The organism is Methylobacterium marchantiae (assembly GCF_042679825.1).
Lineage (GTDB): Bacteria > Pseudomonadota > Alphaproteobacteria > Rhizobiales > Beijerinckiaceae > Methylobacterium > Methylobacterium marchantiae.
This window is the reverse complement of sequence record NZ_JBHTND010000014.1, coordinates 56028-111105: the sequence shown is the minus strand read 5'-3', so window position 1 is coordinate 111105 and position 55078 is coordinate 56028. Positions and strand designations below refer to the sequence as shown.

Below are 55078 nucleotides of genomic sequence, written 5' to 3'. Positions count from 1 at the left end.
CTCGGCCAAGCGTTGCAGGCTGCCGTCAAGCTTCGGTCCTCGATACCGAGAAAACCTGAACGGGTGTTGATCGGCAAGCGAATTCGATACCGCTTCCTCTCTTCAGACCGCTTCGGAGCGACGGGTCTCGGGCATGATCAGGGCGAGCAGGGCGAAGCCGGCCAGCCCGACGATCGCGAGACCGAGAAAGGCGCTGTGGCTGCCGAGATGATCCGCCATGATCCCCGCCAGGGACGTCGACAGGGCCGCGCCGATACCCATGGCGGTCCCGACCGCACCCAGCGCCAGATTGAATCGTCCGGTGCCGCGTGTGACGTCGGAGACCACGAGGGGAACCATCACGCCGAACACGGCCGCCGAAATGCCGTCGAACACCTGGATCGCCACGAGCAGTTCGGGGCTGTCGGTATAGGCGAAGAGCAGACCGCGGATCGGCAGGGCCGCAAAACCGATGAGCAGGAGCGGGCGGCGGCCCCACTTCTCGGCCGCCCGACCGACGGCGGGGCCGGAAATCGCCAGAACGACCTGGGGCACCACGATGCAGGCGGCGATGAGGGCCGTCGCGGTCTCGCTGGCGCGCAGGGTCAGCATGCTGCCGACCAGCGGCAGCATGGCCGCGTTGGCGAGGAAGAACAGGGTCATGCAGGCGGCAAAGCACAGCAAGGCCCGATTGGTGACGATGGCCTTCAGCGCGCCTTCCTTGGGCCGCGCCTCCGGCTCTTCCGCCCGGCGCCCCTGCACCGGCACCGCGCCCGGGCGGATGAACGAGAGTGCGATCAGGGTCGGGACCATCAGAAACGCCGTGAGGTAGAACACGGCGTCGTTCGACAGGTAGTAGCCGCAGGCGCCCATGAGGGCCGCCGCCACGGCGTTGCCCAGGGCCGAGAAGCTGGCATTGCGTCCGAGCCGCTCACCGGCCCGATGATGCCCGACAAGGCCGATGCTGATGGCGGCGATCGCCGGCGTGAGGATGCAGCTCGCCGCCGAATGCGCCGCCATGGCGAGCAGGACGATGAGGAAGCTCGGCCACATGGCGAGGGCGAAGGCGCTCAGCGAAATCGCCACCACCGAGAGCCCGGCCGCGAAGCGACGTGAGCGGACGGCGTCGACGAAGGCACCGCCCGGCACCTGCCCGAGCAGACTGACGAGGCTCCCGACGGTGAGGGCGAAGCCGATATCGGACTGGGTCCACTGCGCCTGCGTGAAGTACACGGCGAGGAACGGGCCGAAGCCGGTCTGAAGGTTCGCGACGAAGAACGCGAAAGCGTCGAGCCCCCGCCGGCTCTTGACCGAAACGGCCTGCATGTCGGTCGAAACCTCTCCAGGCATCTCGGTATACGCGTCTCGCCTTACGGTGCCACGCGGCCGGAATTCCGACCTCGGCGCTTCACGAGGCTTGATGACGCGTCGATTCTGCGGGCGAGGGACCGTCATTTGTCCGGCGTTTTCTCGGCCGGCTTGTCGGGAGACGGAGAGGGAACGGGGCTCGCCTGCGGAGCCGCGGGCGCTGACGGCGCCTGGACCGGAGCGGCGGCGGGAGGAGCCGCAGGAGTCGATGCCTGATCGCCATCGGCCGGCACACTTGGGCTCGCCGGGCCCAGCACGACGATGGGGTCTCCCGGCTTGTATTCCGGCGAGACGCGAACCTGGTTTCGGCTCAGCTGGAGCACGAGGCGGCTCGGCTTGCCATCCGGCGTGAAGCGCATGGAGCGCCAGTCCACGGCGATCTTGCGTGACCCCACGCCGAGAAACCCACCGAAATCGATGATCGCGGCACGAGGACGTCCGTCCTTGTCGAGGATGATGTCGATGATCCGGCCCATATCCTCGCCGGTGGAGCTACGGACGGCCTTGCCGAGGACCCCCTCGTAATCCTGGGTGTCGAGGACCGTCGCCGGTGTCCCCGTCGGCAGGACGGGAGCGGCCGCGTTCGGAGCAGGTTGTGCGGGAGCCGCAGGCGTCGCAGCCTGTGGAGGCGCCGCAGGTTGCGGGGGCGCCGCAGGTTGAGGAGGCACCGCGACCTGAGGGGCGGGCGCCGCTACCGGCGCGGCGGGAGCGGCCGGCTGTGCTTCGCTCGGCGGTGCGTCGGCCGGGGCGTTGCCCTCGGCGGTGGCGGCTGCGGCCCAAAGGGTGATCGACGCGGCGGCGATCATCCGGATAGTTCTGAACACGTGCGTTCCCCGAAGAAGCGTCTCGTCGGCCCCCGCTCAATCCGAGCCGTTCCGATGGGTTCCCATCTGCATGGGAGGGACGGCGTATGAGGGCGGACCAAGGCGAAGTTGTGGATGAGAAGGGCCGGTCGGCGATGCAGCGGCCCGGCAAGATGTCGTTTCGGCAAAAACCGGATTGGCGAGAAGCGGATTGGCAAGAACCGGACCGTCGTGGCCATGGTGGCGTGCAGCGCCGAGGGTGTCCAGGCGATCCACCATGCGATGACACCGAATTTTCCGCGGCTCGTGCAGGACGGGCGTGCCGAAAGCTCAGCGTTCGTCTGGTTTTCGCCTTTCGTGCATCGTAGAGATGCGCTCAAGAATGCAGGGCCACCCGCACTGGCCGGGGTGGAATACTCTTGAGGATCAAGTCGATGCGTCTTCCGTCGAACGCCTGCGCCGTGGCGCTCATCGCTGCGGCCCTGGGCGGCTGCCAAGCCCTCGGCGGCGGTGGCGGTGTCATGCCCGAGAGCGAGGTCGGACCGCCGCCCTCCATGCGTGGATCGATTCCCGGGGCGCAGCGCGCGCGCGCCGCCGAAGTCGACCCGGACGGCGCTCCCCTTCAGACAGCCCCGACGCGGCGGCTCGATCTCCCGAAATCCGCGGGCGGCCAGACCCGTTCCCAGGCGGAGGCCGAACGGCGCATCCGTCGCGAGGATATCGAGGGCGACACCACGAGCCGCTCGAGCTCCGGTGGACTTGCCCCGCAGATGGGATCGGGCGGCGCCGTCGGCCTCGGCGGTAAATTTTAACGTCCGTCGCGTCCGAACCGATCGCGATCGGTTCGGACGCCTGGCTTTCTCTTGAAACGTATGCTGCGGCTCCGTCGCCTGTCAGATCAGGTCGGCGACGCGCGCGCCCGCCCGGTCCCGACCCTCTGCCGAGACGAGACAGGCAAGGCCGGCGAGAAGCGTGCCGGAGGCGACGATGGAGAGGACGGCGACTGCAACGATCATGCATCGACTGTTCCTCATCGCGCTTAAGGGATCGTTGCCGGCACCTGGCGGAATCGGATTCTTCGCCAGAGAGAGGCGTTCCAGAGCGCCAGGACGAAAAAAATCGGATTGCCCATTGGTATGGGAGGGCTGAACGTCCGACAGGCTGCAAGAATGATCGATATCCGCTTCCTCGGCGCGACGGGAGCGATGTGAACCTCCTCGATCGACGGGGCCGCGCTCCTTCCCGGCGGCGGCACCTTCCAGCACGTAAGTGACTGAAGCGATGGAGCGAGTCGCCTTTCTGCCCGAACGGGGAAAGCGACCTCGTCGTGCATTCGTCTCGGTCCTCGCCGGTCACTCGCACGATCGTCGAAGTGGAATCCATGACATTCCGGCGGCCTCCGATCCGGCTTCGGCGGCCCATGTCGTCCCCGATATCCTCGTCGCTTCTGTGGATGGGTGGTCAGACTACGTGTTTCCCTCTTGGAACGCTCTCAGCACCGCTTAGTTGTTGCAGCTATGCGCTCCGAGGCCTTGGGCCGTGGGCGTGACGGCGCTCAAAGCCGACATCCGGAGGAACTCATGGCAACCAAGACCACGACGAAGGCCGACGACAAGCCGGCCGCCGAGAAGAAGACCGCTGCCAAGAAGACCGCTGCCCCGAAGGCCGAAGGCGCTGCCAAGCCCAACGCGTTGCAGCAGCCGCTGAAGCCTTCCGCAGAGCTCGCAGCCGTTGTCGGCGCCGCCTCGCTTCCGCGCGGCGAAGTGGTCAGCAAGGTCTGGGAATACATCAAGAAGCACAATCTTCAGAACCCCGAGAACAAGCGCGAGATCCTGGCCGACGACAAGCTCAAGAAGGTCTTCGGCAAGGACAAGTGCACCATGTTCGAGATGAACAAGCACCTCGCCGCCCATCTCAAGTCGGCCTGATCCCGATCCGGCCCGGCGCCTCTACAGTGCCGGGCAGGCTCGTCCGAGAGTTTCACGTCCCCACTGCCGTCGCGCTGGGCCTTCGTCTCAGGCGATATGCCGGATCACGCCGCCATCGACTCGGAGAGCCGCACCGCTCGTCGCGCTCGCAGCCGGGCTGCAGATGTAGGCCACCATGTTGGCGACCTCCTCCACCGTCGCCAGGCGGCCGATGAGAGAGGTAGAGCGGTGCTCGGCGACGAAGTCCCGGCCCATCGCATCGAGGTCGACCTCGCCGGTGTCCTTGGCCATCTTGGCCATGAAATCGGCGACGCCTTCCGACAGGGTCGGACCGGGAAGCACGCTGTTCACCGTGACGCCGCTGCCGGCCACGGTTTCGGCGAGGCCCCGCGAGACGGCGAGCTGGGCCGTCTTCGTCATCCCGTAATGGACCATCTCGACGGGGATATTGAGCCCCGACTCGCTCGAGATGAACACGACGCGCCCCCACCCCGCCTCGACCATGCCGGGCGTGTAGGCCCGTGAGAGGCGAACGCCGCTCATGACGTTGGTCTCGTAGAAGCGCAGCCAATCCTCGTCCGGAATGTCGAAGAAGGGTTTCGGCTCGAAGATGCCCGTGTTGTTGACGAGGATGTCGATGGCGGGCAGGCCCTTCACCACCTTCTCCGCCCCGCCAGCCGTTGCGATGTCGCCGGGCGCCGCGATGAAGCAGGTGGTGCCGGTCTCCTCCTTCAGGCGCGCGATCGCGGTTCGGACCCGGTCCGGTGTTCGCCCGTTGATCGCGACCGTGGCACCCATCTGGGCGAGGGCCCTGGCGATGGCGTAGCCGATCCCGGCGGTGGAGCCCGTCACGAGCGCGCGCCGGCCGTTCAGGTTCATATCCATGAGATCTGTCCTCCGTTGTCACCTCGGCGAGGCAACGCCCGAGACGAGGCCGGGCTGCGTTCCGTCGACCGTTGCTCTCCGGCCTCCTGAGCAGGTTACCGACGCAAAACCGGCGACCACTTTCGCGAAACCTGGTCAGCCGCCGGTCTGACGCCGCATGACGCTGGAGATCGAGCCGGCCGCCGCCATGGCGCAGGCGCACCAGAGCGCGACGCCGATCGAGACCGCCGTACCGCTCGCATGGGTCAACCCGAAGATGACGGCCACGAGGGCGGCACCGAGGGATTGCCCCGTCAATCGTGCCGTCGATTGCATGCCGCTGGCGCCGCCGCTGCGCGACCGCGGCGCGCTGGTCACGATGACCTTGTTGTTCGGTGACTGGAATAGGCCGAATCCGAGGCCGCACACGGTCAACCGCCAGGCGATGTCGACGAGCGAAGGCGCGGCCGGAAGCAGGGCCAGACCTGCGAGCCCGGCGGACATGAGAGCGAGGCCGATGCCGCCGAGGATTCCCGGAGCGTAGCGGTCGGCGAGCCGCCCGGAGATCGGCGCCATGATCGCGATGGCGATCGGCCACGGCGTCATCAGGAAGCCGGTCTCGGTGGCCGACAGGTGCAACGCATCCTGAAAATAGAAGGGCAGAGCCACATAGGCCATCATCTGCGCGCCGAAGGAGGCGATGGACGTCGCCATCGAGAGGGCGAAGGCCGGAATGCGCAGGAGGTCCACCGGCAGGAGAGGCGATGCGAGGCGCGCCTGATACAGGACGAAGGCCGTGCCGATGGCGAGGCCGGCCGCGATCTCGACCACGGCGAGCCAGCGCCCGTTCGCGTCGCCGATGCCGTCGAGGCCGATGATCAGGAGGCCGAACGTCAGGGCGTTGAGGATCGCGCTCGGAATGTCGAACCGCGCTCCGCTCACCGGTGTCATCGGCAGGGTCCGCGCAGCCACCGCGAGGGCGACGAGGCCGACGGGCAGGTTCACAAGGAACAGCCACGGCCATGTCGCCACCGAGAGGATCGCGGCCGCCACGGTAGGCCCCGTCGCCGAAGCCATGGCGACAATGAGGGCGACATTGCCCACGCCTCGTCCGATCATGCGATGCGGATAGATGAAGCGCACCAGGGCGATGTTCACGCTCATGATGCCGGCCGCTCCGAGCCCCTGGGCGATCCGGGCGATGATCAGCCCGTTCAGCGATGTCGACAGAGCGCAGGCGAGGGAGGCAGCCGTGAACAGGACGAGGCCGCCGAGATAGATCTTCCGGTAGCCGAGGATGTCGCCCAGGGAGGCGAGGGGCAGCAGCGACGCCGTCACCGCGATCTGGAAGCCGTTGACGACGAAGATCGCCGAGGCGGGGCTCACGCCGAGATCCTTCGCCATGGCCGGCAGAGCGACGTTGACGATGGCCCCGTCGAGCACCGCCATGGTCATGGCGAGGCCGATGGCGAGGAGCGCCAGCATGCGCTCGCGTACCGGCAGACCATCCGCCGATTTCGGTGCTGCGCCCGGCGCGATCGGGCGGCTCGGAGGATTTGCCTCGTGCGTCATCGCACAGAGCCGTGGACGATCCCTGCTCGCTTCGGCAAGTGCCCTATGTCACCCGTCGACGACCGGGACATCGTCCCCGCTTTTTCGGAGCAGCTCATGCGTTTGGCGACACTCCTGCTCGGATGCCTGCTCGCGCTGTCGCCCGTCATTGCGCGCGCCGACGATTCCGGCCCCCTCGGGATCGGGCTCGAAGGTTTCGCCTATCCGTATCCCGTCCGGTTCCTCGATCTCTCGCGAGACAACGAGCGCCAGCGTCTGGCCTACATGGATGTCGTGCCGAACGGCTCGCCCAATGGCCGGACCGTCCTGCTGCTCCACGGGCGCAATTTCCCGTCGAGCTACTGGGAGCCGGTGATCGGTGCGCTGGCGAATGCGGGATACCGCGTCGTCGTCCCCGATCAACTCGGCTTCGGCAAGTCGTCGAAGCCGGTGGGGCCGTTCAGCTTCGACGTCATGGCGGCCGACACGGTCGCGCTTCTCGACTCGCTGAACCTGCCGCGTGTCGACGTGGTGGCGCATTCCATGGGCGGGATGCTCGCGGTCCGCCTCGCCCGCAACGCTGCGGATCGCGTGAACAGCCTTGTCCTCGAGGCGCCGATCGGCCTCGAGGATTATCGTTTCACCGTGCCGCCCGTCTCCGACGACACGCTGTTGCGGATCGAAAGAGACGTCACGGCGGACGTCTATCGGCGCCAGTTGATGACGAATTACGCCCTGTCGATCCCGTCCGCGTCCATCGAGCCGTTCGTCTCGATCCGCGAGCGGGTCAAGGGATCGGGTGAGTACCCCCGCTGGCTCCGGTCCTTCATCAATTCCTACCAGATCATCTGGGGCCAGCCCGTCGTGCACGAGATTCCGCTGATCCGGATACCGACCCTCTTCGTCATGGGCGGCAACGACCACAATGCGCCGGGCAAGGCCTTCGCCCCGGAGAAGCTGCGCGCCGGCATGGGCGACAATGCCGGCCATGCCAAAGCCCTCGCGGCCCGGATGCCCGACGGACGGGCGGTCGTGTTCGACGGAATCGGCCATCTCGTCCACATGGAGGCGACCGACCGTTTCAACGCCACGACGCTCGATTTCCTCAACGGCCACTGAACGGCAGAACCGACGGAGCGATACGATGGATGTGGGCGTGATCGGATTGGGCCGGATGGGCCGGGGCATGGCGCAGAGCCTCGTCCGGGCCGGCCATCGGGTGCGGGTGTGGAATCGGACCCCGTCGGCGGCGGACGGGCTCGACGGCGTCACTCTGGTTCCGACCGCCGCCGAGGCGTTCGCCGGAGATGCGGCGATCACCATGCTCTCAGACGACGCGGCCCTGCGCTCGGTGATCGTGGAGGGTGGCCTCCTCGATTCCGGCACGCGTCCCGGCCTGCATCTCAGCATGAGCACGATCTCGGTGGCCCTCGCGCAGGAACTCGCCGCCATCCACGGCCGGGCAGGCGTTCCCTACATCGCCGCACCGGTCTTCGGCCGCCCGGATGTGGCGCAGAACGGCGCCCTCAACATCGTCGTCGCCGGAGACGCAGCGGTGATCGAGGTGGCGCGGCCGCTCCTCGATGCCATGGGCGCGAAGACCTGGCCCTTCGGGACGGAGCCGCACCGGGCCAATGCCGTGAAGCTCGCTGGCAATTTCATGCTGGTGGCCGCGATCGAGGCCATGGGCGAGGCCGCCGCCTTCGCCGAAGGCCACGGCGTGGCCGGTGCCGACCTCCTCGACCTCCTCACCAACACCCTGTTCGCCTCGCCCGTCTACAAGGGCTACGGCGCGTCCATCGCCGCCGGCCGCTACGAGCCGCCGGGGTTCGGGCTTCGCCTCGGGCTGAAGGATATCGGCCTCGCCCTCTCGGCCTCGGCCGAGGTCGGCGTCCCGATGCCCTTCGCTGGCGTACTCCGCGACAATCTTCTCGACGCCGTCAGCCACGGCGACGGCGACAAGGATCTGGCGGCCCTGGCCTTGGTGTCGGCGCGACGCAGCGGGCGTTGAAACAGACCTGTTCGGACGCGGCTCTACGAGATGATGACGTCGGATGCGGACGGAAGACCGAAACTCCTGACCGTCGCGAACGGCGATGGAGAATGCACCAGCGGTCTTTCCCCCCGAGCAACGACCGGAGCGCCTAAAGCGTACCCTCCCGCACCGCGCCTGGATCGGCCAGCGAATGCAGCAGCCGCGCGGCGGAATGGGCGAAGCGCAGGGTCACCGCCTTGCGGCGGGCTCCACTGAGCGCGTGGTCGGCCGGGTCGCGCAGGATCGCTGCGCTGAAGGCATCGGCGATGATCAGCCCGGCCTCTTCAGGAATCAGCCCCTCGGGCAGTGTGTCCGGCACGGCGAAGTAGAAGCGGTCGCAATAATCGCGGTAATCCGGCCATTTCTTGTCGGCACGGAAATCCGCCACGCTCGACTTGATCTCGACGATGGTCAGGCGCCCCGCCGGGCACAGCGCGATGACGTCGGCGCGCCGACCGTTGGCCAGGGAGAATTCGGGTATCGTCACGTGGCCGAGATCGGCGAAGAGCCGGCGCACGCCGCGCTGGACGTGGAGCGCGGTCGCCGATTGCCGGCGATCCGGCGGCAGGACGACATGGGCGAGGGCTGCTGACATGGCTTCGTTCGGCGGTGGTGCGGTCTCGAATCGGATGCGGCTTCAGGGAATCAGGTCGAAGCGCCGTTGTCACCTGTGACAGCCTGCGCGCCCTTCAGGGCGACGCGGATCGCGCGGAAACCGTCGGTCAGCGCCGCCGGCCCGGGCTGGAGGATCAGCGGCGACTTGATCTCGTGGATGCGCCCCGCCGCCACCGCGGGGATCGCGTCCCAGCCCGGCCGCTCGCGGATGCGCGCCACGTTCACCCGCTTGCCGCACCACGAGGCCAGGATGACGTCGGGACGCGCCGCGATCACCTGTTCGGACGTGACGATCCTGTCCTTGGCCGCGGCCTCCCTCGCCTGGAGCGGGAACACGTCGTCGCCGCCGGCATAGCCGATGAGTTCGGAGACCCAGCCGATGCCGGAGATCATCGGCTCGTCCCATTCCTCGAAATAGACCTTCAACCGGGGCGGCCCGGCATTGTCGAGCGCGGCGGCGCCGAGATGGTGGGCGTAACCCTGCGCCAGGGCGTCCGCCTTCCCGCTGGCGCCGACGAGGGCGCCCACGGTGCGGATCATGGCGAGGCATCCGGCGACATCGCGCTGGTTGAACAGGTGGACCGAGATGCCGGCCCGGGCGAGGTCGGCCACGATCTCCGCCTGCATGTCCGAGAAGGCGAGGACGAGGTCCGGCTCCAACGCGAGGATCTTCGGCAGGTCCGCGCTGGTGAAGGCCGAGACGCGGGGCTTCTCCTTGCGCACGCGGGCCGGGCGCACGGCATAGCCGGAGACGCCGACGATCCGGTCTTCCTCGCCGAGGAGATAGAGGGTCTCGACGGTCTCCTCGGTGAGACAGACGATGCGTTCGGGCGGAAATCGGCGCATGGCGCGTCACGACTTGAAGAAGCTGATGACGCCCGCTCCGGGTGCCAGCCAGACGAAGGCCCAGACGAAGGCGGAGCTCCAGTTCGCCAGTTGGAAGGGCAGGCGAGCCACTTCGAAGATGCCCGCGATCAGCGGTACCACGGCGCGGGCCGGGCCGATGAAGCGCCCGATGACGATGCCCCATGCGCCGTAGCGCCGGCAGAAATCCTCACCCCTCGCCACCATCGCCGGGTAGCGGCTCATCGGCCAGATCGTCTTGGCGCCGTGCTGGAAGTAGCGCCCGATCTCGTAGGAGACCCAATCACCGAGGCCCGCACCGATGCCGCCGGCGATGACGATCGGCCAGAACGGAATGCCGCTGGCGCCGATCAGGGCGCCGATCGCCACCAGCAGCACCGTGGCCGGCACCAGGATCGACAGGAAAGCGAGGGATTCGCAGAAGGCGAGCACCCCGACGATGAACGGCGCCCATTCCTTGTGCGCCTCCACGAAAGCCAGAACCGTGGTCTTCAGCGCTTCGAAATCCATAGAGGTCCCCACTCGTCGCGCCCGATGTGCGGGAAGGGAAGTGCCGCGGCAAGCGTGAACCGCGTCACAGGGAGGGCCTGCGCCCGCCGTGGATGCACCGTCGGACAAAACCGGCTACCACGCAGCCGTGGCGCTCGAACCCGTCGAAGCAAGGCCGGACCCGCCGATGAAAGTCCTCTCGATCCAGTCGCACGTCGCCTTCGGCCATGTGGGCAACGCCTCGGCCGTGTTCCCGATGCAGCGGCTCGGCGTCGAGGTCTGGCCGATCCATACGGTGCAGTTCTCGAACCATACCGGCTACGGCGCCTGGCGCGGCCGGGTGTTCGACGGGCCGATGATCGAGGATCTCGTGGCGGGCATCTCCGAGCGGGGCGTCCTCGGGCAATGCGACGGCGTGCTCTCGGGCTACATGGGCTCGGCCGATATCGGAACGGCGATCGTGCGGGCGGTGGCGGCAGTGCGCAGCGCCAACCCGAAGGCGTTGTATTGCTGCGACCCGGTGATGGGTGACACGGATCGCGGGATCTACGTCCGCCCCGGCATCCCGGAATTCATGCGCGATCAGGCCGTCCCGGCGGCCGATATCGTGACTCCGAACCAGTTCGAGCTCAACGTCCTCTCCGGCCTCCCCACCGGCACGCTTGACGAGGCCAAGGCCGCACTCGCCGCGATCCATGCGATCGGCCCGCGCGTGGTCCTGGTGACCTCCCTCGTCACCGAGGACACCCCCGCCGATGGCATCGACCTCATGGCCGGGGAGGGCGGCCAGTTCTGGCGCATGCGCACGCCGCGCCTTCACCTCGACGTCAACGGCGCGGGCGACGCCATCGCTGCGCTGTTCCTCGTCCACTACGCCCGCACCGGCTCGGCGGCACTGGCGCTCGGCATGGCCGGTGCCTCGGTCTACGGCCTCCTCCGCCGTACGGCCGAAGCAGGATCGCGCGAGATCCTCACCGTCGAGGCGCAGGACGAGTTCGTCGCACCCAGCGAGACGTTCCCGGTGGAGCCGGTGTGACGGTCATGAACAAGGAACAGCCCATGAGCCGGCGCTTCGTCACCCTCGACGTGTTTACCGAGACGCCCTTCGCCGGCAATCCCCTGGCCGTGGTGCTCGACTCGCAAGGGCTCGACGATGCCGCGATGCAGAGGATCGCGGGCGAGTTCAACCTGTCCGAGACGGTGTTCGTGCTGCCGCCGGACGAGCCTCGTCACAGGGCGCGCCTGCGCATCTTCACCCCGGCCCGCGAGCTTTCCTTCGCCGGGCACCCGACGCTCGGGGCGGCGATCCTGCTGGCCTTGCGCGACGCGAAATCCGGGCTCACGGATGCCACCGCCTTCGGTCTCGAAGCGGCCGTCGGCACGGTGGCCTGCGTGGTCGAGGCGGGAGAAGGGCGCGGACGCGGGCGCTTCAAGCTCCCCGTCCTGCCGGACTACGACGGCGAGGGGCCGGAGCGGGATCTCCTCGCGAAGATGCTGGGGCTCGAGGTGCAGGATATCGGCTTCGGCCGCCATGCGCCGAGTCGGCATGCGGCGGGGCCGGGTTTCGTCTTCGTGCCGGTCAGCGCACGGACGAAGCTCGACGCCGCTCGTCTCGACATGGCCGCGTTCTCCGCCATGGCCGAGCCGGCGGCGCTCTATCTCTACGCGGCCGACCCGGAGGGGCTCGGCCACCGCTTCCAGGCCCGCATGTTCGCCCCCCATCTCGGAGTGATGGAGGACCCGGCCACGGGCTCGGCCGCGGCGGCCTTCGCGGGTGTGATGATGGAATTCGAGCCGCTCGGCGACGGTGAGCACGACGTGTTCATTCGCCAGGGGATCGCCATGGGGCGCCCGAGCGAGATCGCCCTCCAGCTCGTGATCGAGACCGGCGCGTTGCAATCGGTGGAGATCGGCGGCTCTGCGGTCGTGATGAGCGAGGGAACGCTGCTTGTCTGAGGGGGTCACCCTGACGCCGATCGAGGCGCCGACGGCGCGCCTCGTATCGTACGACTGGGCCTGGGCGCGGGACAACGAGGCCGTCATCGCCGAGAACTGGAACCGCCGCTGCGCCGCCCGGCCGGGCTTGTTCGATGGGCGCGTCCTCCTCGCGAGCGCCTGCCGTATCGAGGGGGCGGCCTGCGTGGTCGACATGTTCGAGACCGCCTATGCGAGTTTCATCGCCCACAAGGATCTGGATTCGCCCGATCCGGGCGTCCTCAACGCCTTCGCGGCGATCGTTCCCCACGGTGCGGACGGTGCCATCCTGCTCGGCGTGATGGGCGGCCACACCGCCAATGCCGGCCAGATCTACTTTCCCTGCGGCACGCCGGATCTCGACGATGTGCTGGAAGGCGGCGAGGTCGATCTCGTCGGCAGCGCGGCGCGCGAGCTCTTCGAGGAGACCGGACTGACGGTCCCGTCGGATGCGCCGCAGAATTGGCTCCTGATGCAGGGAGGTGGGCAACTCGCGTTCCTGCGTCCCGTCGCTTTCGATGAGCCGGTCGATGTCCTGCAGGCCCGGATGGAGCGGCATCGTCTCGCCGAAACCGAGCCGGAACTGTCCGGCTTCGTCTCGGTCGGCGCGCCGGAAGAGATCGATACGGCGCGCATGCCCGCTTTCGTGCAGGCCTATCTCAGGCACGCCCTCCGCAGTTCAGCCGCCGTTTTCCGTAGGTCGTAGCGAAGCGAGTTCCGGCGTCGCCGCTCGACCTCGCTCCCGGCATCCGCGGAGGGGGCGGACCGGAAAACCTCTATCGTGCCGGACGCAGCACCAGCCGGTCGCCGCGCACCTCGTAGGAGGCCAGCCGGTCGAGGAAGGTCATGCCGAGGAGATTGCCCGACAGCGCGCCGCGACGGCTCACGAGGGCGGAGACGCGGCGCTCGGTGATGGACCCTACGGTCAGGCTGTCGAGATAGACGGGAGCCGCCATCGCGACGCCGTTGGCGGTGGAGACCCGGATGCCGTAATCGGATTCCGCCGGGGAGATACCGATGGCGGCCGCATTCTCCGCGGTAAGCACCACGGAACTCGCACCGGTATCGAATTGAAAGACCTGCATCCGCCCGTTCACCTCTGCCCTGACGGAAAATGCGCCGTCCGCCCTCCGGGTGATGGTGACGGTCCCGTCGCCTGCCGTGACCGCGCTGCCCGGACGAAGCGTCCCGACGATGCGGTTTCCCATCTCTCCGGCCTCCTCCTTGTAGGCGTAGCCCGCCACCAGAGCGACGGCGAGGAGGGCCCAGATCATCAGGGCCTTGAGATTCTCGCCCATCCCGTCCCGGAACCTGTGCCAGAAGCCGGCGATGAGGAGCGTGAGCAAGGTTCCGCTGAAGGCGAGGCGCGCCAGCTCGTCCTTCTCCAACCCCATGAGCGTGTTCGACCCGTCGGAGAGGACGAGGAAACCGAAGATGCCGAGGAGAACGGCGAGAGCGGCATAGATCATTGCTTCGCGACGGCCTTCCTCAGCGGATAGGCGGCGGCGAGGCGGTCTTCCAGGGTCGCCATGATCGCCTGCCGCTTCGGCTCGGACAGCGAGCCCCAGAAGCCGATCTCGTCACGTGTGCGTCCGCAGCCTTCGCACAGCCCGGTCACGGCATCGAGGATGCAGACCTTGGTGCAGGGGCTGGAGGGTCTTGGAGGGAGAGACTGAGTCATCGCCCGTTCCATGCCCTCAGGTACGGGTTGCGATCAAGCTCCGATCCCTGAGCGGCTTCGCGTCGGCACGCCAACGCTTCACGCTGCTCAGCTCCAAGATGTGTCGCAGGTTACCGACGCGAAACCGGTGACCACTTTTACGAAACCTGCTTGGTTCCTCAGCGCGGGATCGCTGCGACGAGGCCCAGCAGCGCTGCGATTTCCGCGACCTGTTGGCAGGCCCCGATGACGTCGCCGGTCTGCCCGCCAATCTTCGCGCGTGCCAGGGCGGTGAGGCCGAGGGCGGCGATCAGCGCGCAAGCCGGCATGAGCAGCATGCCGAAAACGGGCAAGCCGCCGATCCAGCCGATCGCGACGAGGGTTGAAGCGAGGAGACCGACGATCGCGACGGTCCGGTTGTCAGGCCTTCCCACGGAGGCACCCGCCCCACCGGGCCTCGCCGGTCCGAGCAGCACCATCGGCGCCAGCGCGGCGCTGCGCGAGAAGGAGGCGGCCAGCAGGAGCGCCATTGCGGCGAGCTCCCCGGTACGGTCGAGGAGCGTCGCGAGGGCGCCGATCCGGAGGGCCAGTGCGAGAACCAGGGCGACGCCGCCATAGGCGCCGATCCGGCTGTCGCGCATGATCTCGATGCGGCGCTCCGGCGTCGTTCCTCCGCCGAAACCGTCCGCCACGTCGGCGAGCCCATCCTCGTGCAGCGCTCCGGCGACGAGGGCTCCGGCGGCCACGGCCAGGGTCGCGGCCAGGAACGGGCCCAAATCGAGTCCCCAGGCCATCAGCAGGACGAGGGCGGCGGGCAAGGCGAGGAGGATGCCGGCCACGGGCAGCATGCGCGGCAGGGTGCGGAAGTCGGGCAGGCGATGCGGGTCACCCTCACCGGGCAAGCGCGGCACCGGCAGCCTGGAATAGAACCGCAGGCACGCAGCGAGATCATACGCCAGGCGCGCGCCGGGAAACGCATCGTTCGGTTCGAGATCCCCGCCCTGCGTCATCGAGGCCCCGCCTTCACCGCCCGCGCCCCGTTGGTTATAGCTCGCGGCACAAGCAGGCCGCCATCCCGGCCGCGCCGAGATCCGAGGCAAGTTCCGCGCAATGACAGCCGAGACGCCGTTCGCCGATATCCGTCGCCTCATCGCCTCCGTGCCGGGGCCGGACCGCGACGCCATCGCCATGGTCCGCGAGCGGGACGCGACGCTGACGAAGCCGGCGGGCGCTCTCGGACGGCTGGAGAATCTCGTCGAATGGCTCGCCGCCTGGCAGGGAAAGGGCAAGCCCAGCCTCGACCGTCCGATGGTCTGCGTCTTCGCCGGCAGTCACGGGATCGTCGCGCGCGGTGTCTCGGCCTTTCCGGCCGAGGTGAACCGGCAGATGCTCGACAATTTCGCGGCGGGCGGCGGGGCGATCAACCAGATCTGCGCCGCCTACGGCCTCGGCTTCAAGGTCTTCGACCTCGCCATCGACTTACCCACCGGCGACATCTGCGAAGGCCCCGCCTTCTCCGAAAAGGATTGCGTGGCCACCATGGCCTTCGGGATGGAAGCCATCGCCGCCGGTACCGATTGCCTCGGCCTCGGCGAGATGGGGATCGGCAACACCACCATCGCCGCGGCGATCTACGCCGCCCTCTATGGTGGCGGGGCGGCGCGTTGGGTCGGCCGCGGCACCGGCGTCGACGATGCCGGGATCGCGCGGAAGGTCGCCGCCGTGGAGGCGGCTCTGACCCGACATGCCGGCCATCTCGACGATCCCCTCGAGATCCTGTCGCGCCTCGGCGGTCGTGAGATCGCGGCCATGGCCGGTGCGATCCTGGCCGCCCGGATGCAGCGCATCCCGGTGGTCATCGACGGATACGTCGCCACCTCGGCAGCCGCGATCCTGCACGCGGTCGACCCGACGATGCTCGACCATTGCCTCGCCGGCCACGTCTCGGCGGAAGGCGCCCATGCCGAGGTGCTGGAACGACTCGGTCTCGTGCCGTTGCTGGCGCTGGGCATGCGGCTCGGCGAGGCGTCGGGTGCCGCGCTCGCCATCGGCCTCCTCAAGGGTGCGCTCGCCTGCCACCGCGACATGGCGACCTTCGACCAGGCGGGGGTGTCGGGGCGCAACGAAGGCTAGGCTGAGCGTCGGCGGGGCTCGCCAGACTCAGGCGGCGCGTGCCGCATTGCGGCTGCCGCGCACGGGAGCGACCAGGGCGGCCTCGGCCGGAAGGTTGAGGGCGGGCAGGGTGTCCATGACCCGGCTCGCGGGGAAGATCACCACCACCTCGGTGCCCTCGCGCGGCTTCGACTTGAGGTGGAAATTGCCGCCGTGCAGGTCGACGAGACCCTTCACGATGGGCAGTCCCAGGCCCGACCCCTGCTCGGCGGTCTTGATCGCCAGCGAGCCCCGGCCGAACGAGGACATGACCGTGCCGAGTTCGTCCTCCGGAATGCCGGGGCCGCTGTCCTTGACGCTGACATACTGGCCGCCCGACGCCGTCCAGCCCACCTTGATCGTGATTTCCCCGCCCGGAGGCGTGAACTTCACGGCGTTCGAGAGGAGGTTCAGCACGATCTGGCGCAGCGCCCGTTCGTCGGCCCAGAGGCGCGGCAGATCGGGGTCGATGAACTCGTAGAAGGACTGGCCTTTGCTGCGCGCGCGCAGGGAGACCATGTGCCGGCACTCGTCCACCGCGTGAGCGAGCTGCAGCGCCTCCTCGTTCAGTTCGTAGCGTCCCGCCTCGATGCGCGAGAGGTCGAGGATTTCGTTGATGAGATTGAGGAGATGCATCCCGCTGTCGTGGATATCGCCCGCATATTCCTTGTAGGACGGGGCGACATGGGCGCCGAAGACCTCGTTCTTCATCACCTCCGAGAAGCCGAGAATCGCGTTCAGGGGCGTGCGCAGCTCATGACTCATGGTGGCGAGGAACCGGGACTTGGCGAGGTTGGCCTCCTCCGCCCGTCGACGCGCTTCGTCGGAATTGGCCTTGGCCTGTTCGAGTTCGACGAAGATCGCATCCTTCTCCGCCTGCGACTTCAAGGCGCCGACCGCGGAAGCGTAGACGCGGCGGGCGAGGCCCATGAAGAAGATCTGCGAGCCGACCACCATGGTCACGAGCATGATCGTGTCCATATCCTGGGACAGGGCCAGGAGCGATAGAGCAGCCAGGATCAGCGGCAGGAGCGCCGCACCCGCCGCGGCCGGCAGGGTGGCCGCCAGCATCGCCGCCACCGCGGCGACGATGACGAGGCCGAACAGCACGAAGATGCGGGCGCTGGGGTCGGCGACGAGGATCATCAACGCCCAGGACGTACTCTGGACGATCTCGCTCACCATGAAGGTGCTGCGCCAGCGCCTGACCGAAACGGTCTCCGGCGACTGCTTGAGGAAGCGCCGTGTCAGCCCCATGGACAGACCGACGCCGGCGAGCAGACAGATCGCCCAGGCGACGGCGACGGGAACCGGCACCCATAGCGAGGAGGCTCCGGCGATGAGCAATCCGAGCACGGCATGGGCGAGGCCGGCACCGGAGCGGTACTCGGCATAGATCCGGATCAGCTCGTAATCGAAGGCGCGCTCGAGTCCGCTCGTCGAGGTCAGCCGCTCGCGCGCGGAGCGGATGTCCCGCGCCACCTCGCGGCGTCGGACGGATTCCGGTGCCGAAGAACCGCGTCCACGCTGAACCATCTCCGCTGTCAGGTCGGACATCACCGTCTTGAGGATCATGCGAGGAAAGGCCGTGGGTCGAAGGGACCGCGGCCTGTCGGAGCTGCGACGAGAGAGAAAGTGCGCCCGATACGTTAAGAACGACCTGCCGAGACCGGGAGACTTGTCTCTAAATTCCACACCTTTCGCGCGTGCCCGGAAATCCGGCGCCTCCCGCCCGATGTGTGCCGCCGCACATTGGCGAGGTCTGTCTGTTACTTAGAATAAATGTGTTCTGCAGGCGGAGTGACGTGATGCTGAAACTGAACGTCGACGGCGTGTCGCACGAGATCGACGCCGATCCCGACATGCCATTGCTCTGGGCGCTGCGGGACCATCTCGACAAGACCGGCACCAAGTACGGCTGCGGAATCGCCCAATGCGGGGCCTGCACCGTCCATCTCGACGGCCAGCCCGTCCGTTCCTGCCAGACCCGCATCGGCGATGTCGGCGATGCGAAGGTCGTCACGATCCAGGGTACGTCCGGTCGTGTGGCGGATGCGGTGCGCACGGCCTGGCGCGGCCTCGACGTGGTCCAGTGCGGCTACTGCCAGTCCGGCCAGATGATGTCGGCGATCGGCCTGCTCTCGACGACCCCGAAACCCAGCGACGCCGAGATCGACAGCGCCATGGACGGCAACATCTGTCGTTGCGGCACCTATCAGCGCATCCGCGCCGCGATCCACGAGGCGGCGCGTTCCCTCGCCTGACCGGCGCCTTCCGTCTGCCGCTTTGGCCGACGCCATCTTGTCCGATATCCGCCGCGCCATCGTTCCTTGAGGAGGAAGCCATGCTGAAGGTCCGTCAGACCCATTCCGACGCGGCTGCTCCCCGTCCTTCGCGCCGCGCCTTCCTCGGCGGCGCCGGCGCTGCCGCCGGTGCCCTGGTGATCGGCTTCACCCTCGACCCCGCAAAGCAGGTGCGCGCTGCGGCCGGTCCGGACCTGTCCTCGGCGCCGGCTCAGCCCAATGCCTTCGTGCGCATCGCCGCCGACGACACGGTGACGGTGATGATCAAGCATCTCGACATGGGGCAGGGCAACACGACCGGCCTCGCCACCATCCTCGCCGACGAGCTCGACGCCGATTGGTCCCGCGTGCGCGTGGCCTTCGCCCCCGCCGATGCGACGCTCTACAACAACCTGCTGATGGGGCCGATCCAGGGAACCGGCGGCTCGACGGCGGTGGCGAATTCCTGGTTCCAGCTCCGCAAGGCCGGAGCGGCGGCCCGTGCGATGCTCGTGTCTGCGGCGGCCGAGAAATGGTCGGTCCCGGCCTCCGAGATCACGGTGTCGGCAGGCGTGGTCCGTCATGCGGCCTCGAAGCGCGAGGAGCGGTTCGGTGCCTTGGCCGAGGCGGCCGCCGCGATACCGGTGCCGCAGCAGCCGAAGCTCAAGGATCCGAGCCAGTGGGTCCTCATCGGCAAGAAGGTGCCCCGGCTCGATTCCTCGGCCAAGACCGATGGAACCGCCATTTACGCCATGGACATCCGGCGTCCGGGGCAGGTGACGGCGGTGGTGGCCCGGTCTCCGCGCTTCGGCGGAACCGTGGCGCATGTGGACGACAAGGCCGCCCGCGCCGTGCCCGGCGTGGTCGACGTGGTGACGATCCCCAGCGGCGTCGCCGTGATCGCAAAGGATACGTGGTCGGCGATGAAGGGGCGTGACGCCCTGTCCGTCACCTGGGACGACAGCACCGCGGAGAAGCGCTCCTCGGACGCCATCCTCGCGGAATATCGCGAGACCGCGAAGCGGTCCGGGATCGTCGCGTCCGAAAAGGGCGATCCGGCCGCGGCGATCGCCGGATCGGCCAAGGTCGTCGAGGCCGAATTCACCTTCCCCTACCTCGCCCATGCGGCGATGGAACCCCTCAACGCGACGATCGAGAAGGCGGCGGACGGATCCTACGACATCTATGCCGGCCTGCAGTTCCAGACGATCGAGCAGGCGGTCGCCGCCGCTACCCTTGGCGTGACGGCCGACAAGGTCAGGCTTCACACGCAATGGGCGGGCGGGTCCTTCGGGCGCCGCGCTACCCCGAGCGCCGATTACATCGCCGAAGCCGCCTCCATCATGAAGGCGACCGGCGGCAAGGCGCCGGTCCATCTGGTCTGGACCCGCGAGGACGACATGGCGGGCGGGTTCTACCGTCCCATGGTCCTGCACACCCTGCGGGCGGGCCTCGACGCCAAGGGTGCCATCACCGGCTGGCAGCACAGGATGGTCGGCAAGTCGATCATGATCGGCTCGCCGTTCGAGGCGATGCTGGTGAAGAGCGGCGTCGATTCCACCACCGTCGAAGGCGCATCGGACACGCCCTACGCCCTGCCGTCCTACCGGTTCGAGGTCCACAACGCCCGTGAGGGCGTGCCCGTGCTGTGGTGGCGCTCGGTGGGCCATACCCATACGGCGCAGGCGATGGAGGTGTTCATCGACGAGCTGGCCCATGCCGCCGGAGCCGATCCGCTCGCCTATCGCCTGGGCATGCTGACCGGCGCGCCGCGCCTGTCGGGCGTCCTGAAGCTCGCGGCCGAGAAGGCGCAGTGGGACAAGCGCAGCGGCGGAAAAGGCCAGGGCCTCGGCATCTCGGCGCACGAATCCTTCGGGTCCTACGTGGCGATGGTGGCCGACATCACCGCCGAGGCGGCGCATGTGAAGGTCAACCGCATCGTCGCGGCGGTGGATGTCGGCATCGCCGTCAACCCGGACGTGATCCGCGCGCAGGTGGAAGGGGCGGTGGGCTTCGCCCTGTCGTCGGTCCTGCGCAACCGGATCACCCTGAAGGACGGGGTGGTGCAGGAGAAGAACTTCGACGCCTACGAGCCGACCCGGATGAGCGAGATGCCGGTGGTGGAGGTGCATATCGTGGCCTCCGATGCCGCTCCGACCGGCATCGGCGAGCCGGGCGTGCCCGTGATCGCCCCGGCGATCTCGAACGCGATCTTCGCCGCGACCGGTCAGCGCCTGCGCTCTCTACCCCTCGATCTGACCGGATTGAAGGGCGTTTGAGTACCGGATTCCGAAGGCTCATTGACCGGATCGGAGAGCCTCAGCAGGTCAACGCCTGAGGAAATCCACGAGATCGGTCGTCAGGCGTTCGTGATGGGTCATCGGGATCGCGTGCGGCGCGCCGTCGTAGATCACGAACTCGGCGCTCGGCACGGCGGAGGCCGTCACTCTCGCCGTGACGTCGATCGGCACGGTCTGGTCGGCGTCACCGTGGATGATCAAGCAGGGGATCGTCACATTCGCCATGTCCGGCCGGAAATCGGTCTCGGAGAAGGCCCGGACGCAGGCGATCGTGGCTTTCGGCGAGGCCAGCATGGCGATCTGGCCGGCCCAGTCCATCAAGTCCGTCGAGGCGGGCGAGGTGAACATGCCGGCACCGAAGAAGCCCCTGTTGAAATCGGCGAGGAAGGCCGGCCGGTCCATCCGCAACCCGTCGATCATGTCGTCGAACACGCTCGCATCGACGCCGTCGGGATGGTCCGGGGTCTTCAGCATCATCGGCGTCACCGCCGAGACCAGGACCGCCTGGGAGACCCGGGCCGTCCCGTGGCGCGTGAGATAGCGGACGACCTCGCCGCCGCCCATGGAGAAGCCGACGAGGGTCGCGTCGCGGAGATCGAGGCTCTCCAGCACGGCGTGGAGGTCGTCCGCGAACGTATCGTAATCGTAGCCGCTCCAGGGCTGGCCCGATCGGCCGAAGCCCCGGCGATCGTAGGCGACGGCGCGGAAGCCCGCCTCCGCCACCGGCACCATCTGGTACTCCCACATATCGGCATCGAGCGGCCAGCCGTGGAGAAACACGACGGGACGCCCGCTGCCCCAATCCTTGTAGTAGAGCTCCGTCCCGTCCGGCGCGGTGATGAAGGCCATGGTGGTCCGCTCCCTGTCTTCCGCTCGTGTCATGCTCGCGGGACGGCTCGGTGACGCCGGCCCCTCCATCGATTCAAGCGCGGGGTGCGGCCTCTCGTTCCCGTGGGACCCGCTCGCAAGATCGGGCCGTCACACTACCTTCCGGCGCAGATGATCCCCTTCGAGACGACCGCCGAGGCCCTGCGGGCCTGCCGCCTCTGCCGCGATGCGCCTCTCTATGGCGCCCCCCTGCCGCAGGAGCCGAAGCCCATCGTGCAGGGCTCGTCCTCGGCGCGCCTCTGTATCGCCAGCCAGGCGCCGGGCAACCGGGCCCACAGGAGCGGCATCCCGTTCATGGACCCGTCGGGCGTGCGGCTGCGCTCCTGGCTCGGCCTCGGCGAGGCGGATTTCTACGATGCGTCCCGGCTCGCCATCGTGCCCATGGGGGCCTGTTTCCCTGGGCTCGATGCCAAGGGCGGCGACAAACCTCCCCGCCGGGAATGTGCGGAACGCTGGCGCGACGCCCTGTTCGCGGGCCTGCCGGCGGTGGAACTGATCCTGGTCATCGGCCAGTATTCGCAGGCCTGGCATCTCGGCCGGGTCGAGGGCGGGTTGACCGCCATGGTGCGGAACTGGCGCGCCATCCTCGACGAGCCGCGCCGCCCGCGCGTGCTGCCGCTGCCCCACCCGTCTTGGCGCAACAACGGCTGGCTCAAGGCGAATCCCTGGTTCGAGGCCGAGCTTCTTCCGGTCCTGAAGCAGGAGGTGTCCCGCGTGATGAGGCATCAGGATCGAACGACGGTCCCGTCCTCGGAATGATCGTGCAGGAATAATCGTGCCGGTGAGGGTCGATTTCCCGCCGCGATGCCTCCGGCGAGGTTATGCTCTCCCGGCAACGAGGAGCCCACCCGGTGAATGCCCAGAACGCCATAGACGCCCTCACGCTGCAGCACCGGCGTCTTACCGACATGCTGCGCGGCATCGACGGCGGCCTGTGGTGGTCGTCCGACGTCACCGCCGGGATCGACGCGGACAGCATCTACGCGCAGGCGGAGGTGATCCGCATCGCCCTCGACGAAACGAAGCGTCTCGTGACGAAGATCACCGCGTGAGTTCGTGGCATCTCGCCCCACCTTACCCGAATGGTGGCCGAGATCCCGGCGCCGAACGCGGTCGAAGGCATCTTCTCTGCCTTGAGGCGCTGCCGCCCGCGGCGAGAAATCTTCCGCGGCTTTCACACACCGAGACGTGCCCGGCTTCAGTCGTGCCTTGACTGAGGTTCTGCCGAAACCGCCGCGGGCCGTTATCTCCGAATGAGACCGCGCCCGCGTTGACAGAGGGGCCTGCGACGGCGATCCGTCTCGCGAGATTGTCCGGAGCCCTCATGTCCCCCATCGCCGTCGATCCGCGAGACCGCCTCATCGTCGCCCTCGACCTGCCGAGCGTCACCGAAGCCGAGGCGCTGGTGGACCGGATCGGCGACGCGGCGACATTCTACAAGATCGGTTATCGGCTGGCCTATTCCGGCGGTCTGTCGCTGGTCCGGCGCCTCTCCGATGCCGGCCTCAAGGTCTTCATCGACCTGAAGCTGCACGATATCGGCAACACCGTGGAGGACGGCGTCCGCGCCCTCTCCGACCTCGGCGTGACCTTCCTCACCGTCCATGCCTATCCGCAGACCATGCGAGCGGCGGTGCGGGGCCGGGGCGAGGACGGCCCGACGATCCTCGCGGTCACCGTGCTCACCTCCTACGATCAGGCCGATGCCGACGAGGCCGGCTATGCCATGCCCGTCGCCGATCTGGTGGCCCTGCGCGCGCGGCAGGCGGCGGATGCGGGGATCGGCGGCATCGTCTGCAGCGCGGCCGAGGCGATCTCCGTCCGCTCCGCGATCGGCCCGTCGCGGCTCATCGTGACTCCGGGCATCCGACCCGCGGGAGACGCTGTGGGAGACCAGAAGCGGGTGATGACTCCGGCGGCCGCGATGGCGGCAGGGATCGACCACATCGTCGTCGGTCGTCCGATCACCCAAAACGCCGATCCGCGCGCCGCCGCGCAGGCGATCCTGGCCGAGATGGGCTGAGAACCCGCCGCGCCCGCGGTTCGGGTCTCCCAGCAGGCCCTCTCGTCAGGTCTGCGTGTCACGACCTCTCGGCGGGCCCGTGCAGGGCGCGGAGGAGGAAGGCGATCATCGCGTCGATCGGCGGGGCGGGCGCGTTGGAATACTGGCTCACGAGGACGGGGTGACAATAGCGCGTGATGGCGACGTGCAGGCAGGCGGCGGTGGTCGCGGGATCCTCGACCTGGAACTCGCCGCTGCGCACGCCTTCCGTCACCACCCGCTCCAGCGCCTTGCCGATCCGGTCGATATGGTGGCGACAGGCGTCCCAGCTCTCCGACATGGCGGCCTCGACCATCTCGTGGATGCGGGGATTGTCGCTGCAGCGCTCGATACAGTCGCGGTGGAGTTCGCGGATGATCTCGGCGATCCGCTGATCGGCGCTGAGGCCGGGCGCCACGGCGATGCCGGCGATGAGCGCCTCGACCTCGCGGGTGACGCGCTCGACCACGGCCTCGTTGATCGCCTTCTTGGATTCGAAGAACCGGTAGACGTTGGCCGGGCTCATCCTGAGCGTCTTGGCGATGTCGGCCACGGTGGTCTTCTGGTAGCCGATATCGCGGAAGAACTGCTCGGCCGTCGCCAGGATCCGGCATCGTGTGGTGGGCGCGGGTTCCTCCGGGCGAAGTTCCTGCACGCGAACTGGCACCTGATCGGCGTCGATTGTCATGAAAGAACCCTAAGTCTCCCGCTCTCGGCCGTCAAAACGACGGTGGTGAACCATGACCGTCCTCGCATCCCATGGATGAACGTCACGGGAATGGTATCGGCGATGGGCCGGTCTCACCTTTCGTCAGACGTGCCCACTTCCGCATTAGTTTCGCCTTTAACTGAATTTTAGACGCGCTCGACGATAATAGATTTATGATGTTCCTCCGCCGCCCGAAGCATGTGTCCGAAGAGATCCGGTCTGTTCCGGTCGAAGAGGTTGCTCGACCAGAAGAGGCGAGATCGCGATTGTCGGGTGGGACAGACGTCCTCGATACCATCGAAGCCGATATCCGGTCGGCGATCGACGGTGTCAGCGGCTCCATTGCAACGGCCCGCTCCGACGTGGTCGAGATGCAGGAGAGCCTGGCCGGCATCCGCACGCGGATGACCGAGCTAGCGGAGGCCGCCCAATCCGCCGCCTCGGCGACGACGGACCTCGCCGAGCGGACCGGCGGCCTGTCCTCCACCTCCGCCCGGATCACCGAGGCGATGGGGCAGGCCGGCGGCCATCTCGACCAGGCGGGAGACCGGGGAACGGAGGCGCGTGCCCTCATCGCGGCCTTGGCCGAGGCCGGCAACGAGATCGCCAGCATCGTCGATACGATCTCGGCGGTGGCGAGGCAGACCAACCTGCTCGCGCTCAATGCCACGATCGAGGCGGCGCGGGCGGGCGAGGCGGGGAGGGGCTTCGCCGTGGTCGCCAGCGAAGTGAAGTCGCTCTCGGTCCAGACCGCCCAGGCCGCCGAGGACGTCCGCGCGAGGATCGCCCGCCTGCGCCAGGGCGCGGCCTCTTCGGGCGCCGCAATCGAGGCGGTGGCCGGCGCCATCGAATCGGTCCGCCCGGCCTTCGCCACCGTCCGCGACATCGCCGCCGCCCAGGCCGAGACCGTGACCGGGATCGTCCAGGGCGCCCATCGCGCGTCGGGTCTCGTCGCCACGGTCGACCGGGATGCGGGTCAGGCCACCGCGGCGACCCTCGCCCTCAACGCCCAGGCCGAGGCCATGGAGGCCGCCGCCGCCCATGCCGCCGAACAGGCCTCAGGGCTCGGACGGCGCTTCGTCGCTGTCATGCGCCAGAGCGAGATCGGCGATCGCCGTCGCCACGACCGTTTCCCGGTGGATCTCGCGGTCGGGCTCGCCGATGGACGGCAGACCCGGACCATCGACCTCAGCGAGGGCGGCGTGCTGCTGGCGATGCCGTCGGGCCATCCGCTCCGGGTCGGGCAGAGCCTGCCCGTCGAGATCGAGGCGATCGGTCCGGTCCCGCTGACGATTGTCGGAACCAGCGCGATGGGCCTGCACGGCGCGTTCGGAGAACTCGATGCGGGAATGCGCGAACGGCTCCGGCAGAAGCTCGCGGCGATCCATACCGAGCATGCGCCGCTCATCGCCAAGGCGCAGGAACTGGCATGGCGGGTGAGCTGCGTCCTCACCGCCGAACTCGATGCCGGGCGCCTCGACGAAGCGACGCTGTTCGATACCACCTACACGGCGATCCCCGAGACCAACCCGCTGCAGTTCATGACCCGTTCGGTGATGAGGCTCGAAGCGCTGATCCCGCCGATCATGGAACCGGAACTGGCGCAGGACAACCGGATGCTGTTCTGCATCGTCACCGATCGGAACGGTTTCCTGCCGGTGCACAATACGAGATACGCCCAACCCCAGCGGCCGGGCGATCCGGTCTGGAACAACGCTCATTCCCGCAACCGGCGGATCTTCGACGATCGCACCGGCATCACCGCCGCCCGCTCGACGCGGCCGGCGATGGTGCAATCTTATCTCAGGCAGGTGGGGTCGGAGACGTATATCGTCCGGGAAGTCGACGCGCCGATCCGCGTGCGCGACCGGCATTGGGGCGCCTGCAGGACGGCCTACCGCCTCTGAGCCGTGGCATCAGGCTCGGCCAGGCCATGCGGGTATCCCGCATCGGAGTTTGTTTTGATTTGTCTTTCCAGGGCCTTACCTCATCCTGAGGTGGTCTGATGGGATGATCGACGTGGGTTTGAGCAGCCGCTGAGACATCCGATCGACCGGGCTCTCAGGAGCCGAATTGCGATCCGAGCTGCTCGAGATACTCCGCGAGATCGACGCCGCCGATGCGGGTGCCGTAATCGAAGCGCATGCCCTGGCGGATATCGACGCTGGTCTTCTTCGTCGTCAGCGTGAACGGCTTCACGCAGATCCAGGCGCCGTCGCGCCGGTGCTCGAAGAAATTGAGGATGTCGTGCTTGGCCATCGCCGCCTCCGGTCGATTTGCCGGATCAACCGCCAAGTCACGCCGGAGTTCGGCCGCCGCTGTCTTATATTCGCAGGCGCCCGAGCTTGGCCTTTAGGCCATCGCACGTGCACTGCACCCTATTCGATGCAGTGCACGTGTCGGGAACGGGTCAGGCGGCGCCTTTGAGAGCGCCGATATTCTTGTGGAAGTCCGGCCCGTTGAAGGTCTTCGTCACGTAGCCGGCGCGGATCAGGAAGTCGCCGAACCGCTCGCCCGGCGTCTTGCCCGCCGCGTAGGCTCCGAAGAGCGGATCGAGGATCGTCCTGATCTCGGAGGCGTTCACGTCCTCGGCGTAGAGCTTGCCGAGGCGCGAGCCGTCGAAGGCGGCGCCGAGATAGAGGTGGTAGCGCTCGGGTCCGCGCCCGACGAAGCCGATCTCGGCGATGAAGGGCCGGGCGCAGCCATTGGGGCAGCCGGTCATGCGGATGGTGATCTCGTCGTCCTGCAGGCCGTGCGAGGCGAGGCTCTCCTCCAGTTCCGTCATCAGGTCCGGCAGGTAGCGCTCGCTCTCGGCCAGCGCCAGGCCGCAGGTCGGCATGGCGACGCAGGCGATCGAGTTGCGGCGCAGGGCACCGGCTCCCTTCAGTAGGCCGTACTCGTCGACCAGGGCCTCGATCTCGGCACGCTTCTCGGCCGGGACGTTGGCGATGATGACATTCTGGTTGCCGGTGAGGCGGAAATCGCCCTCGTGGACCTCTGCGATCCGGCGCAGGCCCGCCAGAAGCTTCGGGCCGTCGCCCTCGTAATCCTTGATGCGGCCCGAGGCGACGTAGAGGGTCAGGTGGTGGCGGCCGTCGTCGCCCTCGGTCCAGCCGTAGCGGTCGCCGTTATTGGTGAAGGTGAACGGCTTCGGGTCGGAGAGCGCCTTGCCGACGCGCTTCTCCACCTCGGCGCGGAAGGCGGCGAGGCCGTACCGCTCGATCGTGTATTTCAGGCGGGCGTTCTTGCGGTTCTTGCGGTTGCCCCAGTCGCGCTGGACGGTCATCACCGCCTCGGCCACCTTCACCGCCTCCTCCGGCTTGCAGAAGAGCATCACGTCGGCCGTGCGCGGGAAGGTGTCCGGCTCGCCATGGGTCATGCCCATGCCGCCGCCCACCGTCACGTTCCAGCCGGTGACCTTTCCCTTTTTGTCGAGGATGGCGATGAAGCCGAGATCGTGCGCGAAGACGTCGACCTCGTTCGAGGGCGGCACCGCGACGACGATCTTGAACTTACGCGGCAGGTAGGTCTTGCCGTAGACGGGCTCGAATTCGGGCTCGCCGCCGAGCACCTTCTCGCCGTCGAGCCAGATCTCGCGCCAGGCGTTGGTCTTCGGCAGCAGCGTGTCCGAGATCTCCTTGCCGAGCTCGAAGGCGGCCTTGTGGGCGCCCGACTGGGCCGGGTTGGTGGAGGCCATGACGTTGCGGTTGACGTCGCCGCAGGCGGCGATGGTGTCGAGCAGCGCGCCGTCGATGGCGGCCATGGTGCGCTTGAGGTTCGACTTGATGACGCCGTGATACTGGAAGGTCTGGCGCGTCGTCGCCCGCAGGGTTCCGTTGGCATAAGTGGTGGCGATGTCGTCGAGGACGAGCCATTGCCTGGGCGTCACCACGCCGCCGGCGATGCGCAGGCGGATCATGAAGCTGTAGGCCTTGTCGAGCTTCTTCTTGGTCCGCTCGGGGCGCAGGTCGCGGTCGTCCTGCAGGTACATCCCGTGGAACTTCACGAGCTGGCCGTCATCCTCGGAGATCGCGCCGGTGGCGTGCTTGAGGAGCCCGTCGGCCAGGGTGCCGCGCAGGAAGCCGCTCGCGATCTTGATGTGCTCGTTATGGGCGAGGCCGGCCTCGCGCGCCGCTTCGGCCTCGTCGATCGGGCGGGTCGTCGGCGGCGTCTCGTAGGTGCGGGGAGGTGTGTGGTCGTCCATGGCGGCGTTCCGGTTCGTTCGCGTGTTCTCGGTGTGCGTCCCTCTCCCGTGGTTGGGTGAGGGTCGTGTTCGCGTCCTAGTAGACGTCCTGCTGGTAGCGATGAGCCCGCTCCAGTGCCGCGACGGCGGTCTCGGCATCGGCCTCGCTGAGGGATTTCACCTCGGCATAGGCCTGGACGACGGCGTTGCGGACGTCCTTGGCCATCTTGTTGGCGTCGCCGCAGACGTAGAAATTGGCGCCGCCATCGAGCCATTCCACCAGTTCCTTGGCGTGGTGGCGGATGCGGTCCTGCACGTAGATCTTCTCGGGCTGGTCGCGGGAGAAGGCGACGTCGATCTTCGTCAGCGATCCGTCTTCCAGCGCCTCCTGCCATTCGAGCTGGTAGAGGAAGTCGTGGGTGAAGTGCCGGTCGCCGAAGAACAGCCAGGAGCGGCCGGGGGCCTCGATGGCGCGGCGCTCCTGCACGAAGGCGCGGAACGGGGCGACGCCGGTGCCGGGCCCGACCATGATGATGTCGGTGGCCGGGTCCTGCGGCAGGCGGAAATGCCGGTTCGGCTTCAGCTTTACCCGCAGCTTGGCGCCGTTCCTGATCCGGTCGGCGACATGGACCGAGGCGACGCCCGAGCGCGAGCGGCCATGGCTGTCGTAGCGGACGGCGGCGATGGCGAGATGGACCTCGTCGCCCACTTCCTTGCGCGAGGAGGCGATGGAATAGGCGCGCGGCGGCAGCGGCCGGGTGATGGTATTGAGGTGCTCCGCCGAGAGGGCGGCCGGATAGGTCTCGATGAGGTCGATCAGGTGGCGCCCCTCGATCCAGGCCTTCACCTCGCCGCTCTCGATGAGCTTCTGCGCCTCGGCATGGCTCGTCGCCTTGGCGAACCGCTCTACCGTGGTGGCCGAGAGCGTGGTGATGTCGCGCTCGGAGAGCAACGCCCTGCGCAGACCCTCGTCCCCGGTTAGATTCGTCGCCTTGAGGATCTCCTCGACGAGGGCCGGATCGTTCTCGGGGTAGATCTCGAGCGAATCGCCCGGCTCGTAGGCCGGCGCGCCGTCCTCGAATTCGAGGGCGAGGTGGATCGTCTCCTTGTCGGAGAGCGACGAATTGAGATTCACGTGGTCGACGACCTCGACCACCACCGGCTCGCGGCTCGGCTCGGCATCGTCGTCCTCGGCAGCGGCGCGGCCCGCGAAATCGACCGCCACGACGTTGTCGGCGCTCGCCGCGGGCGCCAGCGCCTTCAGCGTGTTCTTGATCCAGTCGGCGGCCGGCTTGTCGAAGTCGAGGTCGAGGTCGGCCCGCTCCGCTCCGCGCTTGCCGCCGAGCGCCTCGAACCGCGCGTCGAGGGCCTTACCGATGGCGCAGAACTCGACATAGGAGGTGTCGCCGAGCGCCAGCACGCCGAAGGTCACCCCGTCGAGGCGCGGCGCCGATTCGCCCATGAGCTCGTTATAGGCGCGGGTGGCGCGGGCCGGGGGCTCGCCCTCGCCCCAGGTCGCCGCGATGGCGATCACGTTCTTGGCACCGGACAGGGTGGCGATGTCGAGATCGGCGAAATCCACGACCTTCGGCTTGAAGCCGCTCTTCTTCGCGAGCTTGGCGACGTTGCCGGCCAGGGCTTCGCAATTGCCGGATTCGCTGGCGTAGATGATCGTCAGGGGCTCGGAGGCCTTCGGCGGGGCGGCGGGGATCGCGGCGGCCTGGCCGCCGGCCGCGTCGAGGCCGGCGAGGAAGCCGGCGAGCCAGGCGCGCTGGATCGGCGTCGCCGCGCCGAGGACGGCGTCGAGGCTCGCGCGTTCGCTGTCGTCGAACGGGGCGGTACGGGGGAGGATCGCGTGTCGTGCCATCGGTAAGCCATGTCGTCCTGGGAGGCCGGCTGTCAACGGGATGTCCGTTTTACAGAACGACCTCCGGGTAGAAGGAGCTGCCTGTCCTCGCAGCGCAAAATAGAACTTTATTCTCCGGCCACCACGGACAGGGTGGGTGTGAAGCGGCCGTTCGGCGGCGCTGCCGGCAGGGGAAGCGCCGTCGTCGACTTCACCTTTTCCATGGCGAAGCGGGACGTCACGTTCTTGAGGGGCAGGGTCGCGATGAGCTGCTTATAGAATGTGTCATAGGCCTGCATATCCGCGACAACGACGCGCAACATGTAATCCACATCGCCGGCCATCCGGTAGAATTCCAGCACTTCCGGCATGGCGGAGACGGTGGAGGCGAAGCGCTCCAGCCAGTCGCGGGAATGGTCCGACGTCTCGATGGAGACGAAGACGGTGAGGCCGAGCCCGAGCTTGACCGGATCGAGGACCGCGACCCGGCGGTCGATCACGCCCTCCGCTTCGAGCCGCTGGATGCGCTTCCAGCAGGGCGTCTGCGACAGACCCACCTTCTCGCCGATCGTGGCGATGGAGAGGGTGGCGTCGTTCTGCAGCAATGCCAGGATCTTGAGATCGATCGCGTCCACAGTGACCTCGCTTTGCAGTTCCGGTCGGCGGCGCTGAGGTGCGCGAAGGCACGGCGTCGACCAGCGAATTGAGAAGGATATTCCTTCGGCGGGCAACCGATAGGGGTGCCGCGCCGTTGCAGACCAGATTTACCGCAGCGTGGGAATGCCGCGGTGCGATCCCCGCCATGCCTTGACAGCGTTCGTTATAGCGAACATTTCAGGTGTCAGACAAGCGGGCAACTTGCAAGCGGGCGCACAGAACACAGCGATGAGCACTTCCCTGGAACGAACGGCGCGGGACCTCGCGTCCGCCATGGCCGGTCTCGATCTGAAGGGGCGGATTCGCGCGATCGAAGCCGCCATCCCCGGTCGGCTGGTCTTCACCACCAGCCTCGGGATCGAGGATCAGGCCCTGACCCACGCCCTCGCCATGGCGAAAGGCCGGACCGAGATCGTCACCCTGGATACCGGCCGGCTGTTTCCCGAGACCTACGACGTGTGGGCGGAGACGGAATCGGCCTACGGCATCCGCATCCAGGCCTATGCGCCGGAGCGGCTCGCCGAAGAGGCCTTCGTGCGCGAGGAGGGCATCAACGGCTTCCGGCATTCCGTCGCCGCCCGTCAGGCCTGTTGCGGTTTCCGCAAGGTCGAGCCGCTGGGCCGCGCCCTCGACGATGCCGCCGGCTGGCTCACCGGCCTCCGGGCCGGCCAATCGACCAACCGGGCCGATACCCCCCTGGCCGAGGCCGACGAGGCGCGCGGGCTGATCAAGATCAATCCGCTCGCCGACTGGACCCGGGCCGATGTCGACCGCTTCGTGATCGACAATTACATCCCCTACAACGTCCTGCACGACCGGGGCTTTCCCTCGATCGGCTGCGCGCCCTGCACCCGCGCGATCAAGATCGGCGAGTCCGAGCGCGCCGGCCGCTGGTGGTGGGAGCAGGAATCCAAGAAGGAATGCGGCCTTCACGTGCACCAGCCCGAGGCGAACGTTCAGCCCGGGCAGGAAGCCGCCGCTTTCGAATCGACCCCCCCCAACAGCAATCTGGAGATGGCCCGATGAGCGCCGCCCCCGCTTTGGCCGCGACGCTGCCCGAGCGTCTCACCCACCTGCAGCGTCTCGAAGCCGAGAGCATCCACATCATGCGGGAGACGGTCGCCGAGACCGAGAACCCGGTAATGCTCTATTCCATCGGCAAGGATTCGTCGGTGCTGCTGCATCTGGCGCTGAAGGCCTTCGCGCCGGGCCGCCTGCCGTTCCCCTTGATGCACATCGACACGACGTGGAAGTTCAAGGAGATGATCGCGTTCCGCGATCAGCGCGCCAAGGATCTCGGCCTCGACCTCATCGTCCACACCAACCAGGACGGTCTCGCCCGCGGCATCGGCCCGATCAGCCACGGGTCGGAGGTGCATACCGACGTGATGAAGACGCAGGCCCTGCGTCAGGCGCTCGACACGCACAAGTTCGACGCGGCCTTCGGCGGCGCCCGCCGCGACGAGGAGGCCTCGCGCGCCAAGGAACGCATCTTCTCCCTGCGCACGGCCCAGCATCGCTGGGACCCCAAGCGCCAGCGGGCCGAGCCCTGGCACCTGTACAACCTCAAGAAGAAGCGCGGTGAATCCCTGCGCGTCTTCCCGATCTCGAACTGGACCGAGCTCGACGTCTGGCTCTACATCGAGCAGGAGCAGATCCCGATCGTGCCGCTCTACTTCGCCAAGCCCCGCCCGGTGGTGGAGCGCGACGGCCAGCTGATCCTGGTCGATGACGAGCGCCTGCCGCTGAACCCCGGCGAGACCCCGCAGAACCTGTCCGTGCGCTTCAGGACGCTGGGCGATTACCCGCTCACCGGCGCCGTCGAGAGCGATGCCGCGACCCTGCCCGAGATCATCGGCGAGACCCTGGCCGCCCGGACCTCCGAGCGTCAGGGCCGCGTGATCGACAAGGACGGGTCGGGCGCCATGGAGCGCAAGAAGCAGGAGGGGTATTTCTAAGATGACGATCCATCAGTCACCCGAAGCCTTCGGCTACGACAGCTTCCTCGCCGCCCACCAGAGCAAGGAAGTCCTGCGCTTCATCACCTGCGGCTCCGTCGATGACGGCAAGTCGACCCTGATCGGCCGGCTGCTGCACGACACCAAGCAGATCTTCGACGATCAGGTCACCGCCCTTCAGCGCGATTCGCGCAAGCACGGCACGCAGGGGGCCGAGATCGATCTCGCCCTCCTCGTGGACGGCCTGCAGGCCGAGCGCGAGCAGGGCATCACCATCGACGTCGCCTACCGGTTCTTCTCCACCGACAAGCGCTCCTTCATCGTCGCCGACACCCCCGGCCACGAGCAGTATACCCGCAACATGGCGACCGGCGCCTCCACGGCGGATGTCGCCGTGATCCTGGTGGATGCGCGCCAGGGCCTGACCCGCCAGACCCGGCGCCACGCGCTCCTGGTCTCGCTGCTCGGCATCAAGCGCGTCGCGCTCGCGGTGAACAAGATGGACCTCGTCGGCTGGTCGCAGGACAAGTTCGAGGAGATCAATGCGGCGTTCGACGCCTTCGCCGCGCCCCTCGGATTCACCGAGATCCGCGCCATCCCGCTCTCGGCCAAGAACGGCGACAACGTCGTGCTGCCCGGCGCCGTCGTGCCCTGGTACACCGGCACGCCCCTTCTCCAGTACCTCGAAGAGGTGCCGGTGCGAGTGGAGGAGCAGGCCGCCCCGTTCCGCCTTCCGGTACAATGGGTGAACCGCCCGAATTCCGACTTCCGCGGCTTCTCCGGCCTCATCGCCAGCGGCCGTGTCGCTCCCGGCGACGCGATCATCGTCGAGCCCTCGGGCCGGACCTCCACGATCGCCCGCATCTACACCGCCGACGGCGACCTGCCGCATGCGGTGGAGGGACAGTCCGTCACCCTCGTCCTCGCCGATGAGATCGACGCCTCGCGCGGTTCGGTGATCGTCGCCGCCGATGCGCCGATGCGCGTCACCGACAGTCTCGAGGCGCGCCTGTTCTGGGCGGCCGAGACGGAGCTGCTCCCCGGTGCGACGCTGCTCGCCAAGATCGGCACCGTGACGGTCAACGCCACCGTGACGACCATCGGCAACCGCATCGATCCGGAGACCGGCAACCCGGCGCCCGCTGCCCGGCTCGTCGCCAACGACATCGCCGACGTGACCCTGAGCCTCGACCGGGCCGTGGCCGTCGATGCCTATGGCGCCAACCGCGACACCGGCGGCTTCATCCTGATCGACCGCGAGACCACCGATACGGCGGCCCTCGGCCTGATCCATGCGGACACGTCCGCTCCGCAGGCGAAGGACGAGCCTGAGGCGACCCGCGCGGCGAAATCCGGCGGCGGCTTCCTGTCGAAGCTGCGCTGGGTGTTCGGCGGTATCTGAGCTGCGCGCCATCGGGTGGCGGCCCCTTTTTGGGGGCGCTTCTCTCTTCGCACGATGGCTGGTCCGGCGATCGACCGACATCGACGGTCACAGAGAGTGCGGCCGACACCGTTCCTCCCACCCATCACCTCATCCTGAGGTGCCGGAGCGAAGCGGAGGCCTCGAAGGAGGCGTCCAGATCGCGCAGTGGGTTCTGGAAGGCTCATTCGAGGCTGCTTCGCAGCTCCTCAGGATGAGGTGGTGGGCAGGAGAAGATTGAGAGTGGTTGAGGGGTCGAGACCGCTTCGATCCGAAGGGCGACATCGAACCGCCTTGAGACGTCGCCCCCTGCGGCTCAGCCTTGCCGGCTCACACCTCCGGGACTAGGGTCCGCGCGCTTTTCAAAGGGCGCCCGTAGGTGCCCGTCAGAACCCTCGGAGCATGACATCATGGGCTTTCTCGCCGACGCCCTGTCCAAGGTGAAGCCGTCCGCGACCATCGCGATGACGCAGAAGGCCCGCGAGCTGAAAGCGGGCGGGATGGACGTGATCAGCCTGTCGGTGGGCGAGCCCGATTTCGATACGCCGGACCACATCAAGGACGCGGCCATCGACGCGATCCGGCGCGGTGAGACCAAGTACACCCCGGTCTCCGGGATCGTGCCCCTGCGCGAAGCGATCGCGAAGAAGTTCAAGCGCGAGAACGGCCTCGACTACAAGGCGTCGCAGACCATCGTCGGCACCGGCGGCAAGCACGTCATCTACAACGCGCTCCTCGCCACCCTGAATCCCGGCGACGAGGTGATCATTCCGCGCCCCTACTGGGTCTCCTATCCGGAGATGGTGGTCCTGTGCGGCGGCACGCCGGTCTTCGCCGAGACCGACATGGAGCACGATTTCAAGCTCCAGCCGGAGGAGCTGGAGCGGGTGATCACGCCCAAGACCAAGTGGATCATCCTCAACTCGCCGTCGAACCCGTCCGGCGCGGCTTACGCCCGCGACGAACTGAAGAAGATCACCGACGTGCTGATGCGGCACCCCCATGTCTGGGTGCTCACCGACGACATGTACGAGCACCTCTGCTACGGCGATTTCGAGTTCGTGACCCCGGCTCAGGTCGAGCCCGGCCTCTACGACCGCACGCTGACCATGAACGGCGTGTCCAAGGCCTATGCCATGACCGGCTGGCGCATCGGCTACGCCGCCGGACCCGAACATCTCATCAAGGCGATGGATTTCGTCCAGGGCCAGCAGACCTCCGGCGCCTCGTCGATCTCGCAATGGGCGGCGGTGGCGGCCCTCGATGGGACGCAGGAGCATCTCGCGCGCTTCCGCGCCGCCTTCCACGAGCGCCGCGACCTCGTCGTGTCGATGCTGAACCAGACCAAGGGCCTCAAATGCCCGACGCCGGAAGGCGCGTTCTACGTCTATCCGTCCTGCGCCGAGACGATCGGGCGCAAGACCCCGTCGGGCAAGGTCATCGAGTCCGACGAGGATTTCGTGGTGGAACTGCTCCAGGCGGAGGGCGTCGCCGCCGTCCACGGCTCGGCCTTCGGCCTCGGCCCCAACCTGCGCATCTCCTACGCCACCTCGAACTCAGCCCTCGAAGAGGCCTGCACCCGCATCCAGCGTTTCTGCGGCTCGCTGAGCTGAAGAGGCCGGCCGTCGCTGCCGACGGCCTTCACGACGATGCGCGAGGGATCACCCCTCGCGCATGACCTTCATGCTGGTTCCGGGCGCTTCGTCGGCCTCCAGCGGTTCCGCGCGACCGCCGAGATGGCGCGCGAGGAAGGCCTCGGCCGCGGCGAAGAAGGCCAGGCGGTTGTCCGGCCTGACGAAGCCGTGGCCTTCGTCGGGGAACAGCAGGTAGGTGACGGGAATGCCCTTCGCCTCCATGGCGGCGACCATCTGGTCGGATTCGTCCTGGCGCACCCGCGGATCGTTGGCACCCTGCGCGATCAGGAGCGGGGACCGGATGCGGTCGGCCATGAAGACCGGCGAGCGTTCGCGCAGCAGGGCGAGCCCTTCCTCGGTATCCGGGTCGCCGATCGCCCGATGCAGCTGGGCCCGCATCGCCTCCCAATAGGGCGGGATGGTTCGGACGAGCGTTTCGAGATTGGCCGGGCCGACGATGTCGATGCCGCAGGCATAGACTTCCGGATTGCGGGCGAGGGCCGCGAGGGTGGCGTAGCCGCCATAGCTCCCGCCCATGATCGCGATCCGGGCCGGGTCGGCGATGCCCTCGTCGACGGCCCAGGCGACGGCGTCGAGAAGATCGTCGTCCATGCGCCGGCCCCATTCGCCGTCACCGGCATTGAGGAACGCCTTGCCGAAACCGGTGGAGGCCCGGAAATTGACGCTGAGCGCCGCGTAGCCGCGATCGGCCAGCCATTGGTGCAGCGGGTTGAAGCCGAACCCGTCCCGCCCCCACGGACCGCCATGGACCAGGAGGACGAGGGCTCCGGCCGCCTCCGCATCCCGTGGCCGCGTCAGGTAGGAGACGAGATCCAGACCGTCGCGGGAGCGGATCATCACCGGTCGCATGGGTACCAGCGGCGCCGTGTCGAGCTCCGGATAGACGCTGCCGAGGTCGGTGAGGCGCTGCTCGCGCCTGTCGTAGAGGTAGGTTCGCCACGGCCGGATGTCGGATTCGGTGGACAGGACCCAGAACCGGTCGTCCTCGCTGCGGCTCGCCAGATGCCAGTCGCCGATCTCCCGCGAGTCGAGGAAGGCGAAATCCCCCCGCACCCGCTCGTCGAGCGGATACCAGCGCACCCGCTGGTGATTGATCGCGTAGGCCAGCGGCTCGAGCGTCTCGACGTCGTTGAGGACGAAACCGATATCGGCCTCGTCATGCGCGGCGAGGATCGTCGTGGCACCGTCCGAGAGCGCGACCCGCGTGAGCGCTGCCGTGTCGCGTCCGCGGCTGTCGCGGCAGAAGACGAAGGCGCCCACCGCATCGAGATGATCCGGGCCCGAGATCCGGGCATCCTCGGCGGAGAAATCGAGCCACGGCTCCCACCCGTCCGGACCGCGGCGCAGCGCCCGGCTCGATCCGTCGGAGGGTAGCTGCAGGGCGAGGCGGGGACGGAAATGCTCGTCGGTGACGAACCCGGCGAATCCCGGATTCTCCTCCACGAGGTCGCGCGTCCCGGTCCTGAGATCGATCCGGTAGAGATCGTGGAAGCGTGGGTCGCGCGCGTTGATGGAGACGAGAATGGAGCCGCGCACGAAGCGGCTGATCCCGGCGATGTCGGCCATGATGCCGGGGATCGGCGTCAGGTCGCGGCAGGCCAGGTTCGAGAGGTCGACGGCGAAGACGTGATGGTTCTCGTCGCCATCGGCATCCTGCAGATAGACGAGATGGTCGGGTTCGTAGGTCCAGGAATATTGGGATATGCCCCGCCCGCGATCCGCCGTGACCGGCGTGCCGATCCCAGGGGTCTCGGCGGGCCCCACCCACAGGTTGAGCACGCCCTCCACGGGCGCGACCCATGACAGGAACCGGCCGTCCGGGCTGATCTTGTAGGCGGTCCGAACGGGATTGCCGAACAGGTGCCGGCGCGGGATCAGGTCAGTCACCATACCATCCGTCGAAGAAGCATCGTGCCTCGTTGGAGCACCGGGCCATCGACATCGGAGCCGGGCGGCCTGTCAACCACGGGTGGGGTGCTCTGCGATCGTTCCCTCACCGGCGCGCAGGCGCTCGGCCCGAAGCGATGGACCGGCCATCGCGACTTGACGACGCGCGGCTCGCGCAGGTCTGGTGAGAGCCTCGAGCGTTCGGCTCGGAGGAGACGCTCATGGTGACGATCGCCGTCATCGCACCCGGCGCCATGGGCAGCGCGGTCGCCGCCCTGCTGCACGGGAACGGGGCCCGCATTCTCACCGTGCTGGCCGGGCGCAGCGCCGCCACCATCGCCCGTGCACGGGACGCCGGCATGGAAGGCGTGGACGAGGCCGATCTCGCCGGGGCCGATTTCGTCCTCTCCATCGTCCCGCCCGCGGAAGCGACGGCTCTGGCGACGCGCCTGGCTCCCATCCTCGCCGCCGCGGCCCGCAAGCCGGTCTATGTCGACTGCAACGCCCTCAACGTCGCGACGAAACGGGGCGTCGCTGGCGTGATCGCGCAGACCGGCGCGCCGTTCATCGATGCGGCGATCATCGGGGCTCCGCCCAGGCCCGGCGGCAAGGGCCCACGGATCTACGTCTCGGGCGACGATCTCGCCTCGTCCGTGGCGTTGCGCGAACTGGGGCTGGACATTCGCCCGGTGGAGGGCGGCGTCGGAGCGGCGGCGGCCCTCAAGATGTCCTATGCCGGCATCAACAAGGGGCTGACCGCGCTCGCCGCCGCGATGGTTCTCGCGGCAGGCCGGGCCGGGGCGGCCGAGGCCCTGCATGCCGAGCTCGCCGAGAGCGAGCCCGAGTTGCTGGCGCGCTTTGCCCGCGTACTTCCCGACATGGTGCCGAAAGCCTATCGCTGGGTCGCCGAGATGGACGAGATCGCCGGTTTCCTCGAGGGGGACGATGGGGGCCGCCTGATGTTCGACGGTGCGGGGCGGCTCTATGCGCGGCTCGCCGCAGAAGGAGATGGCGACGAGATCGCGCGCTTGAGAGCCTTCGCGGCTGCGGCGGAACGGCCCTGAGGCGGCGGGATCGGTTGCCGGCTCGGGCCGCGATGTCTATACCCGCCATCCCCGCAGCCGATGCGTTCGATGGTTTCGCGAACCCTCTCGGGCAGGCGCGGCAGCGGGGCTTGTCGTGACGGGGCGGGGCGGACCAGTTCTCTGCATCGTTCCTGTGAGGCCTCGTGGGCCGGGTCGCGGCAAGAATGTCACGCGCGCGGGGAACAGGAACCGTCGCCGTGGCTGATGGCCCACGCTCGTTCCGCCCTGGACACGGGGAGACCGCGCCATTTCAGGACAGGGGCCGGCGAGCAGCGGGCGCTGAAGATTAACCGATTTCACGGACAAGTGAGGCAGGCCGGGGAACCGGCGTCCTTCCTCCGCGTAGTCTCGGGCTCAACCAGCATGCGACGCCTTCTGACGGGTGGCATCAAGGCGATCATCGCCATCGCCGCGCTCTCCACCGCGGCCCATTGGGCCATGCGCGTCCAGCGCGAGCCCTCGCCCTCCGTCGCATCCGCGGCGGCGGTGAAGGATCCGGTGGCGACCGGATCGATCTCGCCTCGCAAAGCGGAGCCGGTGGTGGAAGACCGCCTCACGGACGTGACCCGCGGGCTCGACCAGAAGCGTCTCTCGGAACTGATGGCGGGCGTGTCCCCGCAGAAGCCAAAGGTCGAGAAGGCGGTCGCCAAGCGCTGAGGCGCCCGAGCGTCGACCGTCACGCGATGGTCAAAGGCCCGTGGTTCGGTGGGCCGGACACGTCGCAACAGGCTGCCGCATGACCGACCGCTCCACCCTGACCCGCCGCGAGACCATGGCGGGTGCCGCGGCCCTCGCTTTGGCACCGGCCACCGCCCGTGCATCGGACCGCGCGACCGGCATTGTCTACGAGATGGTCGCGGGCGCCCGCCGGGGTGTCCCAGACGTGGCGGTCTCCAATGGAAGCGACGTGGTCCGCACCGACGGCCAGGGCCGCTACGGCCTCGACGTCGCGGACGGGGACATCGTCTTCGTCGTCAAGCCGCCCGGCTACGCCCTGCCGCGCGACGAGAACAACATCCCGCGCTTCAGCTACATCCATCAGCCGAAGGGGACGCCGCCCGACCTGCGCCTGCGCTATCGCGGCATCGATCCCACCGGTCCGCTGCCCGCCTCCATCGATTTCGCGCTGACCCGCGAGGCGGAGCCGGACGCGTTCGACGTCGTCCTGTTCACCGACCCGCAGCCAGAGAGCCCGGTGGAGCTCTGCCACGTCCGCGACACGGCGGTGACGCGGGTGCTCGGCACCAAGGCCGCCTTCGGCATGACGACGGGCGACATCCTGTTCGACGATCTCTCGTTCTACGGCCGCTCGAACCGCATCATGGGGCGCATCGGCATCCCGTGGTTCCATATCGGCGGCAACCACGACCTCAATTTCGAGGCGCCCGACGCGCGCCATAGCCGCGAGACCTTCAAGCGGGTCTACGGCGCGCCCTATTATGCCTTCCACCACGGCAAGGCGCTGTTCCTGATGCTCGACACCGTGAACTATCTCGGTGCCGCATCGGGGGCCGACGGGGTCGGGCGCTACGAAGGGCGCATCGGCGAACGGCAGCTCGGCTTCATCGCCAACATGCTGGCGCAGACGCCCAAGGACAGCCTCGTCGTCATCGCGATGCATATCCCGCTCTATACCGATCTCAACCCCGACGATCCGCGCCAGAACGTGATGGACCGCGAGCGCCTGCTCGATCTCCTCGGCGACCGTCCGGTGCTGAGCCTCGCGGGCCATACCCACACGACGGAGCATCACTATCCCCGCGCCGACGGGGCAGGGCGGCACCATCACCACGTGCTCACGGCGGTGTCCGGCTCGTGGTGGAGCGGTCCGTCCACCCGCACCGGCATTCCCTCCGCCGACAGCCGCGACGGGACGCCCAACGGCTTCCACGTCCTATCCGTCGACGGCAACGGCTACACCACCCGCTACCGCCCTGCGCAGGGAGAGCCCGACGAGGCGATGCGGATCGTCCTGGAGAGCCAGTATCGCGGCGGGGTCGCCGAGGTCCTGCGCGATTACAGGCCGATGCAGACCCTGCGGTCGCCGGTGCCGCGAGAGAGCCTCGCGGCCACCAATCTGGTGGTGAACGTCTTCGACGGCGGCCCGCGCACCCGCGTCCGGTACCGCATCGACGGCAGCGAGCCGGTGGAGATGGTGCGCACGCGCCGGCCCGACCCGTTCGTCGGGGAGGTCTTCCAGCGCTACGCCGAGACGAAGAAGCCCTGGGTGAAGGCCGAGCCGTCGAGCCATGTCTGGGTCGCGCGCCTCGGTGGCGACATAACGAGCGGCATCCATCGGATCACCGTCGATGTACAGGACGAGTACAGCCGCCCGCTCTCCTCAGGCATCCTCCTCGAAGTCACCAGCGAGGAGGGGGCTTCGAAGGGCTGATACCGGACGACGTTGAGGACGACCATCGGTCGGGATCGGCGCCGCTCGATATGACATGACAAGGCCGCCCGTCCCGCAGGACGAGCGGCCCGTTCACGATGTTGGAGTGGAAAGAGGTCTCAGGCGGCGAGCCGGCGGGTGCCGTGATTGCCTTCCTGGATCTCCTCGATGATCTTGGCGCAGAAGGCATCGAGATCGCCCGGATTGCGGCTCGTGACGATGCCCTGGTCGGTCACCACCGCCTCGTCGTGCCACTGGCCGCCGGCATTGATGACGTCCGTCCTGATCGAGGAGAACGAGGTCAGGTTCAGGCCCTTCACGGCGCCGGCCTCGATCAGCAGCCAGGGCGCGTGGCAGATGGCGGCCACGACCTTGCCGGAGGTGAGGAACGCCCTGATCACCTCGAGGGCCTTCGGCTCGAGGCGCAGCTTGTCCGGGTTGATCTGGCCGCCGGGCAGCACGAGGGCATCGTAGGACGACGGATCGATGTCTTCGAGATCCTGATCGACCGCGACGTTCTTGCCCCAGTCGGTCTTGTCCCAGCCGCGGATGGATTCCTGCGACTCACGCGATTTGGGAGATGCGACGACCACCGTCGCGCCGGCTTTCTTGAGGGTGTTCAGCGGAACCGTCAGCTCCGATTCCTCGAAACCATCTGTGGCGACGATGAGGATTTTCGATTGCTTGATGTCCGGCATGGCCGATCTCCGCGACGACGTTGAGGGGTGACGGATGAACCGGTCGGGGCAAAGCGCGGTTCCGGCATCGGGACGGCTGCAAGGCAGACCCGGCGAGAGCGCAAGGCTCGGAATCAAGGCTCGGAATCCAGGCGAAATCCGGAACTGTCCGCGCCCGGACCGGGTTGGCCTTGCAGACCGTTCCACTTCCTCAAAGCGAAGGAGACGCCGAATGGCCAATCCAGGCCTACCGATCCCCGAACCGCTGCCTGGGGGTGTCCCCGGCGACCTGCCGCCCCCGCCGCTGCCGCCCGATGAGGGACCGGATATCGGACCGACCGGTCCGCGCACTCCCTATCCGGTGAACGATCCGGGCATCGACGAGCCCGCGGGTCCGGGCTCCGAGCCGGATTACCTGCCGGGCGGTCCGACCGATCCGGGCGTCAGGATGTAAAAGCGGGTTCAGTGATCGCCGTGCGACGCGCGGACGTCGCGGGGCGCACTGAGGATTTCGGAGAGGCTCGTCACCACGTGGCGGGCCTCTTCGTCCGTCAGGCGGAGCTGGAAGGGCGGCAGCGCTCCGGCCTGCAGGGCGACGACGGCCTGGCCCTTTTCGTCGGTTCCGACCTCGATGGCGGAGGAGGTCACTTCGAGCATGGCGATGTCCTCGTCGCTGAGGTCGTCGGGCAGATCGACCTCGTCCGGTTCGTCGATCGCGGTGAGCAATTGCCCCACTGCGCGCACCAGGGCGCGGGCCGCCCGCGCGTCCATGACCACCGCCGTCGCCTGGTCGTCTTTCTGGAAGGAGAGCTGGATGTTCGCGCCTTCGAGGGAAACCGAGATGCCCGCCATGAACCGCCTGACCGCGTCGCCTAACTGCCTGGAACCGAACTCATATATGCACGTCGCGGCCCGAAAAACACGGGGTTCGCGCGGCGCCGGTCGAGAGTGGCGCGCGATGTCGCCGCCGGCAAGATCGCGCCCGATGCCTTGTTGCCGCCGCACAATGCGCCTACATGATGGACAGCGGGCATCGGTGAGCCGGACGCAACAACCAACTTGCGTCTCACGACCTGCTGATTCCGTCAGATGTACAAAGAGGACCGGAGCCGGGTGTCTCGAGCAGACGCACGTATTTGGTCAACGAACGATACGAGGTTCTATTCGTGAATACCGGCACTGTTAAGTGGTTCAACGAAACCAAAGGCTACGGCTTCATTCAGCCCGATGATGGCGGCAAGGACGTGTTCGTTCACATCTCCGCCGTCGAGCGCGCGGGAATGCGCAACCTCATTGAGGGTCAGAAGGTCTCCTACGAGATCCAGACCGACAAGCGCAGCGGCAAGGATTCGGCTGGTAACCTCCAGGCGGCCTGACGCACCCGGCGCCAGCCCTCGGGGCTGGCGTCACCTTCCGGCATTCGATGCCGGCCCGCCGCCATCCCGGCGATCTCCTCTGGGGGGACGAGTTCGATTCAGGGATGACACTTCCGCAACCCCCAAACCTTTGACTTACGGAACCGACGCGGGAAGCGTCTCGTTCTGCACACCAAGAAAATCTGAAAGATCACAAGAAAACATGTTGTTCGAATACACCCGGCGCCGCGGCGCCCGTTCGCCGATCACCGATGCGGCGACCTTCAAGGTGGGAAAATTGAAGCAGATGACGTCCCGCGAAGCGCAGGACATTGCCGCTCGAGACATCGATTTCAGCCACCTCATCGACACCTCCTACAACTACCATTCGCCCCGTGAACTGCGCTGGCATCTCGCCGAGCGGTTGGGCGTGACCCCCGACGCGGTCGCGGTTCGCGAAAACGCCTGATCGGGACGCCCCGCGCCGAGGAGATCGTCCCGGCGCTCGGGCATCCCAGTGAGTGCATCCAGTTGTCAGTGACGTCTCGCGCCGAGTTCTCATGGAGCTCGGCGTTCGCGTGTCCGGAGCCCTCCGGGGCCGGCTAGGTCCGGGCCAGGGCCGCGACCACGTCGTCGCGCAGACCGTCCGACATCGCGATCAGGGCGCCGTGCACCGGATCGGGACGGTTATAAGTCGTGCGTGCTCCGGTGAGATCGCTCACAGATCCGCCGGCTTCGCGCAGGAGCAGGTCGGCGCCGGCGAGATCCCAGTCGCGCGCGTCCGACGAGACGAGGCCGATATCGATCGACCCTTCCGCCACCCGCGCCACCCGCAGGGCGAGAGAGGGCACGCGCGGGACCATCTCGAAGTCGAGGGGATCCCCGCTCACGGCACCGCCGCGCGCGAGCTTGTCGATCATCGGTTTGGGCCCCGTCACCCTTGCCCCGGCGAGACCCGCCTTCCGCGAGACCGAGAGCGGCACCCCGTTGCAGGTCGCACCGGCCCCGGCGACGGCCTCGTAGAATCGGTCGCTCACCGGAGCATGGACGAAGCCGATGATCGGCTCGCCGCGCGAGAGCAGCGCCACCGAGATCGACCAATCCGGGTGACCGGTCAGGAAGGCCCGCGTGCCGTCGATGGGATCGACGATCCAGACGAGATCCGAGCCGAGGCGAATGGAATCGTCGCTGGTCTCTTCCGAGAGCCAGGCCGCCTTCGGCAGGAGCGCGCTCAAGCGGATCTTGAGGAAGGTGTCCACGGCGACATCGGCCTCGGTCACCGGTGAGCCGCCGGCCTTCGACCACGTCCGCGCGGTCGTCTGCGCGCCCAGTCGGAACGAGGGCAGCGCCAGGGATGCCGCCTCGCGGATGGCCTCACGCAGGGCAGGGACGAGTGCCTGGGCGGCCTCGGTCGACATCGGGTCGGACATGCGTCTCCGGAACTTCGGGATTCGATGGGGATCGGGTGCGGATCTGGCTCCCGCTCGCATCGCGGCGGGGGGAAGACACCCTCGTTGTAGGGCCGGCATCCGGCCTCCACAAGGATCGAACGTCACGCGACGGCGCCGGATTTCGCCGAACGCAGCAAGGAACCGTTGAGCATTCCGGACGCTTCTCCGCCGTCCACTTTCGCTTAACTCTGGCTATTAAGCTGCTTTGAGGAGGTTAGACGCAAATCTGCTTGGCATAACGAACGGCCCGACAGAGGCCGATCACACCAGCCAGGCATCGATGCAATGAACACTTTCTCAAACATGAATTCCACTCCGACAAATGTTCGCAACGCGGCGGACGTGTCGCTGCAGGATGGTGTCGAGGCGGCCTCCCTGGACTTCGCAGCTTCGCCTCTGCCCGTGATCGGCAAGGTCGGCGGCGGAACCGCCGCATGCGGCATCGCCCTGGCTTTCGCCTCCGAGGCCAGCGATGCCTGCGACGAGGACCGATTCGCCCTGCTCCTCGTGGACGAGGCCGGCACCACTCTGGGCCGTCTCGGCCCGTTCGGCGACGACGACGTCGTGGCGGTCTGGCGCGACTGCTCGGCCCGGACCGGCCTGCCGCGGATGATCGTGCGGGAGGACGGCTCGCTCGCCACCGTGTCGCGCCAGCTCGGCCGCGTCGCCCTCGGGACGACCCGGACCCGCCGGCGCCACGGCCTGCTCAACGGCCGCCGTCCGCGCTTCCTCGTCCGCCGCAAGACCGGCATGCTGCCGGTGCGTCCGCTGATCTATCGCGGCGAGAGCGAGATCGTCGGCGGCGCCCTGTCCTGAAACCGGATCGACATCAGGACAGGCCCTGCCAGAGGGCATCGGCCGCGAGCCCGGCGAACAGGATCAGTCCGGCATCGCGGTTGGAGCGGAAGAGCCTGAGCGCCCCGCGCCCGTCTCCGGGTCGGAGGCGGTGGACCTGCCATCCGAGATGGGCGGCGAACAGGATGATTCCGAGGGCACCGAGCGGGCCCGCTCCGGCCAGGAACGCGGCCAGGGCGATGGCGACGGCAGAGACGGCGTAGCAGAGGCCGATGGCCGGTTTCAGCCCACGACCGAAGAGGCGGGCCGACGACCGGATGCCGGCGATCTCGTCGTCCTCGATATCCTGCACCGCGTAGATCGTGTCGTAGCCGACGACCCAGGCCACCGTTCCGAGATAGAGCAGCAGAGCGGGCTCCGCGAGTTCGCCGAAGACGGCGACCCAGCCCATCAGTGCCCCCCAGGAGAAGGCGAGGCCGAGCACCGCCTGGGGCATCGACATCACCCGCTTCATGAACGGATAGATCGCCACCGGCACGAGCGATGCCATGCCGACGAGGATGGCGGTGCGATTGAACTGGAGCAGGACCGCGAGACCGACCAGCGCCTGAGCCACCAGGAACAGGGCGGCGGAACGGGTCCGGACCTGTCCGGAGGGGAGGGGACGCGAGCGCGTGCGCTCGACCTGCGCATCGAGGTCGCGGTCGGCGATGTCGTTATAGGTCGATCCCGCCCCCCTCATGGCGATGGCGCCGACGAGGAACAGGAGGAGATGGGCCGGGTCGGGAAACCGCGCGTGACTGGCCAGGGCCGCCAGGGCGGACGACCACCAGCATGGCAGAAGCAGCAGCCACCAGCCGATCGGCCGATCGATCCGCGCCAGGCGGAGATAGGGACGCACACCCCGCGGAGCGAGGCGATCGACCCAATGCCCCGCGACCGCGTCCGCGACCCGTCCGTCCGATTCGGGCGACGACGTCACGACCGGCATGACGGCCGGGATGACGTCCGGCTCGCGCGGGCCGGGCCGTGGAGCAGCGGGTCAGCCAATGCTCAGAGCGCGCCCTGCGGCATCTTCAGGCTGCCGGTGAGGCCGGGGCCACCGAGCATGCCGCCACCGCCGCCGCCGTTCTGGGCCTGGGCGCGCGCCTGGGCTTCCATCTTCGAGGCCTGGGCGGCGACGCCGCAGATCTTGGTGCGGATGCCGGCGACCTTGAGATGGTCCGCCTTGAAGCCTTCGGCGAAGGTATCGGGGATCGAGCACCATTCCTTGTTGGCGGTGATCCACTTGACGCCCTCGGCGCCGTTGCTCTGCAGCTTGCCGAACAGGGCGCAGGCCTCGGCCGGGGTCATCTTCTTCTTCGAGTTCGAGGCGGCATTCGCCTTGGCCACGAGTTCCTTGCGCGACTGGAGCGTCTTCTGGATCTCACCGCATTCCGCGTTCTGCGCGAAGGCAGGGCCGGCGATGAGGGCGGAACCGAGAAGGGCTCCTGCGAGAGCCGCGATGGTCTTCGATGACATGAGCTAGGATTCCCTCTCCCCCAATCCACGCCGGGGCCCTGCGACGGCCGCCGGAGCGATTGCCAAACTTGAAAGACGTCTCGCCATAGGAATGTGGCGTCTTTCGAGCGGTAAACCGGCGGCAAGGATTGCGTTTGGGGAAACGCGATAAAGTCCGGCCCTGTTGCCGGGATGCATCGCTTCCCGTCCGGTCGCCGCGTTGACAGGCTCGGGCCCGCGAGCGACCACGCGACACCATGGCAGACTACGACTTCACCGCTCCGCGTCTCTTCGTCGAGCCCGACCTGCGCGAAGGGACGATCCTCCCCCTCGAACGCGCCCAGGCGAACTACCTGCTCAACGTCCTGCGGCGCGGACCCGACGATCCGGTCCTGGTCTTCAACGGCCGCGACGGCGAGTGGCGCACCCGCATCGCCCAGAGCGGCCGCAAGAGCGCGGAACTCGTCGTCGTCGAGCGCCTGCGTCCCCAGCCAGAGCGGGCCGACCTGCATTACCTCTTCGCGCCGTTGAAGACCGCCCGGCTCGACTACCTGGCGCAGAAGGCCGTGGAGATGGGGGCCGGCACCATCCGCCCGGTCTTCACCCGCTATACGCAGGGCGAGCGGATCAACGGCGACCGCCTGCGCGCCAACGCCATCGAGGCGGCCGAGCAATGCGGCATCCTGGCGATTCCCGACCTTCCCCAGGCCGTGCGCCTGCCCGTCGCCCTCGCGGAGCTCGATCCCGGCCGGCTCCTCGTCTTCTGCGACGAGGACGCGCCCGTCGCAGACCCGGTGGCGGCCCTGCGCGGTGTCGCCGATCCGGCCGCGCCGCCGCCGCTGGCGGTCCTGATCGGGCCGGAAGGCGGGTTCTCGGAGGAGGAGAGGGCGATGATCTCGGCGCGGCCGAACACCGTGGCCCTGTCGCTCGGCCCCCGCATCCTGCGGGCGGACACGGCCGCCGTGGTGGCGCTCGCCCTGGTGCAGTCTGTGCTCGGGGACACACGCTGAGCAGGCCCTACGGAGCCTGCGTTGTTCGCGCCTCGCGGCTGGACTAAGGAGTCGCCATCTCCAAAAGGGGTTCCCCGCTGCGGTCCGGCGTGCCTCTCACCCTGAACGACCTTCACCACGAGGCAGCGCATGGCGCGCGATACGTCCGACACCACGCCGCTGACCAAGCGGGACGAGCTGATCGCGTGGTTCGCCGAGGGCGAGAAACCGCGCGAGAGCTTCGCCATCGGCACCGAGCACGAGAAGGTGCCATTCTACCGGGACGGCAACGGTCCCGTTCCCTATGCCGGCGAGCGCGGCATCCGTGCTCTCCTCGAAGGCGTGGCGCGGGAGACGGGCTGGGAAGCGATCGAGGATGCGGGCAACCTGATCGGCCTCGCCGGAGCGGATGGCGGGGCGATCTCGCTGGAGCCCGGCGGGCAGTTCGAACTGTCCGGCGCGCCCCTACCCGACGTCCACGCCACCGAGCGCGAATTGCGCACCCATCTCGAAGCAACCGCCCGGGCGGCCGACCCCCTCGGCATCGGATTCCTCGACCTCGGCATGAGTCCGAAATGGACCCGCGAGGACACGCCGGTCATGCCCAAGAGCCGCTACAAGATCATGGCCGGCTACATGCCGAAAGTCGGATCGCTGGGCCTCGACATGATGCTGCGCACGGCCACTGTGCAGGTGAATCTCGATTTCTCCTCGGAAGCCGACATGGCGGCCAAGATGCGCGTCTCGCTGGCGCTGCAGCCGGTGGCGACGGCGCTCTTCGCCAATTCCCCCTTCACCGACGGCCGCCCCAACGGCTTCCTCTCGCGCCGCTCCGAGATCTGGCGCGATACCGATGCCGACAGGACCGGCATGCTGCCCCGCGCCTTCGAGGCCGGGTTCGGCTACGAGGCCTATGTCGACTGGCTGCTCGACATGCCGATGTATTTCGTCAAGCGCGGCGAGACCTATCACGACGTCAGCGGCGCCTCGTTCCGCGACCTGATGGACGGCCGGCTCGCAGCCCTTCCCGGCGAGCGCGCCACCGTCTCCGACTGGGCGAACCACGCCTCCACGGCGTTTCCCGAGGTCAGGCTCAAGCGCTTCATCGAGATGCGCGGCTCGGATGTGGGCGATGCCGGCATGATCGTCGCGCAGGCGGCGTTCTGGGTCGGTCTCCTCTACGACGAGGCGGGCCTCGCCGCCGCCTGGGACATCGCCAAGGCCTGGACCGCCGCCGAGCGGGAATGCCTGCGCGCCACCGTTCCGCGCCTCGGCCTCGCCACCCCGATCGCCGGGCGCAGCCTCGGAACCGTGGCCGCCGAAGCCCTCGCGATCTCACGCAGGGGGCTCGCGGCGCGCGGGCGCCGTGATTCGCAAGGACGGGACGAGACGCATCACCTGCAGCCGCTGGAAGCCATCGTCGCGGGAGGCCGCTCACGGGCCGAGGACAGGCTCGCAGATTACGAGGGGGCATGGCGCCGTTCGGTGGAGCCCGCCTTCACCGAATGCGTATTCTGACGCAGCGATATTGACGATAAAGCCAGGTCTCGCGGGTTCGACAATTGTGCGGCGGGGGCATTCGGCAGAGAGTGACTGGGCTGTTCCGGAACGGTTCATCGAAGATGGTGTTTTAACGGGTCAGGTTCACTCGAAATTGGAGATCGCCGCCATGTCTCGCATCATGTCCCTGGTCCTCGCCGGTTCGACCGCCCTCGGTCTCGCGGCGGCTCCGCTCTCCGGCGCGCAGGCCGCTCCGATGCCGGCTCTGACCTCGGCTCAGGTCGCCGGCGGCGGCTCCGCCATCGAGACGGTGCGTTACGGACGCTATTACGGCGGTGGCGGCTACCGCCGGGGCTATTACGGCGGCGGCTATCGCCGTGGCCCGGGAATCGGCGGAGCCCTCGCGGCCGGCGCCGCTCTGGGCATCATCGGTGGCGCCATCGCCGCCAGCCAGGCCCCGCGCTACGGCTATTACGACCGCGGCTACGCCCCCGGCTATGGCTACGCACCCGCCTACGGCTATGCCGCCCCGGCCTATGGTTATGCGCCCGCCTACGGCTACCCGGCCTACGGTTACTGATCGGACCCGTCGTGCCGATGCGTCCTCGGCGGCGCATCGGCGACGATGACCTCAGCCCCGTCCACGGCCGATGCCGCGGGCGGGGCTTTGTCGTATTCGGGGGGAGCCATGACCGATCACATGACCGATCAACCGCCCGTCCTCGATCTCAGCGGCCTGAAATGCCCCCTGCCGGTGCTGCGCACCCGCAAGGCCATGCGCGGCCTCGAGCCCGGGGCGATGCTGACCATCCTCTGCACCGATCCCGTCTCGGTCATCGACATCCCCCATCTCGTCACGCAGGAGGGCGACCGACTGGTCGATCAGGGCCGCAGCGACGGCGTCTTCAGCTTCACCATCGAGAAGGGCGGCGCGACGGTTTGAAATCTCGTTCATTCGGCACCGCCTTTGCCTCATTGATGCGGCAACTCGCGGTTAGGTGATCCCGCAGAGGGCTGTGCGACCGCCCGCAGCCGGAAGACGGGAACGACTATATGGCGCCGGTGATCCGTGGCACGCGCATCCTGCACGACGGCTGGAGCCGCTTCCTCGTGGCCGAGGTGACGATGCCGGACGGCACGCGCCTAGCGCGTGAAATCGAGGATCACGGCCGCGCGGTCGGGGTGCTGCCCTACGATCCCGAGCGGCGCGTGGCCCTGCTGGTGGAGCAGTTCCGGCCGCCCACCTTCTTCGCCGCCGGCACCCTCTCGCTGCTCGAAGTCCCTGCCGGGCTCCTCGACGAAGCCGAGCCCGAGGACGGCGCCCGCCGCGAGGCGTTCGAGGAGACCGGGGTCCGCCTCGGCACCCTCGAGCGGCTGACGACGGGATGGACCATGCCGGGCATCTCCACCGAGCAGATGGACCTGTTCCTCGGCGCCTACAGCGCCGCAGACCGTTCCGGCCCCGGCGGCGGGCTCGCCGAAGAGCACGAGAACATCACCGTCCACGAGATGCCCCTGGCGACGCTGGCCGCCATGAGCGACCGCGGCGAACTCACCGATATCAAGACCCTGCTCCTGCTCTTCGCGCTTCGCCTGCGCCGGCCGGAGTTGTTCGCCGAGCCCTAGCAGACCACGCGGCGCGCCCGCGCCATCTCGTGCAAGGGTTGTATAAATGTCACCCGATCGAGCGGAAGCGGATCGTCGGCGCTGGCCCGTTGCAAGTCGTCAATCCGCCTTTTAGCAGGATTGCGGAAGGTGCCGGGAGCGGATGATGACGTTGAGCTTGGTGAATGTCGGCAATCCGATCTCGCTCGACGAATCCGGCAGGGAAACAAGTATTCACGAAGTCGTCCCCGGCAAGAACGGTGGATTTTCCGTCCTGTTTGCCTCTTCCGTGAAAATCCCGACGGATTGGGGATACGCGCGCGAGACATCGTTCAAATCCGCTACGTTCGATGCTGCGGGTGTGCGGCTCGGACAGACGCGGGATTACGGGAATTCGTTTCTCGACAACAAGCATTTGAGCAAGAACGGCGTCTTGGTCGGCTCGAACGATCTGAGCGAGCACGATTACGACTTTCGCACCGGCACGTACACGCAAAGCGGGAAGGTGCAACTCGGACTGGTCACCGATGGCGGGAGCGAGCGGGCCTTCTACACGACCAAGCTCGCGGCCCTGAACGAGAGCGCCACCACCTACGCACAATACGAGTACAGCGTCGGATATGCCGCTGACGGCACGATCGCCCTCGCCCATCTGGCGAAGGGCAGCAGCGGCGTCTACCGCACCGTCGACATCCTCGACGCGAACCGCAAGTTCGTGGCCTCCGCCATCGTCGACCGCGACATGACGGGAGACCAGGCGGGGTCGACACGGGTTCTCGCCCTCTCCGACGGACGCTACCTCGCGACCTGGGTCCAGGCGATGGAGGACGGTTCGGACGTGGTGGCACGGCTGGTGACGGGGGCCGGCAAGGCCATCGGCTCCACCTTCGTCATCGGGCACGTGGACGACTTGGCTCCGCCCGGTGCGCCGAGGGTCCGATACGATGTCAAAGCCCTCGCCGGCGGGAGTTTCTCGGTCGATTTCCGCGGCACCGAAACCCTACCTAGCACCACGAGCACCCTCTCTTCGGAAGCCGATTCGGTCATCTGGAATCCCGGTCGCGGATCGTCGTTCACGGCCGGCTCGGGATTTCGCTCACACGACGATCTGGACAATGCCAGGGTCGAAGACGTCGTCGGTCTCTCGAACGGTCAGATCCTGGAACTCGTTCGTGAACGCTCCGACTTGGCCGGCGACCTGTCGATCGCGACCCTCCACGGCTACTTCTACGACGCGAACGGCACCTATACAGGCGAGCACGTCGAGTTCTATTCGCAGATGCAGACGGATCATGTCTGGGACGCCGGTGCATCCGCCTATGCTCTGTCGAACGGCGGCTTCGCTCTCCGGAAATCGACCTCTCTCATGAACGATGGTTTTCCGGACGTTGTCGATGATACGCAAATCTACGCGCTCTCGAATGCCAAGGCGGTCGCCATCAAGGGGGCGACGTCCGGCAGCGACATCGTGAAGGGATCGGCCACGAGCGACGTCGCCGAGGTCATTTCCGGTCTCGCCGGTAACGACAAGCTCTTCGGTTACGGCGGCAACGACCGGCTCGTGGGACATGACGGCCGCGATACCCTCGACGGCGGCAAGGGCGCGGACCGGATGCAGGGGGGCGCCGGCAGCGACATCTACGTCGTGGACCATTTCGGCGACGTGGTCATCGAGGGGCGCGACCAGGGCACCGACCTCGTCCTGTCCTCGGTGAGCACGGGCCTGTCCGCCAATGTCGAGAACCTGAGGCTCACGGGCACGGACGATACCTATGGCCTAGGCAACCGCCTATCGAACCTGATCGAGGGCAATTCCGGCGACAACTGGCTCGATGGAACCGGTGGCAACGACATCCTGAAGGGCCGTGCCGGCGACGACGTCTATTTCGTCCGCAGCGCGAAGGACCGGGTGATCGAAGCGCGCGGAGAGGGGACCGATACGGTCTATGCCCGGAGCGACTTCAAGCTGGCCGACGGACAATCCATCGAGTTCCTGCGGGTGGACGAAGGCACCACGGAATCGGGAAAGATTCTGCCTGAACGGATCAGCCTGACCGGAAACGAGTTGAGCAACACGATCGAGGGAGGCGGCGGCCACAGCATCCTCAATGGAGGGCTCGGCAGCGACACGCTGATCGGCGGACGGTCCGGCGGTACGACCCAGTTCGTCTTCGACACCAAACTCGGCTCCACCAACGTGGACCAGATCGAAGATTTTTCGCGCAACACGGACCAGATCGTTCTGGAAAACGCGATCTTCAAAGGTCTCGGCGCGGGAACGCTGAAGATGGAAGCCTTCAAGAACCTGTCCTACGGCGAAATCGACAGTAACGATCGCATCCTCTATGACGGGTATACCGGTTCTCTCTATTACGATTCTGACGGGAGCGGTTCGGCAAAAGCCGTCCTCTTCGCCGTGCTGGAGAACCAGTCGGCGCTGTACAGCAGTCATTTCCTGATCACGTGAAAGCTCCGTGGCGATCGGCCGATAGGGTGCCCGGCCCCTGCCGCCCTAGGGCCGGGCCTCATCGATCCCGGCTTCTCACCCCCGCTGCGACGAGCCCCGCACCACCAGCCGTCCGCTCAAAGTGACCTTGCGGATCGGCTGGTCCGGTGCCTTCAGGCGGTCGAACAGGAGCGACATGGCCTGGGCGCCGATCTCGGCGACGGGCTGCTCGATCACCGTGAGGCCGGGCTCGACGAGGTCGGTCCAGGCATCGTTGTCGAACCCGGCGAGGCCGAGATCGTCCGGCACGCCGAGCCCCGCCGACCGGGCCGCGCGCACGGCGCCCATCAGCATCAGACCGTTGGAAAGGACCAGCGCGTCGGGAGGCGTCGCTTCCGATAGCCATCCGCCGACGCAGAGTTCGGCGGCGGCGGCGTTGGGCGGGGCCGAGCGCATGTCGGGAACGAGGCCCGCGCGCCGGATCGCCGTCTCGTAGCCCGCCCGGCGTTCCTGCGCGGTGGAGCTCGTGGAGCCGAACAACCCGCCGATCCGCCGGTAGCCGCAGGCGATCAGGTGGTCCACGAGGAGGGAGGCGGCGGCCGCGTTGTCGAGGACGACGCTGTCATGGGTGCCGGGCGGGCCGGTCCGGTCGATGAAGACGACGGGGACGTCGAGGTCGCGGGCGGCGAGTTTCTCCGCCGTGATCCGCGTCGGCGCGAAGATCACGCCGGTGACGCGCTCCTCCTCCATCAGCCGGAGATACATCGCCTCGCGGTCGGGATCCTCGTCGGTGTTGCACAGGATCAGCCGCATGCCGGCGGCATAGGCCGCATCCTCCACCGCCCGGCTCACCGCCGTGAAGAACGGGTTGCGGATGTCGGCGACGATCAGTCCGATCGTCTGGGTCGATTGCGAGCGCAGGCGCCGCGCCGAGAGGTTCGGGCGGTAGCCGGTCCGGCGTACCGCCTCCTCGACCTGGCGCTTCAGCGCCTCGCTGACCGGGCCGCGGCCGAGGGCGCGGGACACCGTCGCGGTCGAGACACCCGCTGCGCGGGCGACATCGCGAATGCCGATCGTCATGACATCGGGCTCATCGGAGAGGAAACGTTTTCACCAACATGGCGCCTTTCTGTCACTCGTCCGACCGAGCGGCAAGGGATTTTCCTGAACTATTTC

The 55078-nt window shown here is 67.8% G+C and carries 56 protein-coding genes; 31 read left to right on the top strand and 25 right to left on the bottom strand.

Annotated features, from left to right (window positions below):
* Positions 1-102 precede the first annotated feature (102 nt).
* Complete coding sequence (locus tag ACFQ4G_RS12120) at positions 103-1434, bottom strand: MFS transporter (RefSeq protein ID WP_238206448.1); 1332 nt, start codon at positions 1432-1434, stop codon at positions 103-105.
* Entirely contained in the window at positions 1431-2153 is a 723-nt protein-coding gene (locus ACFQ4G_RS12115; protein WP_238206643.1) for a PRC-barrel domain-containing protein, read from the bottom strand. Before ACFQ4G_RS12115 ends, ACFQ4G_RS12120 begins: the two co-directional genes overlap by 4 nt.
* 431 nt (positions 2154-2584) lie before the next feature.
* Between ACFQ4G_RS12115 and ACFQ4G_RS12110 the strand changes: the two genes are divergently transcribed.
* Entirely contained in the window at positions 2585-2962 is a 378-nt protein-coding gene (locus ACFQ4G_RS12110) for a hypothetical protein (RefSeq protein ID WP_238206450.1), read from the top strand.
* A gap of 81 nt (positions 2963-3043) precedes the next feature.
* On the opposite strand, the gene ACFQ4G_RS12105 is transcribed toward ACFQ4G_RS12110, so the two are convergent.
* Positions 3044-3166: a hypothetical protein gene (locus ACFQ4G_RS12105; protein ID WP_379040266.1), complete on the bottom strand. Its 123-nt coding sequence runs from the start codon at positions 3164-3166 to the stop codon at positions 3044-3046.
* 564 nt (positions 3167-3730) lie between these two features.
* Between ACFQ4G_RS12105 and ACFQ4G_RS12100 the strand changes: the two genes are divergently transcribed.
* Positions 3731-4078, top strand: coding sequence for an SWIB/MDM2 domain-containing protein (locus tag ACFQ4G_RS12100; protein WP_238206452.1), 348 nt, complete (start codon positions 3731-3733; stop codon positions 4076-4078).
* An 87-nt stretch (positions 4079-4165) separates the two neighbouring features.
* On the opposite strand, the gene ACFQ4G_RS12095 is transcribed toward ACFQ4G_RS12100, so the two are convergent.
* Together ACFQ4G_RS12095 and ACFQ4G_RS12090 are read right to left on the bottom strand one after the other, a co-directional pair.
* Entirely contained in the window at positions 4166-4963 is a 798-nt protein-coding gene (locus ACFQ4G_RS12095; protein ID WP_238206453.1) for an SDR family NAD(P)-dependent oxidoreductase, read from the bottom strand.
* 135 nt (positions 4964-5098) lie between these two features.
* Complete coding sequence (locus ACFQ4G_RS12090; RefSeq protein ID WP_238206455.1) at positions 5099-6514, bottom strand: MFS transporter; 1416 nt, start codon at positions 6512-6514, stop codon at positions 5099-5101.
* A 96-nt stretch (positions 6515-6610) separates the two neighbouring features.
* Between ACFQ4G_RS12090 and ACFQ4G_RS12085 the strand changes: the two genes are divergently transcribed.
* Together ACFQ4G_RS12085 and ACFQ4G_RS12080 are read left to right on the top strand one after the other, a co-directional pair.
* Positions 6611-7612 (top strand): alpha/beta fold hydrolase, encoded by a 1002-nt coding sequence (locus ACFQ4G_RS12085; RefSeq protein WP_379040263.1) that lies wholly within the window; start codon positions 6611-6613, stop codon positions 7610-7612.
* Between the two features lie 25 nt (positions 7613-7637).
* Positions 7638-8504 carry an NAD(P)-dependent oxidoreductase gene (locus ACFQ4G_RS12080; protein ID WP_238206457.1) on the top strand — a complete coding sequence of 289 codons (867 nt, stop codon included), beginning with the start codon at positions 7638-7640 and terminating at the stop codon, positions 8502-8504.
* Positions 8505-8637: 133 nt separating this feature from the next.
* Here ACFQ4G_RS12080 and ACFQ4G_RS12075 read toward each other — a convergent pair whose 3' ends face one another.
* From ACFQ4G_RS12075 to ACFQ4G_RS12065, 3 genes are read right to left on the bottom strand one after another with little or no spacing between them, the layout of a single operon-like run.
* On the bottom strand, positions 8638-9123 hold the full coding sequence (locus ACFQ4G_RS12075; RefSeq protein WP_238206459.1) for an MmcB family DNA repair protein: 486 nt from the start codon (positions 9121-9123) through the stop codon (positions 8638-8640).
* A 50-nt stretch (positions 9124-9173) separates the two neighbouring features.
* Positions 9174-9989: a cobalamin-binding protein gene (locus ACFQ4G_RS12070; protein WP_238206461.1), complete on the bottom strand. Its 816-nt coding sequence runs from the start codon at positions 9987-9989 to the stop codon at positions 9174-9176.
* Between the two features lie 6 nt (positions 9990-9995).
* Positions 9996-10517, bottom strand: coding sequence for a DedA family protein (locus ACFQ4G_RS12065; RefSeq protein ID WP_238206463.1), 522 nt, complete (start codon positions 10515-10517; stop codon positions 9996-9998).
* A 166-nt stretch (positions 10518-10683) separates the two neighbouring features.
* Between ACFQ4G_RS12065 and pdxY the strand changes: the two genes are divergently transcribed.
* The 3 genes from pdxY to ACFQ4G_RS12050 are packed head-to-tail and all read left to right on the top strand — an operon-like array spanning position 10684 to position 13176.
* A complete protein-coding gene (gene pdxY, locus ACFQ4G_RS12060) occupies positions 10684-11532 on the top strand; it encodes a pyridoxal kinase PdxY (protein WP_238206465.1) in 849 nt (282 codons plus the stop codon).
* Positions 11533-11555: 23 nt separating this feature from the next.
* Positions 11556-12452 carry a PhzF family phenazine biosynthesis protein gene (locus tag ACFQ4G_RS12055; protein ID WP_238206467.1) on the top strand — a complete coding sequence of 299 codons (897 nt, stop codon included), beginning with the start codon at positions 11556-11558 and terminating at the stop codon, positions 12450-12452.
* Positions 12445-13176 (top strand): NUDIX hydrolase, encoded by a 732-nt coding sequence (locus tag ACFQ4G_RS12050; protein WP_238206469.1) that lies wholly within the window; start codon positions 12445-12447, stop codon positions 13174-13176. The genes ACFQ4G_RS12055 and ACFQ4G_RS12050 overlap by 8 nt, the downstream gene beginning before the upstream one ends.
* Before the next feature lie 70 nt (positions 13177-13246).
* On the opposite strand, the gene ACFQ4G_RS12045 is transcribed toward ACFQ4G_RS12050, so the two are convergent.
* The 3 genes from ACFQ4G_RS12045 to cobS all read right to left on the bottom strand — a co-directional run bounded on the left by ACFQ4G_RS12045 (position 13247) and on the right by cobS (position 15140).
* On the bottom strand, positions 13247-13939 hold the full coding sequence (locus ACFQ4G_RS12045) for a retropepsin-like aspartic protease family protein (protein WP_238206471.1): 693 nt from the start codon (positions 13937-13939) through the stop codon (positions 13247-13249).
* A complete protein-coding gene (locus ACFQ4G_RS12040) occupies positions 13936-14151 on the bottom strand; it encodes a DUF1289 domain-containing protein (RefSeq protein ID WP_238206473.1) in 216 nt (71 codons plus the stop codon). Before ACFQ4G_RS12040 ends, ACFQ4G_RS12045 begins: the two co-directional genes overlap by 4 nt.
* Before the next feature lie 158 nt (positions 14152-14309).
* Complete coding sequence (cobS, locus tag ACFQ4G_RS12035) at positions 14310-15140, bottom strand: adenosylcobinamide-GDP ribazoletransferase (RefSeq protein ID WP_238206475.1); 831 nt, start codon at positions 15138-15140, stop codon at positions 14310-14312.
* A gap of 100 nt (positions 15141-15240) precedes the next feature.
* On the opposite strand from cobS, the gene cobT reads away from it, so the two are divergent.
* On the top strand, positions 15241-16263 hold the full coding sequence (cobT, locus tag ACFQ4G_RS12030; RefSeq protein ID WP_238206477.1) for a nicotinate-nucleotide--dimethylbenzimidazole phosphoribosyltransferase: 1023 nt from the start codon (positions 15241-15243) through the stop codon (positions 16261-16263).
* A gap of 27 nt (positions 16264-16290) precedes the next feature.
* On the opposite strand, the gene ACFQ4G_RS12025 is transcribed toward cobT, so the two are convergent.
* Positions 16291-17838, bottom strand: coding sequence for a sensor histidine kinase (locus ACFQ4G_RS12025; RefSeq protein WP_238206647.1), 1548 nt, complete (start codon positions 17836-17838; stop codon positions 16291-16293).
* A 251-nt stretch (positions 17839-18089) separates the two neighbouring features.
* Between ACFQ4G_RS12025 and ACFQ4G_RS12020 the strand changes: the two genes are divergently transcribed.
* Positions 18090-18545 carry a (2Fe-2S)-binding protein gene (locus ACFQ4G_RS12020; protein ID WP_238206479.1) on the top strand — a complete coding sequence of 152 codons (456 nt, stop codon included), beginning with the start codon at positions 18090-18092 and terminating at the stop codon, positions 18543-18545.
* Positions 18546-18625: 80 nt separating this feature from the next.
* Positions 18626-20842 carry a xanthine dehydrogenase family protein molybdopterin-binding subunit gene (locus ACFQ4G_RS12015; RefSeq protein WP_238206481.1) on the top strand — a complete coding sequence of 739 codons (2217 nt, stop codon included), beginning with the start codon at positions 18626-18628 and terminating at the stop codon, positions 20840-20842.
* Between the two features lie 48 nt (positions 20843-20890).
* Here ACFQ4G_RS12015 and ACFQ4G_RS12010 read toward each other — a convergent pair whose 3' ends face one another.
* Positions 20891-21712 carry an alpha/beta fold hydrolase gene (locus ACFQ4G_RS12010; protein WP_238206483.1) on the bottom strand — a complete coding sequence of 274 codons (822 nt, stop codon included), beginning with the start codon at positions 21710-21712 and terminating at the stop codon, positions 20891-20893.
* Between the two features lie 150 nt (positions 21713-21862).
* On the opposite strand from ACFQ4G_RS12010, the gene ACFQ4G_RS12005 reads away from it, so the two are divergent.
* The 3 genes from ACFQ4G_RS12005 to pyrF all read left to right on the top strand — a co-directional run bounded on the left by ACFQ4G_RS12005 (position 21863) and on the right by pyrF (position 23774).
* Positions 21863-22510, top strand: a complete 648-nt coding sequence (locus ACFQ4G_RS12005) for a uracil-DNA glycosylase family protein (RefSeq protein WP_238206649.1) — start codon at positions 21863-21865, stop codon at positions 22508-22510.
* A 92-nt stretch (positions 22511-22602) separates the two neighbouring features.
* Positions 22603-22803, top strand: a complete 201-nt coding sequence (locus tag ACFQ4G_RS12000; protein ID WP_238206485.1) for a hypothetical protein — start codon at positions 22603-22605, stop codon at positions 22801-22803.
* 272 nt (positions 22804-23075) lie between these two features.
* Positions 23076-23774 carry an orotidine-5'-phosphate decarboxylase gene (gene pyrF, locus ACFQ4G_RS11995; protein ID WP_238206487.1) on the top strand — a complete coding sequence of 233 codons (699 nt, stop codon included), beginning with the start codon at positions 23076-23078 and terminating at the stop codon, positions 23772-23774.
* 58 nt (positions 23775-23832) lie between these two features.
* Here pyrF and ACFQ4G_RS11990 read toward each other — a convergent pair whose 3' ends face one another.
* Positions 23833-24480, bottom strand: a complete 648-nt coding sequence (locus ACFQ4G_RS11990) for a TetR/AcrR family transcriptional regulator (protein WP_238206488.1) — start codon at positions 24478-24480, stop codon at positions 23833-23835.
* 287 nt (positions 24481-24767) lie between these two features.
* On the opposite strand from ACFQ4G_RS11990, the gene ACFQ4G_RS11985 reads away from it, so the two are divergent.
* Positions 24768-26408 (top strand): methyl-accepting chemotaxis protein, encoded by a 1641-nt coding sequence (locus ACFQ4G_RS11985; protein ID WP_238206490.1) that lies wholly within the window; start codon positions 24768-24770, stop codon positions 26406-26408.
* 154 nt (positions 26409-26562) lie between these two features.
* Here ACFQ4G_RS11985 and ACFQ4G_RS11980 read toward each other — a convergent pair whose 3' ends face one another.
* The 4 genes from ACFQ4G_RS11980 to ACFQ4G_RS11965 all read right to left on the bottom strand — a co-directional run bounded on the left by ACFQ4G_RS11980 (position 26563) and on the right by ACFQ4G_RS11965 (position 31165).
* Positions 26563-26760 (bottom strand): hypothetical protein, encoded by a 198-nt coding sequence (locus tag ACFQ4G_RS11980; RefSeq protein ID WP_238206492.1) that lies wholly within the window; start codon positions 26758-26760, stop codon positions 26563-26565.
* A gap of 151 nt (positions 26761-26911) precedes the next feature.
* The gene (locus ACFQ4G_RS11975) at positions 26912-28705 is read right to left on the bottom strand and encodes an NADPH-dependent assimilatory sulfite reductase hemoprotein subunit (RefSeq protein ID WP_238206494.1); all 1794 of its coding nucleotides are present in this window, start codon (positions 28703-28705) and stop codon (positions 26912-26914) included.
* Between the two features lie 76 nt (positions 28706-28781).
* Positions 28782-30551, bottom strand: a complete 1770-nt coding sequence (locus tag ACFQ4G_RS11970) for a diflavin oxidoreductase (protein WP_238206496.1) — start codon at positions 30549-30551, stop codon at positions 28782-28784.
* 107 nt (positions 30552-30658) lie between these two features.
* Entirely contained in the window at positions 30659-31165 is a 507-nt protein-coding gene (locus tag ACFQ4G_RS11965) for an Lrp/AsnC family transcriptional regulator (RefSeq protein WP_238206499.1), read from the bottom strand.
* 250 nt (positions 31166-31415) lie between these two features.
* Between ACFQ4G_RS11965 and ACFQ4G_RS11960 the strand changes: the two genes are divergently transcribed.
* The 4 genes from ACFQ4G_RS11960 (at position 31416) to ACFQ4G_RS11945 (ending at position 36178) form a co-directional block, all read left to right on the top strand.
* A complete protein-coding gene (locus tag ACFQ4G_RS11960) occupies positions 31416-32213 on the top strand; it encodes a phosphoadenylyl-sulfate reductase (RefSeq protein WP_238206501.1) in 798 nt (265 codons plus the stop codon).
* Positions 32210-33145: a sulfate adenylyltransferase subunit CysD gene (gene cysD, locus ACFQ4G_RS11955; protein WP_238206503.1), complete on the top strand. Its 936-nt coding sequence runs from the start codon at positions 32210-32212 to the stop codon at positions 33143-33145. Before ACFQ4G_RS11960 ends, cysD begins: the two co-directional genes overlap by 4 nt.
* Before the next feature lies 1 nt (position 33146).
* Positions 33147-34547, top strand: a complete 1401-nt coding sequence (cysN, locus tag ACFQ4G_RS11950) for a sulfate adenylyltransferase subunit CysN (RefSeq protein WP_238206512.1) — start codon at positions 33147-33149, stop codon at positions 34545-34547.
* Positions 34548-34975: 428 nt separating this feature from the next.
* Positions 34976-36178: a pyridoxal phosphate-dependent aminotransferase gene (locus ACFQ4G_RS11945; protein WP_238206515.1), complete on the top strand. Its 1203-nt coding sequence runs from the start codon at positions 34976-34978 to the stop codon at positions 36176-36178.
* 48 nt (positions 36179-36226) lie between these two features.
* On the opposite strand, the gene ACFQ4G_RS11940 is transcribed toward ACFQ4G_RS11945, so the two are convergent.
* Positions 36227-38110 carry an alpha/beta hydrolase family protein gene (locus tag ACFQ4G_RS11940; protein ID WP_238206517.1) on the bottom strand — a complete coding sequence of 628 codons (1884 nt, stop codon included), beginning with the start codon at positions 38108-38110 and terminating at the stop codon, positions 36227-36229.
* A gap of 218 nt (positions 38111-38328) precedes the next feature.
* On the opposite strand from ACFQ4G_RS11940, the gene ACFQ4G_RS11935 reads away from it, so the two are divergent.
* From ACFQ4G_RS11935 to ACFQ4G_RS11925, 3 genes are all read left to right on the top strand, one after another.
* Complete coding sequence (locus tag ACFQ4G_RS11935; protein ID WP_238206518.1) at positions 38329-39171, top strand: NAD(P)-dependent oxidoreductase; 843 nt, start codon at positions 38329-38331, stop codon at positions 39169-39171.
* A gap of 384 nt (positions 39172-39555) precedes the next feature.
* Complete coding sequence (locus tag ACFQ4G_RS11930) at positions 39556-39849, top strand: hypothetical protein (RefSeq protein ID WP_238206519.1); 294 nt, start codon at positions 39556-39558, stop codon at positions 39847-39849.
* A 79-nt stretch (positions 39850-39928) separates the two neighbouring features.
* Complete coding sequence (locus ACFQ4G_RS11925; protein ID WP_238206520.1) at positions 39929-41584, top strand: calcineurin-like phosphoesterase C-terminal domain-containing protein; 1656 nt, start codon at positions 39929-39931, stop codon at positions 41582-41584.
* A gap of 119 nt (positions 41585-41703) precedes the next feature.
* Here ACFQ4G_RS11925 and ACFQ4G_RS11920 read toward each other — a convergent pair whose 3' ends face one another.
* Complete coding sequence (locus ACFQ4G_RS11920) at positions 41704-42282, bottom strand: type 1 glutamine amidotransferase domain-containing protein (RefSeq protein ID WP_238206521.1); 579 nt, start codon at positions 42280-42282, stop codon at positions 41704-41706.
* A 211-nt stretch (positions 42283-42493) separates the two neighbouring features.
* On the opposite strand from ACFQ4G_RS11920, the gene ACFQ4G_RS11915 reads away from it, so the two are divergent.
* The gene (locus ACFQ4G_RS11915) at positions 42494-42715 is read left to right on the top strand and encodes a hypothetical protein (RefSeq protein ID WP_238206522.1); all 222 of its coding nucleotides are present in this window, start codon (positions 42494-42496) and stop codon (positions 42713-42715) included.
* Between the two features lie 8 nt (positions 42716-42723).
* On the opposite strand, the gene ACFQ4G_RS11910 is transcribed toward ACFQ4G_RS11915, so the two are convergent.
* Positions 42724-43113: a hypothetical protein gene (locus ACFQ4G_RS11910; RefSeq protein ID WP_238206523.1), complete on the bottom strand. Its 390-nt coding sequence runs from the start codon at positions 43111-43113 to the stop codon at positions 42724-42726.
* A gap of 314 nt (positions 43114-43427) precedes the next feature.
* Here ACFQ4G_RS11910 and ACFQ4G_RS11905 point away from each other — a divergent pair, with 314 nt between their 5' ends.
* Both ACFQ4G_RS11905 and ACFQ4G_RS11900 read left to right on the top strand, forming a co-directional pair.
* Positions 43428-43637, top strand: coding sequence for a cold-shock protein (locus ACFQ4G_RS11905; protein WP_026175704.1), 210 nt, complete (start codon positions 43428-43430; stop codon positions 43635-43637).
* 202 nt (positions 43638-43839) lie between these two features.
* Positions 43840-44085, top strand: coding sequence for an AsnC family transcriptional regulator (locus ACFQ4G_RS11900; RefSeq protein WP_238206524.1), 246 nt, complete (start codon positions 43840-43842; stop codon positions 44083-44085).
* 133 nt (positions 44086-44218) lie between these two features.
* On the opposite strand, the gene ACFQ4G_RS11895 is transcribed toward ACFQ4G_RS11900, so the two are convergent.
* Positions 44219-45046, bottom strand: a complete 828-nt coding sequence (locus ACFQ4G_RS11895; protein ID WP_238206525.1) for an inositol monophosphatase family protein — start codon at positions 45044-45046, stop codon at positions 44219-44221.
* Between the two features lie 306 nt (positions 45047-45352).
* On the opposite strand from ACFQ4G_RS11895, the gene ACFQ4G_RS11890 reads away from it, so the two are divergent.
* Complete coding sequence (locus ACFQ4G_RS11890) at positions 45353-45883, top strand: DUF6101 family protein (protein ID WP_379040251.1); 531 nt, start codon at positions 45353-45355, stop codon at positions 45881-45883.
* Positions 45884-45896: 13 nt separating this feature from the next.
* Here the strand turns inward: ACFQ4G_RS11890 and ubiA are convergent, their stop codons facing one another.
* Together ubiA and ACFQ4G_RS11880 are read right to left on the bottom strand one after the other, a co-directional pair.
* The gene (ubiA, locus tag ACFQ4G_RS11885; RefSeq protein ID WP_238206527.1) at positions 45897-46853 is read right to left on the bottom strand and encodes a 4-hydroxybenzoate octaprenyltransferase; all 957 of its coding nucleotides are present in this window, start codon (positions 46851-46853) and stop codon (positions 45897-45899) included.
* A gap of 62 nt (positions 46854-46915) precedes the next feature.
* Positions 46916-47383: a hypothetical protein gene (locus ACFQ4G_RS11880; protein WP_238206528.1), complete on the bottom strand. Its 468-nt coding sequence runs from the start codon at positions 47381-47383 to the stop codon at positions 46916-46918.
* 236 nt (positions 47384-47619) lie between these two features.
* Between ACFQ4G_RS11880 and ACFQ4G_RS11875 the strand changes: the two genes are divergently transcribed.
* The 6 genes from ACFQ4G_RS11875 (at position 47620) to ACFQ4G_RS11850 (ending at position 53923) form a co-directional block, all read left to right on the top strand.
* On the top strand, positions 47620-48372 hold the full coding sequence (locus ACFQ4G_RS11875) for a 16S rRNA (uracil(1498)-N(3))-methyltransferase (RefSeq protein ID WP_238206529.1): 753 nt from the start codon (positions 47620-47622) through the stop codon (positions 48370-48372).
* A gap of 129 nt (positions 48373-48501) precedes the next feature.
* Positions 48502-49869, top strand: coding sequence for a glutamate--cysteine ligase (locus ACFQ4G_RS11870; RefSeq protein WP_238206530.1), 1368 nt, complete (start codon positions 48502-48504; stop codon positions 49867-49869).
* 151 nt (positions 49870-50020) lie between these two features.
* Complete coding sequence (locus tag ACFQ4G_RS11865; RefSeq protein ID WP_238206532.1) at positions 50021-50431, top strand: hypothetical protein; 411 nt, start codon at positions 50021-50023, stop codon at positions 50429-50431.
* Positions 50432-50551: 120 nt separating this feature from the next.
* Positions 50552-50794, top strand: coding sequence for a sulfurtransferase TusA family protein (locus ACFQ4G_RS11860; protein WP_238206534.1), 243 nt, complete (start codon positions 50552-50554; stop codon positions 50792-50794).
* A 110-nt stretch (positions 50795-50904) separates the two neighbouring features.
* Positions 50905-51477, top strand: a complete 573-nt coding sequence (locus ACFQ4G_RS11855; protein WP_238206536.1) for an NUDIX domain-containing protein — start codon at positions 50905-50907, stop codon at positions 51475-51477.
* 145 nt (positions 51478-51622) lie between these two features.
* A complete protein-coding gene (locus tag ACFQ4G_RS11850) occupies positions 51623-53923 on the top strand; it encodes a calcium-binding protein (protein ID WP_238206538.1) in 2301 nt (766 codons plus the stop codon).
* 75 nt (positions 53924-53998) lie between these two features.
* Here ACFQ4G_RS11850 and ACFQ4G_RS11845 read toward each other — a convergent pair whose 3' ends face one another.
* Positions 53999-54982, bottom strand: a complete 984-nt coding sequence (locus ACFQ4G_RS11845; RefSeq protein WP_238206539.1) for a LacI family DNA-binding transcriptional regulator — start codon at positions 54980-54982, stop codon at positions 53999-54001.
* Positions 54983-55078: the final 96 nt, after the last annotated feature.

Coding starts and splice junctions, on each gene's coding strand:
- pyrF (WP_238206487.1), top strand. CDS start 23,076: ATGTCCCCCATCGCCGTCGATCCGCGAGACCGCCTCATCGTCGCCCTC.
- pdxY (WP_238206465.1), top strand. CDS start 10,684: ATGAAAGTCCTCTCGATCCAGTCGCACGTCGCCTTCGGCCATGTGGGC.
- ACFQ4G_RS12075 (WP_238206459.1), bottom strand. CDS start 9,123: ATGTCAGCAGCCCTCGCCCATGTCGTCCTGCCGCCGGATCGCCGGCAA.
- ACFQ4G_RS11895 (WP_238206525.1), bottom strand. CDS start 45,046: ATGTCCGACCCGATGTCGACCGAGGCCGCCCAGGCACTCGTCCCTGCC.
- ACFQ4G_RS11935 (WP_238206518.1), top strand. CDS start 38,329: ATGGTGACGATCGCCGTCATCGCACCCGGCGCCATGGGCAGCGCGGTC.
- ACFQ4G_RS12010 (WP_238206483.1), bottom strand. CDS start 21,712: ATGGCCTTCATCACCGCGCCGGACGGGACGGAGCTCTACTACAAGGAT.
- ACFQ4G_RS11875 (WP_238206529.1), top strand. CDS start 47,620: ATGGCAGACTACGACTTCACCGCTCCGCGTCTCTTCGTCGAGCCCGAC.
- ACFQ4G_RS11860 (WP_238206534.1), top strand. CDS start 50,552: ATGACCGATCAACCGCCCGTCCTCGATCTCAGCGGCCTGAAATGCCCC.
- ACFQ4G_RS12070 (WP_238206461.1), bottom strand. CDS start 9,989: ATGCGCCGATTTCCGCCCGAACGCATCGTCTGTCTCACCGAGGAGACC.
- ACFQ4G_RS11865 (WP_238206532.1), top strand. CDS start 50,021: ATGTCTCGCATCATGTCCCTGGTCCTCGCCGGTTCGACCGCCCTCGGT.
- ACFQ4G_RS12080 (WP_238206457.1), top strand. CDS start 7,638: ATGGATGTGGGCGTGATCGGATTGGGCCGGATGGGCCGGGGCATGGCG.
- ACFQ4G_RS11910 (WP_238206523.1), bottom strand. CDS start 43,113: ATGGCGGGCATCTCGGTTTCCCTCGAAGGCGCGAACATCCAGCTCTCC.
- ACFQ4G_RS11915 (WP_238206522.1), top strand. CDS start 42,494: ATGGCCAATCCAGGCCTACCGATCCCCGAACCGCTGCCTGGGGGTGTC.
- ACFQ4G_RS11870 (WP_238206530.1), top strand. CDS start 48,502: ATGGCGCGCGATACGTCCGACACCACGCCGCTGACCAAGCGGGACGAG.
- ACFQ4G_RS11850 (WP_238206538.1), top strand. CDS start 51,623: ATGACGTTGAGCTTGGTGAATGTCGGCAATCCGATCTCGCTCGACGAA.
- ACFQ4G_RS12120 (WP_238206448.1), bottom strand. CDS start 1,434: ATGACGGTCCCTCGCCCGCAGAATCGACGCGTCATCAAGCCTCGTGAA.
- ACFQ4G_RS11970 (WP_238206496.1), bottom strand. CDS start 30,551: ATGGCACGACACGCGATCCTCCCCCGTACCGCCCCGTTCGACGACAGC.
- ACFQ4G_RS12025 (WP_238206647.1), bottom strand. CDS start 17,838: ATGTCCGACCTGACAGCGGAGATGGTTCAGCGTGGACGCGGTTCTTCG.
- ACFQ4G_RS11980 (WP_238206492.1), bottom strand. CDS start 26,760: ATGGCCAAGCACGACATCCTCAATTTCTTCGAGCACCGGCGCGACGGC.
- cobS (WP_238206475.1), bottom strand. CDS start 15,140: ATGACGCAGGGCGGGGATCTCGAACCGAACGATGCGTTTCCCGGCGCG.
- ACFQ4G_RS12020 (WP_238206479.1), top strand. CDS start 18,090: ATGCTGAAACTGAACGTCGACGGCGTGTCGCACGAGATCGACGCCGAT.
- ACFQ4G_RS11930 (WP_238206519.1), top strand. CDS start 39,556: ATGCGACGCCTTCTGACGGGTGGCATCAAGGCGATCATCGCCATCGCC.
- ACFQ4G_RS11855 (WP_238206536.1), top strand. CDS start 50,905: ATGGCGCCGGTGATCCGTGGCACGCGCATCCTGCACGACGGCTGGAGC.
- ubiA (WP_238206527.1), bottom strand. CDS start 46,853: ATGCCGGTCGTGACGTCGTCGCCCGAATCGGACGGACGGGTCGCGGAC.
- ACFQ4G_RS12100 (WP_238206452.1), top strand. CDS start 3,731: ATGGCAACCAAGACCACGACGAAGGCCGACGACAAGCCGGCCGCCGAG.
- ACFQ4G_RS12090 (WP_238206455.1), bottom strand. CDS start 6,514: ATGACGCACGAGGCAAATCCTCCGAGCCGCCCGATCGCGCCGGGCGCA.
- ACFQ4G_RS11975 (WP_238206494.1), bottom strand. CDS start 28,705: ATGGACGACCACACACCTCCCCGCACCTACGAGACGCCGCCGACGACC.
- ACFQ4G_RS11990 (WP_238206488.1), bottom strand. CDS start 24,480: ATGACAATCGACGCCGATCAGGTGCCAGTTCGCGTGCAGGAACTTCGC.
- ACFQ4G_RS11845 (WP_238206539.1), bottom strand. CDS start 54,982: ATGACGATCGGCATTCGCGATGTCGCCCGCGCAGCGGGTGTCTCGACC.
- ACFQ4G_RS12045 (WP_238206471.1), bottom strand. CDS start 13,939: ATGATCTATGCCGCTCTCGCCGTTCTCCTCGGCATCTTCGGTTTCCTC.
- ACFQ4G_RS12015 (WP_238206481.1), top strand. CDS start 18,626: ATGCTGAAGGTCCGTCAGACCCATTCCGACGCGGCTGCTCCCCGTCCT.
- ACFQ4G_RS11945 (WP_238206515.1), top strand. CDS start 34,976: ATGGGCTTTCTCGCCGACGCCCTGTCCAAGGTGAAGCCGTCCGCGACC.
- cysD (WP_238206503.1), top strand. CDS start 32,210: ATGAGCGCCGCCCCCGCTTTGGCCGCGACGCTGCCCGAGCGTCTCACC.
- ACFQ4G_RS11960 (WP_238206501.1), top strand. CDS start 31,416: ATGAGCACTTCCCTGGAACGAACGGCGCGGGACCTCGCGTCCGCCATG.
- ACFQ4G_RS11890 (WP_379040251.1), top strand. CDS start 45,353: ATGAACACTTTCTCAAACATGAATTCCACTCCGACAAATGTTCGCAAC.
- ACFQ4G_RS11900 (WP_238206524.1), top strand. CDS start 43,840: ATGTTGTTCGAATACACCCGGCGCCGCGGCGCCCGTTCGCCGATCACC.
- ACFQ4G_RS12065 (WP_238206463.1), bottom strand. CDS start 10,517: ATGGATTTCGAAGCGCTGAAGACCACGGTTCTGGCTTTCGTGGAGGCG.
- ACFQ4G_RS12040 (WP_238206473.1), bottom strand. CDS start 14,151: ATGACTCAGTCTCTCCCTCCAAGACCCTCCAGCCCCTGCACCAAGGTC.
- ACFQ4G_RS11880 (WP_238206528.1), bottom strand. CDS start 47,383: ATGTCATCGAAGACCATCGCGGCTCTCGCAGGAGCCCTTCTCGGTTCC.
- ACFQ4G_RS12095 (WP_238206453.1), bottom strand. CDS start 4,963: ATGGATATGAACCTGAACGGCCGGCGCGCGCTCGTGACGGGCTCCACC.
- ACFQ4G_RS11920 (WP_238206521.1), bottom strand. CDS start 42,282: ATGCCGGACATCAAGCAATCGAAAATCCTCATCGTCGCCACAGATGGT.
- ACFQ4G_RS12055 (WP_238206467.1), top strand. CDS start 11,556: ATGAGCCGGCGCTTCGTCACCCTCGACGTGTTTACCGAGACGCCCTTC.
- ACFQ4G_RS12085 (WP_379040263.1), top strand. CDS start 6,611: ATGCGTTTGGCGACACTCCTGCTCGGATGCCTGCTCGCGCTGTCGCCC.
- ACFQ4G_RS11940 (WP_238206517.1), bottom strand. CDS start 38,110: ATGGTGACTGACCTGATCCCGCGCCGGCACCTGTTCGGCAATCCCGTT.
- ACFQ4G_RS12115 (WP_238206643.1), bottom strand. CDS start 2,153: ATGATCGCCGCCGCGTCGATCACCCTTTGGGCCGCAGCCGCCACCGCC.
- cobT (WP_238206477.1), top strand. CDS start 15,241: ATGACAGCCGAGACGCCGTTCGCCGATATCCGTCGCCTCATCGCCTCC.
- ACFQ4G_RS11925 (WP_238206520.1), top strand. CDS start 39,929: ATGACCGACCGCTCCACCCTGACCCGCCGCGAGACCATGGCGGGTGCC.
- ACFQ4G_RS12105 (WP_379040266.1), bottom strand. CDS start 3,166: ATGATCGTTGCAGTCGCCGTCCTCTCCATCGTCGCCTCCGGCACGCTT.
- ACFQ4G_RS12110 (WP_238206450.1), top strand. CDS start 2,585: ATGCGTCTTCCGTCGAACGCCTGCGCCGTGGCGCTCATCGCTGCGGCC.
- ACFQ4G_RS12005 (WP_238206649.1), top strand. CDS start 21,863: ATGATCCCCTTCGAGACGACCGCCGAGGCCCTGCGGGCCTGCCGCCTC.
- cysN (WP_238206512.1), top strand. CDS start 33,147: ATGACGATCCATCAGTCACCCGAAGCCTTCGGCTACGACAGCTTCCTC.